This window comes from Hymenobacter psoromatis (assembly GCF_020012125.1).
GTDB classification, from domain to species: Bacteria; Bacteroidota; Bacteroidia; order Cytophagales; family Hymenobacteraceae; genus Hymenobacter; species Hymenobacter psoromatis.
Genome location: NZ_JAIFAG010000001.1, coordinates 3,783,182 through 3,840,193, shown reverse-complemented (window position 1 = coordinate 3,840,193; position 57,012 = coordinate 3,783,182). Strand labels below are relative to the sequence as shown.

The following is a 57,012-nucleotide window of genomic DNA, read 5'->3' as shown; positions in this document are numbered from 1 at the left end:
TACCGAAATCGGGCTTGCCAATTATATCTTCTGGTACTATACCCCAATGGCGCTGGGTAAGTCGCGGCTCTTCCAGCCCGTGCTTACCGTGTACGACTGCATGGATGAGCTGGCGCAATTCAAGTTTGCTCCGCCCGAGCTGCGCCAGCGCGAGCAGGAGCTATTTGCCAAAGCCGACCTCGTTTTTACGGGCGGCCAGCGCCTCTACGAAGCCAAGCGCGAACAGCATAAAGATGCCCATGCTTTCCCCAGCAGCATCGACAAAGCGCACTTTGGCCAGGCCCGCGACCCGCGCACCGTGGAGCCCGCCGACCAAGCCGGCATTGCGCACCCGCGCATCGGCTTCTTCGGGGTAGTGGACGAGCGCCTCGACATCGACCTGCTGGGCCAACTGGCGGCGAACCATCCTGCGTGGCAATTTGTCATTATCGGACCAGTGGTAAAGATTGACCCCGCTTCGTTGCCCCACCCCGCCAACATCCACTACCTGGGTGGTAAAGATTACCAGGAACTACCTGCATACCTGCGCGGCTGGGACGTGGCGACTCTTCTTTTCGCCCGCAATGAGAGCACCGAATTTATTTCTCCTACTAAAACTCCTGAGTATCTGGCCGCCGGCCGGCCCGTTGTGAGCACCAGCATCCGCGATGTGGTGCGGCCCTATGGCGAGCTGAATTTGGTGCAGATTGCCGACGAGCCCGCCGAGTTTGGGCAGGCCATCACCCGCGCCCTGGAGCAGGGGAAGGATGCCGACTGGCGCACCCGCACCGATGCCTACCTGGCGACCATTTCCTGGGACCTGACCTGGCAAAAAATGGTGAATCTGATGCAGAAGCGGCTGAATGCCAAGCAACTGATTCAATCTACTATTACATCTGCTTCCGTCCCACCCAACTATTCGCAGTCTCCTATTTCCACATCTCCTAAATTTTTCTCCCATGTTTGACTATCTCATCGTCGGGGCTGGCTTCGCCGGTAGCGTGCTGGCCGAGCGGCTAGCCACCCGCAGCAACAAAAAGGTGCTCATTATTGATAAGCGCACGCATATCGGGGGGAATGCCTATGACCATTATAATGAGGCTGGTATTCTGATTCACAAGTACGGCCCGCACATCTTCCATACCAACTCTAAAGACGTATTCGACTACCTGGGTAACTTCACCGAGTGGCGTCCTTATGAGCACCGCGTGCTCGCCTCCGTGGATGGCCAGCTGGTGCCGATGCCCATCAACCTGGATACGATTAACAAGCTCTACGGCCTGAATTTGACCAGCTTCCAGGTGGAAGAATTCTTCGCCTCGGTGGCTGAAGAAGTGCCGGTTATCAAGACCTCGGAAGACGTAGTAGTGAGCAAGGTGGGTAGAGAATTATATAATAAATTTTTCAAGAACTACACCAATAAGCAGTGGGGCCTCGACCCTTCGCAACTGGACAAGTCGGTGACGAGCCGTGTGCCGACCCGCACCAACCGCGACGACCGCTACTTCACCGATACCTACCAGGCTATGCCGCTACACGGCTACACTCGGATGTTTGAGAACATGCTCAACCACCCGAATATCAAGGTGATGCTCAACACGGACTACCATGAGATTATGGATTTCATTCCCTTTAAGGAGATGATTTTCACGGGTCCGGTGGACGAGTATTTTGACTTTAAGTTTGGCAAGCTGCCCTACCGCTCCTTAGAGTTCAAGCACGACACGCTGAGCGAGGAAAAGCATCTGGCCGCGCCGGTTGTGAACTTCCCCAACGAGCATCCCTACACCCGCATCACGGAGTTTAAGGCTCTCACTGGCCAGCAGCATCCCAAAACGGCCATCGTGTACGAGTACCCGCAGGCCGAGGGCGACCCCTACTACCCCATCCCGATGCCGGAGAACGCCGAGCTGTATGCCAAGTACAAGAAGCTGGCTGACGAAACACCCAACGTGCATTTTGTGGGCCGCCTGGCCACGTATAAGTACTACAACATGGACCAAGTAGTGGCCCAAGCCCTAACGCTGTATAAGCGCCTGACTGAGAAGGAGGAAGCTGCTAAGCCGGCCCGTCCGGCCATTTCGGGCAGCACTGCGCTGGTTGAGAAGCTGGTGAGCCGCTCGCCGGCGAAGTAAATTCCTTATTGAAACTGTTTGTCACTGCAAGCAAAGCGAAGCAGTGACAAACAGTTTCAATAAGGAACACTATCCTCTGCCACTATTTCCGCTTTACCAAACCCCGCACTCTTTTTGAGCGTGCGGGGTTTTATGATTTACGGCCAATCGTCCGGTTTGGCCAGTGGGCCTTAAATTTGTTCGATTCGCGCTGTCCCCTTTAGTCAATTTAGTTACCCGATGTTAGATTTTCTCGGCAAAACCGTCGCCAAGCTCTTTGGCTCCAAATCAGAAAAGGACCTCAAAGACGTGGTGCCCTACGTGGCCCTCATCAACGCGGAATATGCCAAACTGGCGGCCCTGACCGACGACCAGCTGCGCCATCGTACCCAGGAAGTGCGCCAGCAGCTCGACGGCAAGCTCGCTGGCATTGATGAAAAGCTGGCTGCCCTGCACGAGCAGATTGAGAGCCAGCCGCAACTCGACGTAGCGAAGAAGGAGCAGATTTTTGAGCAGATTGATACCCTCGAAAAGCAGCGTAATAAAGACCTGGAAGTCGCACTCACCGACGTGCTACCCCAGGCCTTCGCTATCGTGAAGGAGACGGCCCGTCGCTACAAGGAAAACGGCCAGCTGGTGGTGACCGCGACCGATATGGACCGCGACATTGCCCGCACCAAGCAGAACGTGACCATCCAGGGCGACCAAGCCATCTGGAGCAATAAGTGGCTGGCCGCCGGGGCCGAGATTACCTGGGATATGGTGCACTACGACGTGCAGTTGATTGGAGGGGTAGTGCTGCACCAGGGCAAGATTGCTGAGATGGCGACCGGCGAAGGTAAAACACTGGTTTCGACGCTGCCGGCTTTCCTCAACGCGCTGGGGGGTAGGGGCGTGCACCTGGTGACAGTGAACGACTACCTGGCCAAGCGCGACTCGGAGTGGAACGCGCCGCTATTTGAGTTTCACGGCCTGACGGTGGACTGTATCGACCGGCACCAGCCCAACACCGATGCCCGCCGCAACGCCTACTTGGCCGACGTGACCTACGGCACCAACAACGAGTTTGGCTTTGACTACTTGCGCGACAACATGGCCCGCGACCCCGCCGAGCTGGTGCAGCGCAAGCACCACTACGCGATGGTGGACGAAGTGGACTCGGTGCTGATTGACGATGCGCGCACGCCGCTCATCATCTCCGGCCCCGTGCCCAAGGGCGACGTGCACGAGTTCTTGCAGCTCAAGCCCCGCATTCAGCGCTTGGTGGACGAGCAGAAAAAGTTGGTGCAGGGATATTTAGTGCAAGCTCGCAAAGCCATTGCCGAAGGCAAAACCGGCCCCGAGGAAGGCAGCAAGAACGGCGACGGTGGCTTGGCCCTGTTCCGCGCCTACCGCGGCCTACCCAAAAGCAAGCCGCTCATCAAGTTCCTGAGCGAGTCGGGGATGCGCGTCATCTTGCAGCAAACTGAGAACCACTATCTGCAAGATAACTCGCGGCAGATGCCGGAGGCCGATAAGCCACTGTTTTTTACCATTGATGAGAAGAACAATCAGATTGAGCTGACCGAAAAAGGCATTGACCTGATAACGGCGCAGGGTGAGGACCCGCACCTGTTCATCATGCCCGACATCGGCGTGGAGATTGCCAATATTGAGAAGGCCGAGGCGCTGACAGCGGAAGAAAAGCTTCAGCAGAAGGAGCAACTGATGAGCGACTACCAGGATAAATCGGAGCGCGTGCACACTGTCAATCAGCTGCTTAAGGCGTACACGTTGTTTGAGAAAGACGACCAGTACATCTTGAGCCAAGAAGGTAAGGTGATGATTGTGGACGAGCAGACCGGCCGCGTGATGGAAGGCCGCCGCTACTCCGACGGGCTGCACCAGGCCATCGAGGCCAAGGAAGGCGTGCGTATCGAGGATGCCACCCAGACCTACGCTACGGTGACCTTGCAGAACTTCTTCCGCATGTACCACAAGCTGGCCGGCATGACCGGCACCGCCGAAACCGAGGCCGGCGAGCTGTGGGAAATTTACAAGCTCGATGTAGTGGTAATTCCGACCAACCGCGTGATTCAGCGCCAGGACGACCATGACAAGGTGTACCGCACGGTGCGCGAGAAATACAACGCCGTAGCCGACGAGATTCAGGCGCTGGTGCAGGCCGGCCGGCCGGTGCTGGTGGGTACTACCTCAGTCGAAATCAGTGAGTTGGTAAGCCGGATGCTGAAATTTAAGGGTATTAAGCACCAGGTGCTGAATGCCAAGCAGAACCAGCGCGAGGCCGAGATTGTGGCCGGGGCCGGCTACCCTGGCACCGTGACCATCGCCACCAACATGGCGGGTAGGGGCACTGACATCAAGCTACGCGAAACTTCGCGCGATTCGGGCGGCTTGGCCATTATTGGCACTGAGCGCCACGAATCGCGCCGCGTGGACCGCCAGTTGCGGGGTAGGGCCGGCCGCCAGGGCGACCCCGGCTCCTCGCAGTTTTTCGTGTCTCTGGAAGACAACCTGATGCGTTTATTCGGCTCGGAGCGCATTGCCAAGCTCATGGACCGCATGGGCATGGAGGAAGGCGAAGTCATTCAGCACTCGATGATTACGAGCAGCATTGAGCGGGCGCAAAAGAAGGTGGAAGAGAACAATTTCGGCACTCGCAAGCGCCTGCTGGAGTACGATGACGTGATGAACGCGCAGCGTGAGGTAGTATACCGCCGCCGCCGCAACGCCCTCTTCGGCGAGCGTCTGGAGCTGGATATTTTGAACTTGATTTATGACGTGAGCGAGGACGTGGCGGCCGGCCACAAAGTCACCAACGACTTCGAGGATTTCAAGCTGTCGGTTATCCGGGATTTTGGCTACGACACGCACATCACAGCCCAGGAATTCAGCGCCCTGCCCGCCGAACGCCTGACCCAGAAGCTCTACGACGAGGCCACTGGCTACTACGAAAGTAAGAACGAGCACATCGGCCAGAACGCCTTGCCGATGATTGATGACCTGCTGCGCCAGAATACGCCCTACGAAAATATTGCCATCCCCTTCACCGATGGCCACAAGCATACCCAGGTGGTGGCCAACCTGCGCAAAGCCCAGGCCAGCCAGGGCCTCGACATCGTGCGCCAGATGGAGAAGGGCGCGGTCCTCTCGACCATCGACGAAGCCTGGACCCAGCACCTGCGCCAGATGGACGACCTCAAGCAAGTGGTCCAAAACGCGGTATATGAGCAGAAAGACCCATTGTTGGTGTACAAGTTCGAGGCCTTCGAGCTATTTAAACGGATGCTGAGTAAGGTAAATCACGGCACCAGCTCCTTCCTCTTCAAGGCCGACGTGCCAGTAGCCGCCGAAGCCGGCTTTGCCGAGCCCGATTTCTTCTACGAAGATGATATATCTGAGCCGCTGCCCAAGCTCAAGGCGGAGAAAGCCATCTCGGACGTAAGCCTCGGCGCGGGCCAGGAAGACCTGGACCAAGCCGCCGAACTGGGCATCGCCGTGGCCCCGCCGCCCCGCCAGGAACCGGCGCGCTCGCAGAAAATCGCCAACCGCAACGATAAGGTGAGCGTGCAGTACATGGACGGCCGCGTGCTGCGCGACGTGAAGTACAAGACTGTGGAGCAGGACGTGCTGGCCCAGCGCTGCGTGCTGGTAGATTAAAGATTGAGAATTAATAGAACGTCATGCTGACGAAGGGAGCATGACGTTCAATTGTATATAGTCTATAACGTTCAGAATGAACCTCGCCGCTCTTCTCGACCACACCCTGTTGCGCCCCGACTGCACTGAAGCTCAGGTAGTGCAGCTCTGCCAGGAGGCGCGCATTCACGGTTTCGCCAGCGCCTGCGTACCTCCCTGCTATGTGCCGCTGGCCGCCCGCGAACTAAGCGGCGCGAGCGTGGCCGTGTGCACGGTTATTGGTTTTCCACTGGGCTACAATAGCCCGCGGGTGAAGTTCCGCGAAGCGGAAATTGCCTTGGCCGAAGGCGCGACCGAGTTGGATGTGGTGCTGAATATATCAGCCCTGAAATCGGGGCAGTATGATGCCGTGCGGGCCGAAATCGAGGACCTCACCGACTTGGCCGAAGTACGCGACGCGCTGCTGAAAGTTATCATCGAAACGGCTTTATTAACCGAAGAGGAAATGGAAGCCGCCGCCCGGCTCTGCGCCGAAGCGGGCGCGCACTTCGTGAAAACCAGTACTGGCTTTGCCAGCCGGGGCGCGTCGGTGGCCGATGTGGAACTGCTGCGCCGGGTCCTACCCCCCCACATTCGGATTAAGGCCAGTGGGGGCATCCGCACGCGGGCGCAGGCACTGGCTTTGCTCGCGGCCGGGGCCGACCGCCTGGGTACTTCTAACAGTCTGATTATCTTGCAGGAAGATGATGCTACCCCTTCGTAACGCGGTGCTGCTGCTGCTGAGCCTGCCGCTGCTGGCCGCCTGCGCCGCCACGGCCCCCGCCACCCGCGCCCAAACCCCGGCCGATACTACCCGTAAAGCCGGGGCCGCTACCGAAGACCTGAGCCGATACCGGCCGGTATTCGCGCTGCTGCCAGCGGCCGGCGCGGTCCCTACCCCCGCCCCCGCCGCTAAGCCTACCGCCCCGCCCGCCAAAGCCGCGCCTACCCCCACCAACCAGGTGAACGCTCAAGTGGAGCAGCGACTGCGGGACCAAGCCTTCACTAACCAGAACGTGAAGTATGCCAGCGGCTACCGCGTGCGGGCCTACCTGGGCCTGGAGCGCGAGCAGGTGATGAGCATCCGTCGCCAGATTATCGCGCGCTACCCCGACGAAACCGACTACATTACCTTCAAGCAGCCCGTGTACCGGCTCTACGTGGGCGACTATCTCACCCGCCTCGATGCCGCCCGCGGGCTGGAGAAGGTGCGGCAGTTCGTGCCGCGGGCTGAGCTGGAGCCCATGCAGGTGCTGCTGAACAAGACCCCGTGAGCACTAGCCTACCGTTAATTAAAGAACGTCATGCTCATCTGTCGTGCGCTTGTCGAAGCACCTCCACCGCTTCATCCGAACCGTTCAACGGTGCAGTAGAGACGCTTCGACAGGCGGACGCCAGATGAGCATAACAACGACTATCATAGTACCCTCATGTTGGATACCATAAAAACCCGCGCCGCGGCCCTGGCCCCCGAGCTATCCACCCTGCGTCGGCACCTGCACGCCCATCCGGAGCTTTCCTTTCAGGAAACCGAGACTTCGGCTTTTGTGACGCGGCAGCTGGTGGCGCTGGGCCTTGCACCCTACTCCGTGGCGGGCACGGGGGTAGTGGCCCTCATTGAGGGGCAGCCGGGCGGGCCGGTGGTGGCCCTGCGCGCCGACATGGATGCGCTGCCCATTCAGGAGCTGAGCGAAACGGACTATAAATCGACCCGGCCCGGCGTGATGCACGCCTGCGGCCACGACGTGCACACGACCTGCCTGCTGGGCGCGGCCCGGCTGTTGACGGAGCAGCGCGCGCATTTCAAAGGCACGGTCAAGCTCATCTTTCAGCCGGGCGAGGAAGTGCTGCCCGGTGGCGCGTCCTTAATGATAAAAGACGGCGTGCTCGAAAACCCTACCCCCACCGAAATTCTGGGGCAGCACGTGTTTCCGCGGCTGCCAGCGGGGCAGATTGGCGTGCGGCCGGGGCGCTACATGGCTAGCACCGATGAACTGTACTTGCGCATAAAAGGCAAGGGCGGGCACGGGGCTATGCCGGAGCTGAACCTCGACCCGGTGCTGGTGGCGGCCCACCTCATCGTGGCGGCGCAGCAGATTGTGAGCCGTCGCGCCAACCCTAAGCTGCCCTCGGTGCTGAGCTTCGGGAAGGTTATCGCCAACGGGGCCACCAACGTTATTCCTGACGAAGTATACATCGAGGGCACGTTTCGGACCCTAGATGAGGCGTGGCGCAACGAGGCCCACCAGCACCTGCGGCAGCTCTGCGAAGGGCTGGCCGCCAGCATGGGCGCGGTGTGCGAGCTGGAAATTCGGCGGGGCTACCCCTGCCTCGATAACAACCCCGCCGTGACGGCCCGCGTGCGCGCCGCCGCAGAGGAATATCTAGGGGCCGAAAACGTGATTGAGCTGGACCAATGGCTGGCCGCCGAGGACTTCGCCTACTTCTCGCAGGCCGCGCCGGCCTGCTTCTACCGCCTGGGCACGCGCGCCGCCGACGGGCGCTTCGCGGCCTCCGTGCACACGCCCATCTTCGATGTGGATGAGCAGGCGCTGAGCGTGGGCGCGGGGCTTATGGCCTGGCTCACGCTGCAAGAGTTGGCGCGCTAACCGATTCTTCGGGGCCTGCTACTAGCCCAGCTTCCAAAGCGCGATGGAGAGTAGCGCGATTTTTGTAAATCGCGTCCCCGCACCAGTAAGTTAGCCCTTAGTCCTAACGGCGCGAGGACGCGAACTACAAAGTTCGCGCTACTCCTCGCCGGGCAAAACCAGACCTTAATTCATGCAAAAAACTACGCTGCTGGCGCTGCTGCTGGCCGGGGCCGGCTCTGCCGCCGCCCAAAGCACGGAACGCCTCCGCCGCCCGGTGGCCCTGGCCCCCGAGCTGCAAATCGCCGCCCCGCTGGCCGATAACAACTACGTGTATTTCAGCCTCGGTGGCCGCCGGCAGACGGAGAGCTTCGCTGGCCGCAACCCCGCCCTGGGCCTCGACTATCTCAACCTGACGGCCGGCTACGAGCACGCCTGGAACCCGCGCTGGAGCTGGGGCGTTACCCTGCGCTACGCCAAGGAGCCAGCAACGGGCTTCGACCGTAGCGCGGTGGTGCCGGGGCTGCTGCTGCGGCACCGGGCGGCGCTGGGGCCAGTGCAGTTCGGCCAGCGGCTGGGGGTAGAGTACGCCCTGGGTGCGCCGGCTTATAATGCCGCGCCCTTCTACACCACCAGCGTATATAGCCGCACGCTACTGCGCCTGCGCCTCGACGTGGAGAAGCTCATCCGGCTGGGTAGCCAGCCGGGCGGCCTGGCCCTGCGGCCCCGCGTGAGCTTTGAGCCGGCGCTGTTTCTACGCCTCCAAAAGGCTGACCTGGATGCGGACAAGCGCACGGTAGACTTCACCAGTCTGCGCGGTGAAGTTGGGGTGCAGGCCGGGCCGCAGCTCAGCATCACGCCGTGGGCTGGTGTGCAGGCCAACTACAGCCGCACGCTCATCCAGACCGATAAAAACGGCGCGCCTACTTCCAACGGTAAGCTCAATACTACGACGCCAATGGTGGGGCTGGACCTGCGCTACACCTTTCCTACCCCCTTCGCTACGGCCAACTGGCAGCAGCTCCCTACCCAAAATTAATAATTTCGGACATTGCGTCAGGTGCGAATGGGCCGCTGAATCTGCTTTAACAGGCAGTGAAGACGATTTTTCTCATCTGAAAACCATAATAGCATAGTTGATAAATTAAGCGGGTGACTTTTTGGCTGAAAACTGATTCGGCATAGATTTTAAGGAAGAGAGGTAGCCCCGCCAGTGTTGGCGGGTGGCTACTACCTTTTAGATTACTTCCTTCCTATGTCCACGCTAGTATATAACGCCCGCCCTACCCTGCGCCCCGCGCGTGCCTTTAACTCCCTGTTGGGCGAGCTGCTGCGCGATGCCCAGCCGGCCGCGCCTACCCCCTCCACGGCCTTCGTGCCCGCCGCCGATATTTTTGAGACGGCCACCGGCTACGAGCTGTACCTGGCGCTGCCGGGCGTGGCGAAAGAGGCCGTGAGCATTGATTTTCAAGACAACCAACTCGTGGTGAGCGGTAGTCGCCCGGCCCCGGCCACCGAGGGCGAAAATGCCCCCCAGCTGCGCCGCGTCGAGACCCGCTTTGGTGATTTCCGCCGCGCGTTTCGCCTGCCCGAAACGGTGAACGGCAAAGCCATCACGGCCGAGCTGACCGACGGGCTGCTGCGCCTGACGCTGCCCTTCGATACCGAGAAGGTGACCAAGCAGCACATCGAGGTGCGCTAAGCTAAACCGAGGAGAGGCACCCGACCAGGGTGCCTCACTGGTTTTCCAGCAAAAATTTTCCCCGCGATATTCTTAGTCGTAGGGCAACTTTTGGGCACGAATTCAACTCTTACACTCGTTGAAGTTACGCAAACCGATACTGGCCCTTGCCCCGTAAGCTAGGCGGCGGCGCTGGTTGGTTTTCTTGTCGCTTTTTTGTTATTTTGCTTTCCTTATCACCTTTTTCTCAACCAGACCCCGATGCAAGCCAAGAACATGATGCTCGGCCTTCTGACCTCCGCCATTTTGGGCGGGGGCGTGGCCGTGGGGGGCTATAAGCTACTGGAAAATGAGCCGGCCAACGCGGCTCAGACCACGCTGGCTTCCGACCCCCAAGTCCGGTATACCTCGGCGATGCGCAGTAGCGCCTATGCCGCGCCCGAAGGATTGAACTTTGTGGCCGCCGCGGCCGCCGTGACGCCCGCCGTGGTGCACGTAATGACCGAATACAAAGCCGAGCCGCAGCAGATGTCGCACGCGCAGATGGACCCTTTCCTGCGCCAGTTCTTCGGCGACCAGTTGGAGGGCCAGCTGCATGGCCAGCGGCAGCCGCAGAGCGGGGGCGAAGGCTCTGGCTCGGGCGTTATCATCGCCGCCAACGGCTACATCGTGACCAATAACCACGTCATTGACAAGGCTTCGAAAATCACGGTGGTGCTGGACGATAAGCGGAAGTTTGATGCTGAGTTGGTGGGCGCGGACCCCAGCACCGACCTGGCAGTACTGAAAGTGAAGGCCGACAATCTGCCTTTCATCAAATATGGCAACTCGGATGAGGTGAAAGTGGGGCAGTGGGTGCTGGCCGTGGGCAACCCATTCAACCTGAACTCGACCGTGACGGCCGGCATTATCTCGGCCAAGGGCCGTAGCATCGGGATTCTGAACCGCGACCAGCCCACGGGCATCGAGTCGTACTTGCAGACGGACGCCGTGGTGAACCCCGGCAACTCGGGGGGCGCGCTGGTGAATACCAGCGGCGACCTTATTGGCATCAATTCGGCTATCTCCTCCCACACCGGCTCGTTTGAGGGCTATGCTTTCGCGGTGCCCAGCGCCATTGTGAGCAAGGTGGTGGATGACTTGCTGAAGTACAAGGTAGTGCAGCGCGCCCTGCTGGGTGTGCACATTCAGGAGGTGGATGCCAAGCTGGCTTCGGAGAAGAAACTCAATACCCTAAATGGCGTGTACGTGCAGGGGCTGACTGATAAGAGCGCTGCTGCCGTGGCGGGCCTGCGTATGGGCGACATTATCACCGACATCAACGGCGTGCCCGTGAACACGGCCTCCCAATTACAGGAGCAGGTGTCGCGCTTCCGCCCCGGCGATAAGATTAAGGTGGGCTACCTCCGCAACGACGAGAAGCTGAGTGCCAATGCTACCCTCTTCAACGCCTCTAACACCACGGCTGTGGTGCGCGAACTACCCGCCGAGGCGGTCGTGAGCTACGAGGGCGCGAAAATCGGCCCCGTGAATGCCCGCCTGCAAAACTCCCTCGGCATTGAGGGCGGAGCCCAGATTACGGGCATCAAGGGCAGCAATTTTAAGGAGACGGGCATGGCCGATGGCTTCATCATCACCCGCATCGATAAGAGCGTGGTGCGCAAGCCCGCCGACGTGCAAGCCTACCTCGACCAGGCTAAGGAGAACTCCGGCGCGCTGGTCGAAGGCGTGTACCCGGACGGCCGCAAGGCGTACTACCCCATCGGCCGCGAGTAAGCCGCCGGTCCGGTTTTAAAAAAGCCCCCGCCAGTATCTGGCAGGGGCTTTTTGTTTTCAGGCAGCGCAACCAAGCTATGCCCAAACGCCCGTAGAGACGCGACCCTTCGCGTCTCTCTGCCCGCCGCACCAATGCAAGGGCATCTGAACGCCCGTAGAGACGCGACCCTTCGCGTCTCTCTGCCAGTCGCGCCGCCAAGATGATGGCTAACTGCCCGTAGAGACGCGACCCTTCGCGTCTCTCTGCCAGCCGCGCCGCTAGTAGATTCGGGTTTCCCCATTGCCTCCTACCGGGGAGAGACGCGAAGGGTCGCGTCTCTACGGGCACTTGGGCGTTATATTGTCGCTGAGGAGCGTTTTTCAGCGGTAGAGGCCTTCGCCGTTGTCCCACTCGTGCTGCCAGCGGCTGGGGTTGGTGGCGATGTAGTGGCGAATGCGGATTAGCTCATCGGCCGAGCGCACGATGCGGTCGTGGTAGCGGGCTTGCCATTGGAAGGGCAGGGCCTGGTGGCGGGCATACGTGGTGATGCCACTCTTGAAGCCGCGCACCACGGAGGCCAAATTAGCGCGCTGGGGTCCAAACTGATTTTGGTAAGCCAGGGGCAGGCCGGCGGGCTCGTGTTTCTCAAACACCAGCAGGCCGTGTACGTGGTCGGGCATGAGGACGAACGCCTCGGGAGTGGCAAACGGCGCGAAGACGGGGATGCTATCCCACCCAGCCAGCACCCGCTGGCCCAGGGGGGTAGGGCGCACAAAAGCGGCATCCCAGTCGTTGCCCGGCACTTCCATTGTGCCAAAAGCCGGCTGCCGGTCCTGCGTACAGATAGTGATGAAGTAGATACCGCTTTGCCCGTAGTCGTAGCCCCGCAGGCGGGTACTCGCTATGCGGTGCGTTTCGCGGTATAAGCCAGGGTCGAAAGCAGGTGGCAACATCAGAAATAATTAAAAGAAAAAACAGAACATCCGTAGAGACGCGACCCTTCGCGTCTCTCTGCCACTCGCGCCAATAGGACGATGCCCGAACGCTTGTAGCGACGCGACCCTTCGCGTCTCTCCCCCACCCGCGCCGCCAAGATGATGGCTAACTGCCCGTAGCGACGCGACCCTTCGCGTCTCTCCCCCACCCGCGCCGCTAGCAGATTAGTCTTCCCGTTGCCTCCTACCGGGGAGAGACGCGAAGGGTCGCGTCTCTACAAGCGTTCTGCTACCCTCTCATCGGTGCGGGTGGCGGAGAGACGCGAAGGGGCGCGTCTCTACGAGGGTTCTTACTGCACGATGCGCGTCTTCACCCCCGCGTACTGCGGGTCGGTGGTGGCCCCTTGCAGGGCGGCCACTTTCACCCACACGCGGGTGCCCGACTTGAAGGGGCCCAGCTGGCGCTCGCGGCCGCCGCCCACGGCTACGCTCCACTGGTCCTCGTCCAGGTCTTCGGCAATGGTGTAGCGGATGAGGTTCTGAATGGTGCCGGTGGGGCGCTTCAGCTTTAGCAGCAGGCAGCCGGGCTGGGTGCCGTCGAGCAGGTCGAAGTCCATGAGGCCCATCTCCGTATCGAGCGAGCTGGTGGCGGCGGTGCTGGCGGCGGCCATCAGGGTGAGGCCCGAGGAGAGCAGGGCGGGTTCCTGGCCGGTGTAGTCGAGGTTGAGGCGCTTGGCGAGGCGGCCCAGCTCGGTGGTAACGGCCAGGCGGAGCAGGTCGCGGTTGGCGGTTTGGGCGGGCGTGGGGTAGTCGATGGCCGCCACATTGGCATCGAGGGCATCTACGGCGGTGGTGAGGGGCTGGCTGAGCACCCCGCCGCTGGCAATGAAAGCACTAGTGGCAGTTTGGCGCGCCGCGCTGTGGGCAAAGGGCGACAGGGAGTCAACCAGCAGATAGGAGTAGTCTTCGATGAGTTTGGGCTTGCGCATGGCGTGAAGATTTGGTGAGGAAATCTCTACGGCAACTATGAAGCCAGCTTTGGGCCGTGCGGCGGGTGCGGGGGGGTAGGCGGCTCGCGCTGGGGCCGGCCCGAAGCCACCGGTGGCCCCGGCCCCCAACTATCCGGCGAAGGCCGAAAGTTTTCCCGCCAAGGCCAGAAGCCCGGCGGCCTTGGCCGCCAGGCTTCCGGCCACCCCGGAAACGAATTCCGCGACGGCGGGAAAGCCGGCTGCTGGCCCAAAATCAGCTTCGGCCACCGCGGCAAGGGCGACGGGGGCGGGAGAAGAATAGTCGGCGGCAACCACCAAAAAACCGGCTTGCGTGGCCCCGGCCCCGGCCGGCCCTACCCCACGCGGCGGGCGCGGGCGGCTTTGGGGGCCGGCAGCAGCGGCTCGGCCAGCTGGCGATACAGGGTGAAGAGGAACTCCAGGCGGCTCAGCTCGGTGGGGAACGCGGCGGGGCGGTAGCAGCTATCCACGGCCCGGTCGAGCTGGGCGTGGGCCTGCGCCAGCGCGGGCGGCATGGTGAGTGGGTCGTAGAGCAGGGCCAGCGTGGCCCCCGCAAACTGCGCCCGCGCCGCCAGCACCCGCCCCGCCGCCGCCTCTACCGCCGCTTGCTGCTTCGCGGTGGGGGTAGGGGGAAAGGGGAAATTGTTGTAGACAATGCCCGCCGAGTAGTTGTAATCGCTTTTCAGCCGTCCACAAACCTGTCTCATCCAGGCCATGTGCATAGTTGACGTTAGGATTCCAAATAAAAAGGGTGTGGCTTCTGGAATTAGCCGTAGCTTATTGCTTGCAATGACATCCGTATCGAGAAACCCGATTGGGATATACCGTCGTCGCTCTGACGAAACTTCGGGAATGGCTAGGTAAGGCTTATCAGGAATAAACTCAACGTGAAAGCGCGTAGGCAAAAACGCTAGCTTCTGGGTCGGAGCGCTCTTACTCTTGCTTCGATAGACTCTCACCGCCTCAATCAGCTTCTTAGCCTCTGGCATTTTAGCTAACTCGACCGGCGAAATATCACCAAGCCACAAGCACCAGCGTTCAGTGCCGTTGATAAATTCTTCCCCGCCAAGCCAGCGCTTAAAATAGGGAGCGGCTTGTGGCTCTTTCTGCAAGAATTCTTCTTTGCGGGCCGGGGTGAATAGATAATTGCCATCGTCAATTGGCTTATTGCCAGAGACCATTGCCGGAACCGGACTAAGGGGCCGGTTTCGGCTAGCCACCAACACGTTTTCCCCATCCACTAAATACGGGTTGATATTGCTGACCTTCAATTCCTGTGGCTCGCTGCGCGGGGTGGCGTAGTCGAATAGCCGGGCGGGCACGGGTTGCGCTCCAAAGCCCACGATGACGCAGAAAACGGCGGCGGTGCCGCGCGCCTCGTTGTTCCACTTAAAGGTTCGGTGGGCGAATTGGATGCGCATCCCGTAGCGATGCAGCATTTCGCCCCACAAGATGCTGACTTGCTCACCCTGGGTAATAGAATTGGTACTCACGAACGCCGCCCGGATGGCGGTGCCCTGCATAAAGCGAGCGGCTTTCAAGTACCAGCCGGCCACGTAGTCGAGTACGCCCGCGCCGGGCAGCTTCGCGCCAGCCACGCCCAGCAAATCGCGGCGCTGGTCGGCACTCATGAGCTTGGACCCCACGAAGGGCGGGTTGCCGAGGATGTAGCTGAGGGTGGCTTTGGGGGCCACGCTTTCCCAATCCACTTGCAGGGCGTTGCCGATTTCGATGCGGGCGGTGCGGACCAGGGGTAGGCGCACGTAGCGGTTGCCGAAGGTGGCCGAGAGCTGGAGGTTGAGCTGGTGGTCCATGAGCCACATGGCGACTTCGGCAATGCGGGCGGCGAATTCTTCGAGTTCGATGCCGTGGGCCTGGTCTACCTGCACGCGGGTGTAGAGGGCGAGGTCCACGGTTTGGCCGGTGGCGAGCTGGGGCGCAAAAAGGCGGGCCAGCACCTGGTGTTCGAGCAGGCGCAATTCGCGGTAGGTCACCACCAGGAAGTTGCCGCACCCGCAGCTCGGGTCCAGGAACCGGATGGTTTCCAGGCGGCGGTGCAGGGCGTCCAAGGGGCCACGGCGCGAGCCGGCGGCGGCCAGCTCCTGCCGCAGGTCGTCGAGGAACAACGGCCCGATGACCTTGAGAATATTCTGTTCGGAGGTGTAGTGCGCGCCCAGGGTGCGGCGGCGCGCCGGGTCGGCAATGCTCTGGAACAAGGAGCCAAAGACGGCCGGCGATATCCGGCTCCAGTCGAAGTAGGTGCAGCGGATGAGCTGGGCGCGGGTGGCGGCATCGAAGGCGGGGAAGCGGAAGTCTTCCCGAAAGAGCGCGCCATTGACGTAGGGCAGGTTGGCGAGGTACGCAGGCAGGGCGCGGGGCCGCTGGTCGGGGGCCTGGTCGAGGGTAGCAAAGAAGTGGGCGAGCCGGGGGCCGAGGTCGGAGCCATCCTCCGCGGTGTGGTTTTCGAGAAACGCCCGGAACTCATCGGCTTCCAGGATGGCGGTATCCTCGGCAAAGAGGCAGAAGAGTAGCCGCACCAGCAGCACTTCGAGGGCGTGGCCCCGGTAGCCGCCTTCCAGGAGCGCATCATGCAGGCGGGCCATCAGCTCGGCGGCTTCGGCGTTGGCGGGGTCGTCGGGGGCGGTGGCGTGGCTCTGGTAGCCGCTCAGGAACCCGAAGAGGTGGAGGTGCTCCGGCAGCTCGGCCAGGGCAAAGCCGGTTTCCAGGCCGGTATCCAGGTCGTGGAGGCGGAAGCGGGCAAAATCAGACACCAGCACGTAGCGCGGCAGCTTGTAGTCGGGCAGGCCGGGGAAGTAGTCGCGGGCCTGGGCGGTGGCTTTGGACAGGTCGCGGCCCAGGGTTTTCTGCTCCACCAGCAGCTTACCGGGGATAAACATGTCGATAAAGCCCTGCGCGCCGTCGGCCTTCTTCACGGGCACCTCAAACTGGGCCACGCGCCGCCGGTTTTGGCCAAACACGTCCAGAAAATCGCGCCAGAAGGATTGGGATTCGGCCCGTTCGGAGGCGGTACCGGCGTATTCGAGGGCGAAAGCGGTGGCGCGGTGGCGCAGCTCGGCAAGGGACAGGGGCATGGGGCGAAGGTAGGGGCCGAGGCAGCAGAACGCCTGTAGAGACGCGACCCTTCGCGTCTCTCTGCCAGTAGCGCCGCCGAGAGGGCAGCAGAACGCCCGTAGAGACGCGACCCTTCGCGTCTCTCTGCCAGTAGCGCCAGTAGGAAAACCTATTTGACAACCGGCGCGGGCGGCAGAGAGACGCGAAGGGTCGCGTCTCTACGGTCGTTCAGATATCCTCTCGGCGGCGCTACTGGCAGAGAGACGCGAAGGGTCGCGTCTCTACAGTCGTTCTGCTGTCTTCGCATTGGCGCTACTGGCAGATAGACGCGAAGGGTCGCGTCGCTACGGGCGTTCGGGTGTTCACCTTGCTCGTCCTCCTACCTTTGCCCCTCTACCCCCTACCCCCCCACCCTCATGAAGCAGGCCCTCGAAGAAGCGACCAAAAAAGACGTGACCGTACCGCACCCCCACCACGACCCCCACGGCATCCGGGACGTGCTGCGCCAGCTCGGCGTGGCCGATACCAACCCGGCCTTCAGCACCGGGCAGGTATGGGGCGGCAAACAGAATGCGGCCAGGGACATTGTGTCGCCGGCCGATGGGCAGCGCATTGCGGCGGTGGCTGAGGCCACGGTGGCCGACTATAACACGGTGGTGGCAACGGCCGAAACGGCGTTTGCGCAGTGGCGGCTGGTGCCCGCGCCCCGGCGCGGCGACATCGTGCGGCAGATTGGCAATGCCCTGCGCCACCACAAGGAAGCCCTGGGCAAGCTGGTGAGCTACGAGATGGGGAAAATATTGCAGGAGGGCTTGGGCGAAGTGCAGGAGATGATTGATATCTGCGACTTCGCGGTGGGCCTGAGCCGGCAGCTCCACGGGCTGACAATGCACTCCGAGCGGCCCGCACACCGGATGTACGAGCAGTATCACCCGCTGGGCATCGTGGGGGTTATCTCGGCCTTTAACTTCCCGGTGGCCGTGTGGAGCTGGAACGCCATGCTGGCCGCCGTGTGCGGGGATGTCGTTATCTGGAAGCCCTCGGAGAAAACGCCGTTGGCGGGGGTAGCCATTCAGCACCTGCTCCGGGAAGTGCTGGCGAAGAACGCCGTGCCGGAAGGCGTCTTCAACCTCGTGCTGGGCGGGCCGGAAGTAGGCAAAGCCATGAGCGCCGACGAGCGGGTGCCGCTGGTATCGGCCACGGGCAGCACCCGCATGGGCCGCGCCGTGGGGGCGGCCGTGGGTCAGCGGCTGGGTAGGGCGCTGCTGGAGCTGGGCGGCAACAATGCCATCATCCTGGCCCCAGGGGCCGACTTGGACATGGCCATGCGCGCCATCGTGTTTGGGGCGGTGGGCACGGCCGGGCAGCGCTGCACCACCACGCGCCGGCTCATCATCCACGCCGATATCTATGAGGAGGTGACGAAACGCCTCTTAGCCGCCTACGCCAAGCTGCCGGTGGGCCACCCGCTGCAAGCCGGCACCCTGGTCGGCCCCCTCATCGACGCCGATGCGGTAACGGCTTTCACCAATGCCCTGGAAGCCGTGCAGCGCGAAGGCGGCACCGTGCTGACGGGCGGCCAGGTGGTGAGCAGCGCCGAGCTCCACGGCGGCCACTACGTGCTCCCGGCCCTGGTAGCCGCTGAGAACCACTACCCCACCGTGCAGGCCGAGACCTTCGCGCCCATCCTCTACCTCCTGAAATATTCGGGCGGGGTCGAAAACGCCATTGCCCTCCAGAATGGCGTGCGGCAGGGCCTCTCCTCGGCCATCTTCACCCTGAATATGCGCGAGGCCGAAGCCTTTCTGGCCAGCCCCGGTTCCGACTGCGGCATCGCCAACGTGAACATTGGTACCAGCGGGGCCGAAATCGGCGGGGCTTTTGGCGGCGAGAAAGAAACCGGCGGCGGACGCGAGTCCGGCTCCGATGCCTGGAAAGTCTACATGCGCCGGCAGACGAACACCATTAATTACGGCACGGAGTTGCCGCTGGCGCAAGGGATTAAGTTTGATAGTTAGCGGGGTAGGGGTGGCGGTTGGGCTTACGGCGCGGGCGGGTGCTTCGCCTGCTGGTTCTTTCTTGCTATCGGCGCGGGCGTGCGCCCTACCCCCCGGCCCCCTCTCCTCCACGAAGAGGCGGAGCCTGGCGATTGGGGGGGCGGGGTGCGGGCGGCTACTCGGCGTGGCGCACGTCGCCGTGGCCTTTGTAGAGGAGGCCGTTGGCGTTGCTGATGAGGTAGTAGAGGCGGTAGAGCTGGCCGGGGGCCTGGGTGCGCAGGGGCACGCGCCGGCTGTCGCCGGCTTGCAGGGTATCGCTGCTACGGTCGATAAAGGTGTAGCGGCGGCTCACGTACACCGACTGGACCAGGCAGGGGCAGGGAGCGGCCAGGCTAAGCTGGATGCGCCAGGTCGCCTCCCCGTTGGGGGCCGGGTTGGGGAAAGCTTCGGTGTGGCTAACCGTGGCTAGCTGCTGGGAGCCATTAAGCGGCACCAGGCCAGCGCCGTAGGGGAGGCCCAGTAGGTGGGTTTCCTCGCCGCTCCAGGTGGCATCCGAGACCCAGTCGTCGGGGTCCGGGGGGCCGTTGGGGCGGCCCTGGGCGTCGCGGCGCGTGATGCTCTCGCCCGGCCCAAAATAGACATCGGGCCCATCGTAATCGACGCCGCACTGAAAGGCGCAGAGCAGCAGGCAAGCAATGGGGAGGTAGCGTTTCATAAGCCGGGCGGGGCTGCGTCGGGTAAGCGGGGGTAGGAACCCCTACGAGCGAAACGGGCCGGGCAAAGGTTGCAGGCGCTCTATAAAAACACCGCCCAGCCATGAGGCTGGGCGGTGGCTAACAGGCCGGGGCCGGGGGGGTAGGGCGGGGGGTTAGCGGCCGGCCGTCTGCTGCACCACTTCGGGCAGCACTTTGCTCAGGGCTTCGGCCTGGGCGCGGGTGAAGCTTCCCTGCACCTGCACCAGCACAAACGAACCGAGGGCGCTGGGCAAGGCTCCGGTTGCCACCAATTCGCTCACGCGGTCGCCATTGGCCCTGATGACGTAGCGGTAGGGGGTAGCGCCGCCGCCCGATACGGCCAGGGGCGTGTAGCGCTCAGCCCGAAGCAGGCCCTCGGCCTCTGGGTTCAGGCCGTCGCGCACCAGGCCCTGGGCGCTGCTGCTGGTGGGGGCGAAAGTGAGGGCCCGCGCCGTGCGGATGCCGGTAACGGCGTTGGTGAGGTCGTTGCCGCCCAGCAGCTTACCCACCCGCACCAGGGCCAGGCGCTGCAAGAGGTCAGCCGACCAGTCAACGGTATGGAAGCCCGGCTGGTCGTGGTACTTATCGAAAAAACCGGCTACGGTGTGGGCGGGGCTGCCGGGGCCGCTGGCCCGGCAGCTGCCCAGCCCCGCTACCAGGCCAGCCAGTAATAAGCACTGCGCCAGGCGGCGGGGGTAGGCGAAGCGGCGGGTACGCAAGGGCATCAATTAGCTGTGGCTACCGGCGTTGGAACCCTCGCGGTCGGGGTCAATATCGCCGCGGCGCTGGCCCTGGCTGTCTACCGGGCCTTCGCCCTGCGTGATTTCGGAGTCCTCTTCGTCGGTCACGTACACGTTGGTGGTGGGCCCGAGGCCGCCGTTTTTCTTGGCGAGGTCGGCTTCAGCCTGGGCGAACTTAAGGTTGAGCAGGGAGTCGTCGGCGGGGGGGGTAGCGTCGGGCTTAGTGGGCTTATCGGCCATGCGGAAGGCTCCCTGCGGCCGGGAAATAAACGGCCGGGGAGCGTGCAGTAGCATACGCGGCCCGCGCGGCGGGGTTGGGCCGGGGCGGGCGGCCGTAGTTTTGCCTTCCCTACCCCTCGCCCCAGCCCCCGATGACGCCGCCCCCCACCGACTTCGACCCCCACCACAATCCCTGGCAAACCCTGAGCACCGAAGCCAAATACGAAAACCCTTGGATAAGTGTGCGCGAAGACCAGGTGCTGAACCCCCAAGGCGGTGCCGGCATCTACGGCGTGGTATCGATGCGCAATAAGGCCATCGGCATCGTGCCCCTCGACGAGCAGGGCAATACCTGGCTCGTGGGCCAGTACCGCTACACCCTGAACGAATATTCCTGGGAAATTCCGATGGGCGGCGGCGTCATCGGCGTAGACCCCGTAGCCTCCGCCCAGCGGGAGCTGCGCGAAGAAACTGGCCTGCTCGCCGCCCGCTGGACCCACCTGGCCCGCCTGCACACTTCCAACTCCGTGACCGATGAAGAGGGCTTCGTTTTTCTGGCCCAGGACCTCACCCAAACGGAGTGGGAGCCCGAAGAAACTGAAGACCTGCGCCTCTGGAAGCTTCCCCTCACCCAAGCCGTGGACCTGGTAATGCGTGACGTTATTACCGACGCCATCAGCGTAGCCGGCCTACTGAAAGCCGAAAAGTTTTTGGCTAAAGGAGCGTAGAGACGCGACCCTTCGCGTCTCTGCCCATCTGCGCCGGTCGTCGGCCCTCACCAACTCGCTACCCCCCAACGAAGAGAGACGCGCAGGGGCGCGTCTCTACGGTCGGTCGGAAACCGGGGGTAGGGGGATGGCTAATTGGCCCTACCCCCGCGGCATCGACGTGCCTGGCTTGCCAGTCTTGGGAGCGGGGTGGAACATGGGGTCCACGGCGTCCATATCCAGGAAGTGGGTGAAAGTGTCGCCGCGCAAACCCAGGCGGATAGTTTCGAGGCTCACCATCTCATTGGGGGCGATGTTGCCGAGGTTCACATTGGCCCCCAGCAGCTTGATAAACCACACCTGCTGTGCCTTCTGCGGTGCTTCCCAGATGATGCGCTCGGAGGGAATCTTGGTCAGAATCTCCTCTACCAGCCCCGAGCGCACTTCGCCCGTGCTACGAAACAGGCCCACGTTGCCGCCCTCACGGGCCTCGCCGATGACCTTGATGGCCCCGGCCTCCAGCTCGCTCTGCATCTGCGAAATCCACTTGTAGGGCGGAATAATCTTCTCCGCATCCTTCGAGCCCACCTCACTTAGCACCTTCACCGACTTGCTCAGCTCCCGAATGAACTCGCACTTGCGGTCGTGGGGCAAGTCGATGCTGCCATCCGACACCTCCGCGTACTCCAGCCCAAAGCTGTCGAGCAGCCGTCGGTAGTCATCAAACTGATTGCGGATGATAAACGCCTCGAAGAGCGTGCCGCCCAGGTACACCGGGATACCGCCCGCGCGGTAGGCATCCAGCTTGCGCTGCAAGTTGGGCACTACATAGGACGTGGCCCAGCCCAGCTTCACAATGTCGGTGTAGGGGGCCGCCACCTCCAGGTAGTCTTCCACCTCCCGTAGGCTGAGGCCCTTATCCATCATCATGGTAAAGCCCTGCTCACGGGGTTTCGGGGTGCGTTCGGGCAGCTGAGAAAGCGAGTAGTTCATGCGAGGAAATCGGGCGTCGGCCCTTCAATGACGAAAATTGGCGCAAAAAAAACCTGCCCGCCGAAGCGGCGGGCAGGTGCAAAATTAGGGCATAAACCGCGGGCGGCGCGCCGCCGCCCTACCCCCTACTTGCGAAACTGGTCAATAAGCCGCTGCAAAGCGGGCTGTTTTTCCAGCTCGGGGAAGTAGTCGAACAGCAGCGAGTGCTGCTCAAAGTTGAGGGTAAGGGCCGTTTCGAGCTGCTGATACGCCTCGCGCAACCGGCCGGCGGCCAGCAGGTAGGCGCACAGCATATAGTGAAAATGCGCTTCGTGCGGGTGCAGCTCCTCGGCGTGCCGCAGCAGGTCGATGGCCTCCTCGTAGTGGCCCTGCTCGTAGAGAATGGCGCTCCAGCTCACCCAGCCGGTGGCATCGTCGGGCGATACTTCGGTGGCTTTCTCGTAGGCTTCGAGGGCGCTTACGATGTTGCCCACCTGGTTTTCGGCCGCTCCCAGCGCCGCCCAGTACTCGCTGCTATCGCCGTACAATTCCACCGCTTTGCGGAAGAAGTGCAGGGCCTCGTAAGGCCGCTCCTGTTCTTGCAGCAGCACGCCTTGCCCAAACCACGCTTCGTCCATCTCGGGGTTGAGTTCGAGCGCCTTGCGGTAATACTGGCGGGATTTTTCCCACTCGCGCAGCTTCTCGTAGCACTCCCCAATGTTACAGAGTGCCTCATCGGTCGGCTCGCCGGTAGGGTAGCTCAGTTCGAACTCGCCGATGGCGCGGGTATAGTCCTGCTGGCACACGAAGGTGTCGGCCAGCCAGTGGTGAGCGTCATAAAAATCGCCCTCAATAACGATGGCGTAGTCAAACGCGGCCGCCGCCTGCTCCCACTTTTCGAGCCGGTAGTAATACTGCCCCAGGTTGTACCAGGCCGTGGCCGAATAGGGGTCATCGTCGGTGAATCGCTGAAAAAACTCCTCGTGCTCCAGCAGCCGCTCGGTGGTTTCGAGGCAGTTGAGCAGCTCCTGCACGGTGGTTTCATTGTCGGGCTGCAAGCGTAAGCTGTGCTTATAGTGCCGGGCCGCGCTCTTAAACTTGTGCCAGCTTTGGTAAGCCAAGCCCAGGTTAAAGTGAATGTCTTCGCGGTCGGGGTTGCGCTCCAACGCACTCTGAAAAAAGCGCACGGCCTCGTCAAAATCGCCGCGCTGGGTGGCAATAATGCCGCGGGTTACGGCCACATCGGCGTTGTCGGGGTCGCGGGTGGCTACGCTGGCAATCTGGCGCTCAGCCTCGGCGTAATCGCCACGCATAGCGGCTATTTGGGCGCGGTCGATGAGCAGTTCGGTTGAGAAAGGGTACTGGCCCAGGGCCGCCTCGCAGGCTTGCTGAGCTTTATCGAATGCGGCCGAGGTTACGTAGTGGTCAATAATTACTTCAAACTCTTCTAAGTCAAAAAAGGCGGTTTCGTCAGCCGCTAGCATCTGTTCGTAGCGTCGCACGGTATCCTGGGCTGCTCGCGGGTCGTCAAATGGTTCGTTCATGCGCATAAGTATCACGAATTATAAACGATAACTCGTCTTGTTTTCCTGCTAATAGGATGCCAAGTATAGCAACGGCCCAAAGCCGGCTTTTTTGTCTGCTACCCCCCACTGGCAAGGTAAAGCAAGGGGCACTGCTACAGGCTAAGATACAACCTACGGCCGGCTCATCCGGTTCGTTTCGAGGGTTTGGGCCAGCCAGGCCACAGTTTCATCCAGCGAATGAAAGCCCAGGCCGGTGGCAAGCTGCACCTTGCGGGTGTCGTAAAATACTGGCTGCCGGCCGGCCCGCGCCGTATCGCGGGTGATGAGGGGCCGCGCCCTGGTCAGCACCGAGCGAGTATGCTCCACGCGCCAGATAACCTCGGCGGCCCAGGTAGGCACGGCCACGCTGGGCGGGCGGCGGCCCAGCGCCTGGGCCAGCTTGGTTAGCAGTTCGCCCAGGGGGTAAGTGCCGCCGCTGAGCACGTAGCGCGCGGCGGGCAGTTGCGGCAGGTCGAGGGTGAGGCGCAACAGGTGGGCCGCCACGTCGCGTGCATCCACGAAGCTGAGCTGGCCGGGGGTGTAAAAAAGGTGCTCATCGTAAGCGTAGCGCAACAGCCGGGTACTGCTCCGGTCCCAGTCGCCTGGCCCCAGCACGATGGCCGGGTTGACGATAACGGCCGATAGTCCTTCGGCCACGCCGCGCCACACCTCCAGCTCGGCCAAGTACTTGCTGGTGGCATAGGCCGAATGGCGCGCGCCCAGGTCCCAGGTAGCGGCTTCATCCAGTAGCAGGGGGGTAGGGGCCGCGCCGGCAGAGGCTTCGGTTGGCGCGGGCTGCCCCAGCGCCGCCACCGACGACACGTAGCCCAGCCGCACGCCGGGGCAGCGCAGGCAGGCATCGACTACAGCGGCGGTGCCCTCTACGTTCACGTGCAGCAGCGCGTCCTCGTCCTGCGGCGCGTACGATACCAGGCCGGCGCAGTGCAGCACGTGCGTCACGTCGGGCGTGAGGGCCGCCGCCAGCAGACTGGTATCGGCCAGCTCGCCGGCCAGCCACTCCACGCCTTCGGGCCCGGCGGGGGGGGTAGGGCCGCGGTACAGCGCCCGCACGGCCAATCCCCGCGCCCGCAACCCCCGCAGCACAAACGAGCCAATCAGGCCCGTACCACCGGTGAGGAAAATCATAAGGTCTGGTGCCTGGGGCTTGGTACTGTGCTCGGGAGTCGTTGAGCGGCCCGAGCACCCAGTACCAAGCACCAAAAAGCTAAAGAGTAGGATTAAGCAAGGGCAGCGCCATCAGCTTGCGGAAATACGATGATTTCACGGTCTTGGACCCTAGCGCGGCCGTGTGGCGCAGGTGGTGGGTGTCGGTACCCACAAAATCGACCAGCCCGGCGTCAATCATCTTTTCGGCTACCTGCCGGGCGGCTGGCGAGTAGTAGCCTGCCAGCGAATTGAGGTTGAGCTGAAGCAGCACGCCGTATTCGTGGCGCAGCTTCTCTATCTCCGCAAAGCGGCCGTAGAGGTACACATAGCGCTCGGGGTGGGCTAGCACCGGGCGGTAACCCGCGGCTTGCAGCTCAAAAATGGTAGTTTGCAGGTTAAATGCCTCGTTCATGTAAGAAGTTTCGAAGAGCAGGTAGCGCTGCTCGCCGCCGAAGGTCAGCATCTCCGTGCCGTCGGCCAGCTTATGGCCCAGCCACTCGTCGAGGTAGTATTCGGCGGCGCACTCCAGCACCACGTCGCCCAGGCCGGCTTCGGTGGCCGCTGCGCGCAGCGTAGCCAGCGCCGCCCGAATGCCAGCCGGCGTATTCTTATAAAAATCGCCCATGATGTGGGGGGTCATCACTAGCTTGCGAAAGCCCAGCGCCCGCAACTCGCGCAATAGGTCGAGGCTGTGCGCTACGGTTTCGGCCCCGTCGTCAAGGCCCGGCAGCAAATGCGAGTGCATATCAACCCCCAACTCCGCGAAGGGCAGGGCAGCCGGAAGACCCGCGCTGGCATCGGCTGGCCGACTGCCAAACAGTTGCTTCCAGAAATCCACCATGAAAACAGTTAACTAAAAAGCCCTTTGATGCGCGCGCCCAGCGTGGGTTTGGGGGTAGGCTCCTCATAGTAGCCCATGCTCTGCTGCGTGCCATAGCCGTAGCCGTAGCCATACCCGTAGCCATACCCGTAGCCATACGCGCCCTGCGCCTTGGCATCGTTGAGGATAGTAGACATGCGCGAGAACTGGTTATTGCGCATCAGCCGGTTCATATTTTTGAGGAAGGTTTTGCGCGAATAATTGGCCCGCACGATGTAAATCGGCACGTCGGCTTTGCGCATGATGAGGATGCCGTCCGTAACCAAGCCTACGGGCGGCGTATCAATCAGAATAACGTCGTAGGTGCGCTTTAGCTCCTCCAGCATCTGGTCGAAGCGCGGGTTCAGAATCAGCTCCGATGGATTGGGGGGGGTAGGGCCGGCCGAAATAAAGTCCAGCGACTCAATGCTGGTGTGCTGCACGCACTCGGCTACCGAATGCCGGTCGATGAGAATCGTGCTGATGCCCCGCACGTTTGGAGCATCGAACGCAAGGTTCACCTTGGGCTTGCGCATATCCAGGTCGAGCACGACGACACGCTGCCCCGATAAGGCAATAATGCCAGCCAGATTTACCGTTACGAACGTTTTGCCCTCGCCCGAAATCGTTGAAGTGACCGAAATCAGCCGTTTTTTACTGGAAGGACTAATAAAATCGAGGTTGGTTCGAATCGAGCGAATAGCCTCCGACACCGACGATTTCGGGTTTTTATCCACCACCATCCGCGATACGTTCAGCTGCTCCTTTTCGTAGGTCGGAATGACGCCCAGCACGGACGCTTTGGTATTGCGTTCCAGCTCATTAACGCTCGTGATAGTGTTGTGCAGCAGGTAGCGCGTGCCAATCAGGCCCAACCCCAGGATGAGGCCACCCGCAATGCCAATAGCGTATACCAGCAGCCGTTTCGGCGAAATGGGCGCATCAGGTGCATAGCCCGGCGACAAAATCTGAAAGTCGGCGGTCGTACCGGCGTTCTTAATGTTGTAATCAACCTTTTTCTCGAGCAGCATCTGGTAGCTGTTGCTATATAGCCCCAGCGGCCGTCTCAGGCGCTCCTGCTCCGTTTCCTTGCCTGGCAGGGTCTGGAGCTGCCCATCTAGCTTGGCGCGCTGGCTGGCTAGCAGGGCTAGCTGCGTGCGCAGCTGTTTCTGGGCATCCAGCAATTGTCGTTGCAACGTCGATTGCGCAAAATTGACCTGGGCCAGCAGGCCCTGCACGGCTTCTGTCTGGTCTTGGTACGAGCGCCGTACGCGCCGCAGGTTTTGCTGCAGCATATTCAGGCTATTAAGCTGTTGCGTCAAGACCGGGTCACCCAGCAGGGTCAGGCCCGGAATCGTCTGGGCCACCGTCACTTCGTCACTGGGCGTTAGGCGGTCCTGCGCGGCCAGGCGGCCTACTTCGGCCAGCAGCACTAGCTTCTGCTGCAACGCTAGGTCGTCGGTCTCAATTTTTTCCAATCCACTCGTGATACTACTCAGCTCACCTTTCGCGTCATAGGTTTTATTTCGCTCCACAAAGCTTTGCAGGTTATCCTCCGCCTGGGCCAGGTTTTTCCCATTTTCCTTTAATTGCTGGTCCAGATAGGCTAGGGAGTTCCGGGTATTTTCCTGCTTATAAGCCAGCTTCACATCGTGGTAAACGGTATCGAGCGCGTTCACAATGCGTTGCGCCTTCAGGCGGTTATTGTCCTGAAAAGAAATTTGAATCGTGTTCGCACTTGGATTCAAAACTTCGACTTTCAGGTTACGATTCAGGTAGGTATTGATGGTATTATCATCCAGTAATACGAAGTGGTAATTCGCGTCGGGAGTTACCGGATTGTCAGTGGAGGTAGACGATAACCGCAAGTGAATGCCGGGCAGTTGCACTTCGCGCCCCACCTCGTAATCGCCGCCTAGCGTCTGCGCGCCCACTACTACACTAAGGTGATAATGCCGGGGGTCGAGGTATTCGACATTAAACTTATGGTTGTAGTAAACCGGGTCGCTGACGGTATAGTTAACCTTATAGGGGCAAGCCTCAAACAACTCATTCTCTAGTACCGTGCCTTGGGCATAATAATTTACGTCTAGGGGCACGGCCTGTTTGAGGCGCTTATAGGTCAGGTCCGATTTTATCAGCTCCAGCTCGCCAGCTAGTTGCGAGGCTCCGTTGCCTTCCGCACTGGCACCTGGCAGTGCCCCAATGCCCAGCGCGCTCGCGTCGCTGCGCTCATCTATCTTGAGCGTAGAGGTAGCCTCGTAAATCGGTTTCGTGTAGCGCAGATAGAGCCAGGAGGCCGTAATGCCCAGCAGCAGCAGCAGAATTACCCACAGTAGGCTGCGGCGCGCCACCAGCACGAGCGTACTCAAGTCGAAGCTGTCACCGGCTTCGCTATCATCGTCCGGCACCCTGCCCGCGCCGGGCGGCGGGGCTACATCCGCGTCGGTAGTGGCCCGGCGAATTAGCTCTTCTAACTCTGCGTTTTCGCTTAGTGCCATGTTGCGTTGGCGGATAAAATCATGATACTAGATAGGGGTCGTTACTCAACTTAATTCTTCTGTCGGGAGATAACGATAATAGTAAAAATAATGCTTATGGCACTCAACAGGGTAGAAGTCGCGCTGAAGACTGGGCCGGCATCAGCCAAAGCATCTAGAAGCGGCCGCCTGATGGGTTCAATATAAATAATGTCATTCGGTTCTATTTGTAAATTGCCGCGTCGCATTCCTTCCAGCGTACTTAGGTCAATAAATTGCACCTGCGGATTTTTTAAATCCCCCCGAATAATCCGAATATTACTAACTCGGCCACCATAACGCGCGATGCTGTTGCCGCCACTGGCCCCGCCGCCGTCAGCCCCACCGGCAAGGGCCAGCACTTCTAGTAGATTCATATTATCATTGGCCAGCGAAACAACCTGCCCGCCCGGTGCCCCTAGAATAATGACCCGGTTGTTGGCGACGGCCGTTTTAACAAAAGTTTCTTTATAATACTCATTATAACGCCCTTGCAGTACGCTATCGGCTTTTATCAGCGTCAGGCCCGCTACGCTTACCCGGTTTACGAGGGGTAGGCGAACTGTGCCATCGGCCTGCACCACAAACTGGGTATTGCCGCCGCTGGAACCCGCGCCTTGGCCCACGTTGCGCTGACCAAGGCTACCCCCCGCCGGCGTCGTAGTAATTGGGGCTACCCCCAAACTTGGTGCGCCAAATTGCAGCTCACCATTGGGGTCGATGAGCCGCTCGCCTTTATTGGTAAAAACCTGCACACTCAGGATATCATTGGCGTGAATGCGGTAGTTGCGGTCGGTGCGGTTGACCAGCCGCCGTAGCTTTGCCGTATCAATGACTCCATCAGCTCCCTTCGTCAGCTGAAACATCGTACGTTGCTGATAATACCGGCTGGTGGAGCACGACGAAAGCACGCAAAGCATTAATGCCGCCAGCAGTAGGAATTGCCGTGGAGAAAAAGGCGAAAGCAGAGCAAGGAAAGCCAAAAGAAGGAGAATTCATCGAAGGCGGGCCGGCCCAAAGGGCCAATTTAACGTCTCCGAAAGGTAAAAAATGCCTCAAAAGTAACCTATTTCCCGTAGGGTTTCAAAAATCGCACCTGAATGGGCTTAACCAATTGCCGCCCGAACGAGCCTCAAAATCGTACCTTTACCCTACCGAAGCTAGCCAGTCAGGCCAGTTCCCACGCTCTTTACCCTACCCCCACCCAGTTTAGTGTTTTTTATGGAAGCTACACTAGCCACCGAGAACCAGACCATGATTGCGCAGATGGTGCGCGATTTTGGCCAGCAGCACATCAAACCCCATATGATGCGCTGGGATGAAACCCAGGAATTTCCGCGCGAACTATTTCACCAGCTCGGCGAGCTGGGCCTAATGGGCGTGCTCGTGCCGGCGCAGTACGGCGGCGCAGGCTTTGGCTACCAGGAATATGTGACGGCTATCGTAGAGCTGTCCAAGATTGACGGTAGCATTGGCCTGAGCATGGCGGCCCACAACTCGCTTTGCACCGGGCACATCCTGCAGCACGCTTCTGAAGAGCAGAAGCACCAGTACCTGCCGCGCCTGGCCAGCGGCGAGTGGCTGGGAGCCTGGGGCCTCACCGAGCCCAACACCGGCTCCGACGCGGGCAACATGCGCACCACCGCCGTGCTCGATGCCAGCGGCGAGTACTACATTCTCAACGGGGCGAAGAACTTCATTACCCACGGCCGTAGCGGCGATGTGGCCGTCGTTATCGCCCGCACCGGTAACGTGGGCGACTCGCACGGCATGACGGCCTTCATCGTGGAGCGCGGCACGCCGGGCTTCGCGGGGGGTAGGAAAGAAGACAAGCTCGGCATGCGCGCCTCCGAGACGACCGAGCTGATTTTTACCGATTGCCGGGTGCCCGTTGGCAACGTGATTGGCAAGGTGGGTGATGGCTTCGTGCAAAGCCTGAAGGTGCTCGATGGCGGGCGCATCAGCATCGCGGCCCTGAGCCTGGGCATCGCGCAAGGAGCTTTTGAGGCGGCACTGCAGTACAGCCAGGAGCGGCACCAGTTCAACCAACCCATCAGCAACTTCCAGGGCATTTCCTTTAAGCTGGCCGACATGGCCACCGAGATTGAGGCCGCCAGCCTGCTTACCTACCGCGCCGCCGAAATGAAAGACCGCGGCGAAAACGTGAATCTGGAATCGGCGATGGCCAAGCTCTACGCCTCCGAAGTAGCCGTGCGCACCGCCAACGAGGGCGTGCAAATCTTCGGCGGCTACGGCTATACCAAAGACTACCCCGCCGAAAAATATTACCGCGACGCCAAGCTCTGCACCATTGGCGAGGGCACGAGCGAGATTCAGAAGCTCGTCATCGCGCGGGCTTTGTTGAAATAAGCGGTAATGCTCTTGACAATCTGTCAAGTCCGGGCGTATCTTTGCGGCCCGTTTGCCCCGAAAAGACTCTTCACTCCCCGATATGATTATCGTTCAAATCAAAGACAACGAAACCGTTGACCGTGCGCTGAAACGCTTCAAGAAAAAATTCGAGCGCACCGGCGTGCTGAAAGAGCTGCGTCGCCGCACGTTCTTCCAGAAGCCCAGCATCACCAAGCGCAAGCTCAAGCAGAAGGCAGTGTACAAACTCGCTACCTACGGTCCCGAAAGCGAGGCGTAGTCCTCAGTATTTCCGAAAAGGCTTTCAGAAAGCCCGCCTCGTTGCCACTCGGTAACGGGGCGGGCTTTTCGCGTGGGTAGGCCACTCATTATTTTTCGGCTACTTTGCGAAGCCGGCCGCTATCCGTACCTGCCCTCGCCCCCGCCCTATGGATGAATTCCTGGACTTTCTGCGCTACGAGAAGCGCTTTAGCCCGCATACCGTTACCTCCTACCAAACGGACCTCACGCAGTTTGCGGCATACCTGCTGGCCGAGTACGAGGAGCGCGACCTTGCCCAGGCCACCCATCCGCTCATCCGGGGCTGGGTAGTAAGCCTAATGAGCCAGGACCTGGACCCGCGCACCGTGAACCGCAAGGTGGCCTGCTTGCGCTCGTTCTACAAGTTTTTGCTGCGCACGCACCGCATTGCGGCCAACCCAATGCTGCGCGTGAAGGCTCCGAAAATGGCGAAGAAGCTCCCCGAATTCGTGCCCGAAGAGTCTTTGAACCGGCTGCTGAATTCGTTTGAGTTTGAAGACAGCTTCACTGGCGTGCGCGACCAGCTGGTGCTCGAAACGCTCTACGGCACCGGTGTTCGCCTCTCTGAATTATTAGGAATCATGGACGACGACCTGGACAGCAACGCCAAAACCGTGCGCGTAACGGGCAAGGGTAACAAGCAGCGCCTAGTGCCGCTAAACCCGTCGCTGCTGCTGGTGCTGGAAAAATACCAAGCCCGGCGCGCTGCTGAGTTTGGCCCTGCGGCAGCGGGTAGCCCACTGCTGCGTACTGATAAGGGCGCGCCGCTCTACGAAAAACTGGTGTACCGTACGGTGAAAAAATACCTAAGTCAGGTTTCGACATCCACGGCGCATCAGCACCCGCACGCACTGCGCCACGCCTTTGCTACCCACCTGCTGGGCAAGGGAGCTGACCTCAATGCTATTAAGGAGTTGCTGGGTCACGCTAGCCTGGCGGCTACGCAAGTGTACACTCACCTGTCCGTAGACCGCTTGAAATCCGTATTTGAACAAGCCCACCCGCGGGCATAATTGAATCAGAAGCTATAATGTATGAATGATGAACTGAGCAGTAGCCAGTTGGCTTAGCTCAAGCAGCAGCTTACGTAGTTGGCTAAAATTCGTAAGTAGTAGCTTCTGATTCGCTTTTTCCATCCTATTTCCTTTTTTGCCCATGAAAGTGCAGATGCAATCGGTGCATTTCGATGCCGACCAAACCCTCCTCGATTTTATTCAGCAGCGCCTCAACAAGCTGGAACACTTTTACGACCGCGTAACTGATGGCGAAGTCATTCTGCGGCTCAATAACAAGGACGGGGTAGCCAACAAAACCGTCGAAATTAAGCTCATGGTGCCCGGCAGTACCCTCTTTAGTCAGGAAGATGCCACCTCCTTCGAAGCCGCCACCGATGCCGCGGTAGAGGCTCTGAAGCGGCAAATAACTCGCTACAAGGATAAGCAGATGGCTCAGCATTAATTAGCTGCTTTGCAAAAAAAAGCCCCAATCGCTACGTAGCGGTTGGGGTTTTTTTGGTAACCTCAAAAATCTAGTAGCTCATTGATTTACAAGCCGAAAGCAGCCTTTATTTTATCCACGTAGTCTAGTTTCTCCCAGGTGAAAGTTTCAAAAGTTTTTGCTTCGTCATCCTTCATTTTTACCGTCACGGTGCCGGGTTGGCGGCCCATGTGACCGTAGGCGGCGGTAGGGCTGAAAATCGGGTTGCGCAGCCCTAGGCGCTCTACGATGGCGTAGGGCCGCAGGTCAAACAGCTCATTTACCTTATCGGCGATTTCGCCATCGGTCAGAGGCTGGCCAGCAGCATTTTTCGCCTTGGTGGTGCCGTAGGTGGTCACGTAAAGTCCCACAGGCTTGGCCACGCCGATGGCGTAGGCCACCTGTACCAGCGCCTGGTCTGCTACGCCGGCAGCCACCAAGTTCTTGGCAATGTGGCGGGTGGCGTAGGCCGCCGAGCGGTCAACTTTGCTCGAATCCTTGCCCGAGAATGCGCCGCCGCCGTGCGCGCCCTTGCCGCCGTAGGTATCCACGATAATTTTGCGACCGGTCAGGCCGGAGTCGCCGTGCGGGCCGCCGATGACGAACTTGCCCGTCGGGTTGATGTGGTGCTTGACATCGGCCGTAAAGAGCACCTGCATATCGGGGCTAAGGCTGGCTTTCACCCGCGGAATGAGGATGTCGATGATATCCTGCTTGATGCGGGCCAGCATAGTTTCCTCCGACGGGTCGAAGTCGTCGTGCTGGGTGCTGATAACAATAGTATCGATGGCTTCGGGCCGGTGGTCGTCGGAATAGCGGATGGTGACCTGACTTTTGGCATCGGGCCGCAGATAAGTCATCTCCCTACCCTCCTTGCGGATGGCGGCTAGCTCCTGCAACAGGCTGTGCGACAAGTCCAAAGCCAGTGGCATGAAGTTGGCCGTCTCATTGGTGGCGTAGCCGAACATCATGCCCTGGTCACCGGCACCCTGCTCCTCCGGAGCCTGGCGCACTACCCCCTGGTTGATATCGGGTGACTGCTCGTGCAGGGCCGACAGAATACCGCAGCTCTCGGCTTCAAACTTATACTCGGCTTTGGTGTAACCGATGCGCCGGATAACGTCGCGGGCCACGCTTTGCACATCGACGTAGGCGGAGGATTTTACCTCGCCCGCAATAACGACTAAGCCCGTGGTAACCAACGTTTCGCAGGCTACTTTGGCGGCCGGGTCCTGACGCAGAAAGTCGTCGAGAATGGCATCGGAAATCTGGTCGGCAACTTTATCGGGATGGCCTTCCGAAACCGATTCGGAAGTGAACAGATAGGGCATGGAAACGAGCTGAACAAACCTGAATTAACAAAGCACCGCCCGCCGGGCCAGTTTCGGCGCGGGCGGGCGGGCCGCAAAACTACTCATTATTTCGGAGAAAAAGGGCCCCGCCCGCTGGCTAAAGTATCGAACCCGGCCGGCTTATAGCTTCTCGCACACCAATACTACGGGCCGGTTGCGTAGGTCGGTAGTAGCAAACAGGTACAAATCGCCACCTTCCCGAATTCCTGTGCGTCGCCGAAAATCGGCCACCGACTCGGGAAAATTACGGGTCGTGACGTGCGCCCTGCCCTCCGGTCCGAGGTAGGCGCGGAGGGTAGGGCCGTCGGCCTTTTCGCTGGCCAGAATACGAAACGTGCGGCCGGGAAAGTCGGCCCGCAACTCATTGCTGGTATATAAATGACTGTGTTGATGCAACTTAATCAACTCAAAAGCCGAGCCGATGCTTTTGAACGCACCTGCCTTCAGAATGGCGGCATTAGGCTCGTAGAGATACTGTTGCGCCTCGGCGTAGCGCGGTACGGCGCGCGCCTCGCGGGCACGGTTAAGGCGAAATTCCTGCTGGCTGCCATCGCGGCGCAGGTTCACGGCTAGGCGCTCAGGGTCCACGGCGGGCTCCTCGCCCAACTCGTAGAGCACTTCCTTTACCTCATTTTCCACCGCCACTACCCAGATGCGCCGCACGTGTCGCAATTCCTGAATAGCCAGCTCAATATCGAGCATAGGCGAGGTTTTGAGCAAAATGCGCGGGGTGTGGCGCAGCAACAGGGGTAGCAAGCGCGGCACGTCGGGCTCGCAGTCGGCCAGCCGGAAAATCTTGCCGCCCCGCTGGTCACGCCGGGCGGGGTCCAGGTACAGCCAGTCGTAAGCTTCCGCACTCCGCTTCAAAAAGCTGGCCGCGTCGGCAGTGTGCACCTCGATATTACTTATTTCTAGCTGATTAAAATTATACTTTACTACCTCGGCCAAGTGCGCATCGCGCTCCACATAATCTACCTGGTCTATCACGGCGGCGAAGTGCGCTGCGTCGGCTCCGAAGCCGCCGGTCAGGTCGGCCAGGCGCGCTGCGCCGGCCACCAGGGCGGCCTTATAGGTGGCCGTGCGCTCAGAAGAAGCTTGCTCGACGGACAGCGCGGGCGGAAAAATCAACTCCTGGTTGTCGGCCCAGGTGGGCAGCTTGCCGCGGGCTTTTTGGCGGGCCTGAATCTGGCGCACCAAATCGGGGACGGGTAAGTGCGGGTGCCGGCGGGCTTGCAGAGCCAGATGCGCCGGGTCGTCGTGTAGGTGGGCAGCCACGTAGCGCCGTGCCGCCTCGGGTAAGGGAAACTCCATCGTAGCGTTACTAACGAAAAAAACGGCTTACTGGTGCGGGAGCGGTGAACTGGTGAGGTAGTAAGCTTAAAAAGAACGTCATGCTTCTTTCGTTAGCATGACGTTCTTTTTAAGCTTACTACCCTATAACCGCCAGCGCAACCCTAAAACCGGGTGGCCACCTTGGGCGACCACGCCTACCCCCGCCGGCCGCAGGCGGGGCCACACGGTGCCGTGCCGGCCGGGCGGGGCAGTGTTGTAGTCGTCCACGGCCTGCTTGAGATACTCGTTGGTGTGGCGATTGATGAAGAGCGTGGCCACCAGGCTGGTAACGAACAGGCCGCCTGCCGCAATTTGCGTAGAATTGGCATACTGAATATCGCCGTGCCCGAAAACCTGCGAGCCGTACAGTACCGCCGACCCAACCAGCAAGATTCTATCGGCTAGGTACAACGTCTTCTGGGTCTTATAGTTATCGAGCTGCTGCAAGGCTTGCGCATGGCCGGCTAGGTAGGGCCGCAGCTTGGCCCCGAAAAAGCCGGCGCTCTGATAATTCTCCTCGCCGGTTTTGCCGGGGGGTAGGAAGTAAAAATTGTGTTGCGCGCCGTACTGGCCGCGGGCTGCGTCCTCGGGCGAGAGCTGGATAGTGACCGGCGCACTTTGCTGCGCCAATGCTGGCCGAACTGCCAGCCCCAGGCTCGCGACCAAAAAGAGCGCTGCTAGCCAGCACATTGCCTTATTGCCGCTAAAAGAATGTGCCCTCATAGCCCGCAAAGATAGGTGGCGGATATAGCGTCCCAACGCCCTAACAAAGTCTTATCTTTGTGGTTGAAACGCAAGACCTTTCATTTGCCGACTATTATGGTAGCGACTAAGCCTACAACCTACGTTCCGTACAAAGTAAAAGACATGAGCCTCGCGGAGTGGGGCCGCAAAGAGATTCGCCTGGCCGAAGCCGAAATGCCTGGCCTCATGTCGCTGCGCGAAGAGTTTGGCCCGAGCCAGCCCTTCAAAGGGGCTCGCATCGCCGGCTGCTTGCACATGACTATTCAAACGGCTGTGCTTATCGAAACCCTGCAGGCGCTGGGTGCCGAGGTAACTTGGTCGTCCTGTAACATTTTCTCGACGCAGGACCACGCGGCGGCGGCTATCGCCGCTGCTGGCACTGCTGTATATGCCTGGAAGGGCATGACGGAGGACGAGTTCAATTGGTGCATCGAGCAGACGCTGTTTTTCGGCGAAGGGCACCAGCCGTTGAACATGATTCTGGACGACGGCGGCGACCTCACTAACATGGTGCTCAATCAGTTTCCCGAAATGGCGGCTGGCATCAAGGGCGTGAGCGAGGAAACCACGACCGGCGTACTGCGTCTCATCGAGCGCGTGAAAAACGGCTCGCTACCCTTCCCCGCCTTCAACGTCAACGACTCCGTTACCAAGTCGAAATTTGACAACAAGTATGGTTGCAAAGAGTCGGCCGTAGACGCCATCCGCCGGGCTACCGATGTGATGATGGCCGGTAAAGTGGCCGTAGTGGCTGGCTACGGCGACGTAGGAAAGGGCACTGCCGCTTCGCTGCAGGGGGCCGGCGCTCGTGTCATCGTGACGGAGATTGACCCCATCTGCGCGCTGCAGGCCGCAATGGACGGCTTTGCCGTGAAGAAGCTCAGCAACGCTGTGAAGGAGGCCGACATCGTGATTACCGCCACCGGTAACTGCGATATTCTCACCGAGAGCCACTTCCGCTCCCTCAAGGATAAGGCCATCGTCTGCAACATCGGCCACTTCGATGATGAGATTGACATGGCTTGGCTGAACAAGAATTATGGCCACACCAAGGACACGGTGAAGCCGCAGGTGGATATCTATAATATTGACGGCAAAGAGGTTATCATTCTGGCCGAAGGCCGCCTGGTAAACCTTGGTTGCGCCACCGGCCACCCGTCGTTCGTGATGTCGAACTCGTTCACCAACCAAACCCTGGCCCAGCTGGAGCTGTGGCAGCACGCCGACCAGTACGAAAACCAGGTGTACACCCTGCCCAAGCACCTCGATGAGAAGGTGGCCCGCCTACACCTCGCCAAAATCGGTGTGGAGCTGGACGAGCTGACGTCTAAGCAGGCCGAGTACATTAAAGTGCCGGTAGAAGGCCCATTCAAGTCGGACTTATACCGCTACTAAGATTTGTTGGTTCGCACAAAAAAACCTCGCTGAGCTTTCGAGCTCAGCGAAGTTTTTTTGTGCCTAGTAAGTAAAGTAGCTGCCGTTCCGGTTCCTCAGTCTAGAACTCACGTAACGTAGTTCAAAGAATATTCTTGTTAAGATTCGCGGAGGTAAAACGCAGAGACTCGCAGAATATCTCGTTAAGACTCTGCACGTCTCTGCGGTTGCTTCCGCGAGAAGTGCTCCTTGTTGGTAAGTGAGCGAGTATCATAAATGATAAAAAGTCGTGCCTACCCCCGTTTCTATGGCGCGCTACAAGAACTTCGTGCCCGTTAGCGTTTCGCTGATTGCCCACAGGCGCATGTTGTTGAGAGAGGTATTGAATTTGCTTTTCACCGGCACGGGTTTTTTCTTGCTGTAAAAGCCGCCGCTGGTATGCGCCACGCTGGGGCTGGTAGCCAGAAAAACGCTGGTTTCGGCTCCCTGCTCGGGAGAGAGCATAAAGGGGCGGGCCAGCGCCAGCACCGCCGATAGCCAGCCGCCCGATTGCTTGCCGTAGTTGGTGGCTACCCCGCCGGGATGTAGGCAGTTGGTCGTCACGTTCGTAATATTCTTTTGGCGCATGCGCCGCGCCAGCTCCTGCGTGAACATGATGTTCCAGAGCTTGGTAGTACCGTATTCCAGCATGCCGCTATACGCGTGCTCCGACTGAATATCGTTCAGCGTGGGCCGCGAAAAGCGGTAGGCCATTGAAGCCACGTTCACGATGCGGCTGGCCGGGCTCTTTTGCAATAAATCAAACAGCAAGCTAGTGAGCAAAAACGGTCCGAAGTGGTTGGTAGCCAACGTCATCTCGTTGCCATCGACCGATACTTCGCGCTGGCTCCCGAACATGAGGCCGGCGTTGTTTACCAGCACGTCGAGGCGCGGATATTTGTCGTGTAGCTGGGCCGCTACGTCGCGCACCTGCTGCAACACCGAGAGGTCGGCCAGCACCACGTCGATGCGCGGGTTATCGGTGGCGGCAATCATTTCCTGCTGCACCTGCTTGGCCTTGTTGCCGTTGCGTGCCAAGATGATAACCTGCGCGCCCTGCCGCGCCAACTCGCGGGCCGTGACCTCGCCAATACCGGAGGTAGCGCCGGTAACGAGAATGATTTGGTCTTGTAAATCAGGCATAAAAAGTTAGGAAGGAGAAAAACTAAGCCGAATACGTGAAAGGCTGAACGGACCGCCGAGATACCGCACAAAAATCTCCTACCCCCCTTGCCGGGCGCACGTCGCAAAACCTCGGATATTTGCCCTATGCCCGTGCCGCTTTCCGTCGTCATCATCACTTTTAATGAAGAAGCCAATATTGCGCGCTGCCTGGCGGCGCTAGAGGGGGTAGGGGAGGAGGTGCTGGTGGTAGATTCTTTCTCGACTGACCGCACGGTAGAAATCTGCCGGCAGCACGGGGCGCGAGTAGTGCAAAATAAGTTTGTTGGCTACGTGGAGCAAAAAAACTTCGCCACCGACCAGGCGCAGCACGACTATATTTTGCAGCTCGATGCCGACGAAGTTCTCACTGGAGAACTGCGCCAGAGTATCCGGATAGCGCAGGCCAACTGGCGGCACGCGGCCTATTCGCTGGCCCGTCTCACCAACTACTGCGGCACCTGGGTGCGCCACGGCGGCTGGTACCCCGACCGCAAGCTACGCCTCTATGACCGCCGTCTGGGCCGCTGGCAGGGCCTGCTGCTGCATGAGCACTACGAAGTGCAGCCCGGCCAAACGACCGGCGCGCTCGCTGGCGATGCCCTACACTATTCGTATGCGTCTATTGCGCAGCACGTGGCGCAGCTCAATAAATTTACCAGCATTACGGCGCAGGAATTGGCGTTAAAAGGTAAAACGCGGGTCACGTTGTTTCACCTGCTGCTCAAGCCGCTCTGGAAATTTGCGCACGGCTACGTGCTGCGACTAGGTTTTCTGGATGGCTTCGCGGGCTTGAGCATCGCGGCCATCTCGGCGTGGGGCGTATTTCTGAAATTTGCAAAGCTGAGAACCGGCACCCAGGACGCGCCCGCATGACTTCGCCGCCCACCTTCCTCGTCTCGCGCACCGACGCCATCGGCGATGTGGTGCTGACGCTGCCCGTAGCCGGGTGGCTCCGGCAGCGCTACCCCGGTTGCCGGATGGTACTCATCGGGCGTGCCTACACGGCAGCCGTGGCCGCCGCCTGCCCGTGGGTGGATGAATTTCTGAGCCTGGATGACCTGCTGTCCCTACCCCCCCCGGCGCAGGTGAAGCGCTTGCAAGCGTATAGAGCGACTGCTATTATCCACGTTTTTCCCAATAAACAATTGGCCCGCCTGGCCCGACAAGCGGGCATTTCCGTGCGCATCGGCACCCGCAACCGCTGGTGGCACTGGCTCACCTGCAACCGGCTGGTAGCGCTCAGCCGCCGCCACTCACTTCTGCACGAGGCGCAACTGAACCTGGCCCTGCTGGCCCCGCTGGGCCTCCCTACCCCCCTCCCGCTGGCCGAAGCCGCCGCCTTGGTGCGCCTAGTGCCCGCCGTGCCGCTGCCGCCCCGGTTCCAGGAATTGCTGGCCGCCCGCCAGCCTGGTCGGCTCAACGTGGTGTTGCACCCGCGCAGCCGGGGTAGCGCCCGCGAGTGGGGCTTACCCCATTTCGGGCAACTAGCTCGGCAGCTGCACGCGGCCGGGCACCGCGTGTTCGTCAGCGGTACGGCGGCCGAAGGCGCAGAGCTGGCCGAATGGCTGCACGCGCACGCCGCCCACCTGGCCGCCGACCTCACAGGCCAGTTGACGCTACCCGAGTTCATCGCCTTTTTGGCGGCGGCCGACGGGATAGTAGCTGGTAGCACTGGGCCGCTGCACTTGGCCGCCGCGTTAGGTCGCCACGCGCTGGGGCTCTACCCGCCCATCCGGCCCATGCACCCCGGCCGCTGGGGCCCGCTGGGGCCGCATGCCAGCTACTTGGTATTTGACCGGCCTAGCTGCCAGGACTGCCGCCTGCAGCCCGCCGCCTGCACCTGCATTAAGGCGCTGGCAGTGGCCGCCGTAGCTGCCGGGGTGGAAAGCTGGGTGCCGCTGCTACCAAACTAGCGATTGCCTGAATACGTAACTAGTATTCATTATTTCTTCATGTAACCTTTCGTAGCCCAGTTAAGGTAAAGGAAACGCTTCGGCTGCTAACTAAATCGTTGCGGTCTGGTCTTACTTTTGCCAACTACCAAATTTACTCGCTTATCTACCTATTATGAGTGATTCTCCCGAACGGGTAAAACTGAGCAAAGAGGAAAAAGACCGGCGCTTTCAGGCCGAGCTGATGCCGGTGCTGGACCCGCTCTACAACTTTGCCTACCGCCTCACCCTTGACGAGGACGATGCCAACGACTTGGTGCAGGAAACCTACCTCAAGGCTTACCGCTTTTTCGAGTACTTTGAGCCCGGTACCAACGCCAAAGCGTGGCTTTTTCGCATCCTGAAAAACTCGTTTATCAACGACTTTCGGAAAAAAAGCAAGCAGCCCGCTAAGGTTGATTACAGCGAAATTGAGGGGTATTACAATCCAGATGAGGTGGAGGGCGATGCCGATACCGGCGCGTCTTCTTCCGATATGCGGCAGCAGGCTACCCGCGACCTTATCGGCGACGAGGTGGCGAGCGCGCTGAACTCGCTACCCGTTGATTTTCGGACAGTTATCATCCTTTGCGACCTCGAAGGCTTCACTTATGAGGAGATGGCCAAGGTGCTCGATATTCCCATCGGCACGGTGCGCTCGCGCCTGCACCGGGCCCGCAATTTCCTCAAGGACAAGCTTGAAAAATACGCCTCCTCGATGGGTTACGGGAACGATGACGCAGAGGCCGCAGTTACTGAGGCCGACCCCGACGACGAATAACTTAATTTTCTTTTCACTAATTTAACCCCAGGTTAAGACCCTGTTCCCGTTTCGCTCATGGAAGCTACCGCTACTACCACCAATCTGTTGGCCCCCGCTGCCCTCGCCTCCCCCCTGGCCAGCGCCACCGACTGCGACCGCGTGAACATTGTACTTGACCAGCTTCTGGAAGGCCGTGCGCTGGCAGAAGAAGACGAGGATTACCTCGTCCACCACGGCGACGACTGCTCGCCTTGCTTCGATGACATTCGCAAGCAACAGGTATTTATCGGCTTTCTTAATCAGAAAGTAAGCCGCCATCCGGCTCCCGTAGCTTTGCCGCACGCCATCATGGCGCGCTTGCAAGCCGAAATGGCCTAGCTTTGCGGCCCTATGCAGGGCAAAATCATTGTGTTCTCGGCTCCTTCGGGGGCGGGCAAAACGACTATCGTGCACCGGCTCATGGCGTTAATGCCTGAGCTTAGCTTTTCCATCTCGGCTTGCACCCGCGACCGCCGCGGCCGCGCCGAGGTTAATGGAAAGGACTATCACTTCATCTCGGTTGTTGATTTTCAGGATAAAATCCGTCATGACGAGTTTGTGGAGTGGGAAGAAGTGTATGAGGGCGCGTTTTACGGCACCTTGAAGTCGGAAATCGAGCGTATCTGGGCCAAAGGTCAACATGCTATTCTCGACGTGGACGTGAAGGGTGGCCTCAGTATCAAAGAGTTCTATAAAGACCGGGCGCTGGCCGTATTTGTGCGGCCGCCCTCCATCGAGGCACTGGCGCAGCGCCTCACGGCGCGGGCTACCGACTCCACATCCAGCATTTCTTCGCGGATATATAAAGCTACGTTTGAGTTAGCTTTCGAAGATAAGTTCGATGTAACCGTAGTCAACGACGACCTCGAAGAAGCCGTGGCTCACGCCGCGCAGCTGGTAGGTGACTTTATCCGTGCCGACGCTGCGCCCGACGCCGTATGACGCCCGCCGGCCCCACCCCCGCCTGGCGCGTAGGCCTGCTCTTTGGGTCATTCAACCCCGTGCATACCGGCCATCTCATTCTGGCTGAATACTTTGCTACCCGTACCGACCTGGATGAAGTCTGGCTGGTCGTGTCGCCCCAAAGCCCTTTTAAGGTCGAAGCCGAGTTGCTGCCCGAAACCCAACGCTTGGCCCTACTGGAGCTAGCCGTGGCCGACAATTCCCGTCTGCGGGCCGAAGCCATCGAACTGAGTCTACCCCGGCCCAGCTACACCATCACCACCCTCGACGCGCTACGGAACCGCCATCCTAGCCACGAGTTCGTGCTGCTGATGGGGGCCGATAATCTGGCTGGCCTACCCCACTGGTGGGCCGCCGACCGCCTGCTGCGCGAGCTGGACCTCTACGTGTATCCGCGCCCCGGTACCGTGCTGCCCGCCCTGGCCGCCTACCCCCGTGCCCGCATGCTGCCTGCGCCGCTACTGGATATCTCGGCCACCTTCATTCGCCAAAGCATCCGGGCCGGGCAGAGCATCCGCTACCTCGTGCCAGCCGCTGTGGAACAGGAAATTCTGGGTCAGGGGCTTTATCAAATTTGATAAGCAAGAAGATTTCTCGCTGAGGTACACGGGAGTAAAACACCGAGGCTCGCAGAGTATGACTAATGTACTCTGCGGGCCTCGGCGTTTTACTCCCGTGTACCTCAGCGACAAATAATATCCATTAGTCGAGGCACAAATTTGGAGGACCTCAGATGGTCATAATCTCCGACTCCTTCTTGCTGAAAAGCTTGTCTACCTCGGCAATGTGGGCGTCGGTGTACCTCTGCACTTTACTTTCAGCGTCCTTCACGGCATCTTCGGGCGCGCCGTCTTTTTGCAGCTTGCGCAAAGCCTCATTCACGTCTTTGCGAATGCCACGCACGCGCACTTTGCCACTTTCAGCCTCGTTTTTAGCCTGTTTCACGAGGTCGCGGCGGCGCTCCTCCGTCATAGGCGGAATATTAAGGCGCACACCATCAGCATCGGCGATGGGATTCAAACCCAGGTCACTGTTTTTAATGGCTTTGGCCACCTCGCTCACCATATTTTTTTCCCAGGGCTTGATAAGCAGCGAGCGCGGGTCAGGAGCCGAGATGTTGGCAATCTGCGATACGAGGGTAGGCGTGCCGTAGTAATCCACGCGCAGGCTATCGAGCATGGCCGGCGAGGCTTTGCCAGCTCGGATGCGGCTCATTTCTACGTTGACGTGCGAGATGGCCTTACCCATTGATTCCTCTGCGTCGCTGAGATAAAACTGAATTTCTTCGTCCATTTTTTTAAAAGTTAGGTTCCTGGCTTTTTCAAACTCCTGGTTCCTGGTTTGTGATAGAGCGCGTGGATGGTAGCTTCCAGCCTCTTCGCAATAAAAATTGGTTGTGTTCTTACCCTGCTTTCTGTCTAGCAAAACTAGAAACCAAGAACCAGAAACTAAGAACTCAACGTACTACGCTTGCTTGGCCGGGTTGCCATGCGTGGGCCGCAAGCCGCTGAGCTTGGCATCGAGCGAGGGGGTAGGGGCCGTAGACCGGGGCGCGCCGCCCATTGTAACCTTGGTGCCCAGCTTTTCGCCGGCCAGCAGGCGCTCTAGGTTGCCGGGCGTGTTCATGTCGAAAACGATAATGGGCAGGTTATTTTCCTTGCACAGCGTGAAGGCAGTCATGTCCATCACGTTCAGGTTTTTCTCCATTACCTCCTCAAACGAGATTTCGGAGTAGCGGGTCGCCGTGGGGTCCTTTTCGGGGTCAGCGGTGTAGATGCCATCCACGCGGGTGCCCTTCAGCACCACATCGGCCTCAATCTCGATGGCCCGCAACGAGGCGGCCGAGTCGGTGGTGAAATAAGGCGAGCCGATGCCGGCCCCAAAAATCACAACCCGGCCTTTTTCCAGGTGCCGCACTGCCCGGCGACGGATGTAGGGCTCGCACACCCGCTGAATGGTGAGGCCCGAGAGCAGCCGGGTGCTTACCTCCAGCTTTTCGAGGGCACTCTGCAAGGCCATTGAGTTGATGACCGTGGCCAGCATGCCCATGTAGTCGCCCTGCACGCGGTCGAGGCCGAAGGCCACGGCTTCCACGCCCCGGTAAATGTTGCCGCCGCCAATCACGACGGCCACCTGCACGCCCGTAGCCGCCACGGCCTTTATTTCGGAGGCATACTGCATAAGACGCTCAGCGTCAATACCGTATTGCTGTTCGCCCATCAACGACTCGCCGCTGAGCTTAAGAAGAATTCGATGATAAGCCAAAGGAAGGGGGGTAGAGAAAGAGTGAGTAGGGGAGGGCAGGCTAGGCAAACTGCACCAGCACCTGCCCCTTAGTAACGTTGGCGCGCAGCGCCACTTTGATGCTGGCGATGGTGCCGTCGGCGGGAGCTTTCAAAATATTTTCCATCTTCATAGCTTCCAATACTAATAGCGGGTCGCCCTTCTGCACGGCCTGACCGGGCTGCACCCGGATATCAATAATAAGCCCAGGCATAGGTGCCTTTAGCTCATTAATTTTAGTTGTATTGGCGGCGCTGAACCCTAGCCGGTCGAGCAGTTGGTCGAACCGGTCTTTGGCCTGCAACTCCACGCGCTGCCCGTTGATTTTCAGCGCGAAGGTCTTGGTCACGAAATCAGCGGCCAGCACTTCGGCCGAGTAGGAGCGACCCGCGTGCAAGACGTGGAAGCGCCCGTTGCCGAGGGCGGCCACATCCCAGACAAAGGGCTGGCCATTGAGGGTAACGGAGTCAGTGGCCTGAAAGTCCACCTCCCAACTGTGTGCCGGGCCAGTGCTGATATGAAGCATAGAGGAAGCCGGCCGGGCAAGCCAACGCGGGCTTAAAGGTAAGATGAATCTTAATTTCGTCGGAACTTGCTCCGCTATTCCCGCCGTCCGTTTTCTTCTATGCGTTATTTATTTTTCAGCATTCTTATAAGCTGTACACTGCTTAGTCTACCGGTACTAAGCCAGTCAGCCGGCAATAAAGGCAAAGCTGCTTCCCACCGAAAGCCCGTTACCCCGGCCCCGGTAGCAGCAGCTCCGCCGGTTTCGTCGGGCATCACGGTGCCTTCGTGGCTGCCGCCCGCCACGCCTGCCCATCCTACCCCTACACTACTCAGCGACGTGGTGGATACCAAATTGGACGTGCGCTTCGACTACGCGCATCAGTATTTGCTGGGCACGGCTGTGCTCACGCTGCGCGCGCATTTTTATCCGCAAAGCAATTTGCTGCTCGATGCCAAAGGGTTTGATATAAAAAGCGTACAGCTGCTCGGTACGAAGGCTCCCAAAAACCTGACTTATAAGTACGATGGCCGGCAGCTGGCCATCACACTGGACCGCGCCTACCCCCGCGAGCAAACGTACCAGCTTCGCATCGCCTACGTGGCCAAGCCCAACGAGTTGCCCGCCGGGGGTAGCGAAGCCATTACCTCCAATAAGGGACTATATTTTATTAATCCCCTGGGTAAGGAGCCCAACAAGCCCCGCCAAATCTGGACGCAGGGCGAGACGCAAAGCAACTCGTGCTGGTTTCCGACTATCGACCACCCGAACCAGCGGATGACGCAAGAAATTACCCTCACCGTGGAGGACCAGTTCAAAACCCTCTCTAACGGCCTGCTGGTGGCCTCCCGCAAAAACGCCGACGGCACCCGCACCGACACCTGGCGCCAGAGCCTACCTGCTGCGCCCTACCTCACGATGCTAGCCGTGGGCGACTTCGCGGTGGTGACCGATACTTGGCGCGGCAAGCCCGTGCAGTACTTCGTGGAGCCTAAATACCAACATACGGCCAAGGCAGTGTTTGGCCGCACGCCCGAGATGATGGAGTTTTATTCCAAAAAGCTCGGCGTGGATTTTCCGTGGGAGAAGTACGACCAGATTGCCGTGCGTGACTACGTGAGCGGCGCGATGGAAAACACCACCGCCACCGTGCACGGTGCGGCCATTCAGGCTACCCCCCGCGAGCTGCTCGATGCCAGCTATGAAACCTCGGAGTCCATTATTGCCCACGAACTATTTCACCACTGGTTTGGCGACTACGTCACCTGCGAGTCGTGGAGCAACCTGACGCTCAACGAGGGCTTTGCCAACTACTCGCAGTATTTGTGGGCTGAATATAAATACGGGGCTGATGCCGCCGCCCTCGTGCAGCAGCAAGACCTCGCCCACTACCTCGAAGAGGCCGAATCGAAGCGCGAGCCGCTCATTCGCTACCACTATGCCAATCGGGAGGACATGTTCGACCGCCACACCTACGAGAAGGGGGGTAGGGTACTGCACATGCTGCGCAAGTACGTGGGCGATGATGCCTTCTTCAGCGCGCTCAACCTATATCTGACTAAAAATAAGCTCAGCGCCGTCGAGGTTAGCAAATTACGGGAGGCTTTTGAGGAAACCACCGGGCAGGACCTGCTATGGTTTTTTGACCAATGGTTTATGCAGCGCGGCCACCCCGAGCTGAAAGTTTCGCACGCCTACGCCAATGGCCAAGTGCTGCTGCACGTGCAGCAAACTCAGGATACGCTGTTTCAGCCCGTTTATCGGCTGCCCGTCACAGTCACAGTCTGGCAAAAAGAAAAGCCCACCGACCACCATATTGCCATCACCAAAGCCGACCAGACCTTCTCCTTCCTGGCGGCCGATAAGCCCACGATGGTGAAGTTTGACAGCGAAGCCCAACTGCTGGGCCAACTCGATGAAGAGCGCACGCCGGAAGAGTTGATTTTTCAGTTCTACCACGCCCAGAACTACCTGCAGAAGTACGAAGCCCTCGACTTACTCCAAAACAAGACTTCTGATTTTAACGTGAGCGGCCTGATGCGCAATGCGCTCATGGATAATTTCTACGCCGTGCGGCGCACCGCGCTCGACCACCTGCGTGGCTACCGCGGCCCCAGTGCCAACGCCGTGCGCGGCGAGATTCAGCGCCTAGCCACCACCGACCCTAATAGCGCTGTGCGGGCTCAGGCGCTGGTTACCTTAGCTACTTTCCCCAGCGAGAACTATAGCAGTACTTACCTGGCTGCCCTGCGCGACAGCTCCTACCTAGTAGAAGCTGTCGCGGTCGATGCGTTGACCAAGCTTCCCGGCATAGCCGCCCACCCCCAGCTGGCCGCCCTCGAAAATACGCCTAGCTCCACGCTACTAGTCGCGCTGGCTAATTACTACGCCCAGCGCGGAACGATGGACCACTACTCGTGGTACTTGCGCCGCCTACCCGACCTCACCGACCCCGATTTATATCAGTATCTGCAAGCATTCGGCACTTTCATGATACAAATGCCCGTGGCAGAGCGCGAAAAAGGCATTCATACCCTCGAAGTACTAGCCCGGACTCATCCGCAGTACTTCGTGCGTCTCGGTGCCTACCGCGGCTTACTGAACCTAGCCCCTAGTCAGCCCGACCTGAAAACGGTGTTAGCCGATATAAAAGCGAAGGAAACGGACGAGCGGTTAAAAGCGTTCTACAACCTGATGTGAATGAAGTATAAAACAGGGGGGTAGGGCGCTACCACCAGCTGTTTTTAACTCGTAAAAACAAAAGAGAGCCACTTTGATTAAAGAAAATTTCAGGTTCAGCTCTTGCATCTTTCTAAAAAAGCCGTACTTTTGCGTCTCAATTCCGGTAAACGGCCGGATTTGAGTAAAAATGGGGGTATCGCATAGTGGCAATTGCGGGTGACTGTAACTCACCTCCTTCGGGTTCATAGGTTCGAGTCCTGTTACCCCCACATTTTGGTAGATGAGTAAGTAGGTAAATGAGTAGCCCGGCTTCAAAGCAGCTTTACTTATTTATTCATTTGTCCATTTGCTCTCGCGGGAGTAGCTCAGTTGGTAGAGCGACAGCCTTCCAAGCTGTAGGTCGCGAGTTCGAACCTCGTCTCCCGCTCTCTTTTCTGGCTGTTGGCTTCTGGTTGTTAACTCAAAAGCGAAAAAATTAATAATCAACAGCTTAAAAATAGATTAAGCCGTTTTAGCTCAGTGGTAGAGCACTTCCTTGGTAAGGAAGAGGTCATGGGTTCAAATCCCATAAATGGCTCAGCAACGACGGAACTACCCACCTTCGGGCCGGGTTAGGGCCGGGTCAGCAGGAGAAGCGATACGCAGCACCAAAGCCTGAATTGGCCCGCGCTGGGTTTCGCTTTCTTGCCATATAGACTACTTGCTTTTTACTTAATTTCCTCTTTTTTCTCAACTCTTTACAATGGCTAAAGAAAATTTCGACCGGTCGAAGCCGCACGTAAACATCGGCACCATCGGTCACGTTGACCACGGCAAGACGACTCTGACCGCCGCCATCACTTCGGTGCTGGCCAACCAGGGTCTGGCTGAAAAGCGCGACTTCTCCTCGATTGACAACGCCCCCGAGGAAAAAGAGCGTGGTATCACCATCAACACGGCGCACGTAGAGTATTCAACGGTTAACCGTCACTACGCCCACGTGGACTGCCCCGGCCATGCCGACTATGTGAAGAACATGGTAACGGGTGCAGCTCAAATGGACGGTGCTATCCTCGTGGTAGCCGCCACCGACGGCCCCATGCCCCAGACCCGCGAGCACATCCTGCTGGCCCGTCAGGTAGGCGTACCTCAGTTGGTAGTATTCATGAACAAAGTAGACATGGTGGATGACCCCGAGCTGCTTGAGCTCGTGGAAATGGAAATCCGCGAACTCCTCTCGTTCTACAACTTTGACGGCGACAACATTCCGGTTATCCAGGGCTCGGCCCTGGGCGGCCTGAACGGCGATGCCAACTGGGTGCCCAAAATCAACGAGCTGATGGCGGCGGTTGACTCGTTCATTCCGATTCCCGCTCGTCTCACCGAACTGCCCTTCCTGATGCCGGTAGAAGACGTGTTTTCGATTACGGGTCGTGGCACGGTTGCCACCGGTCGTATTGAGCGCGGTATTATCAACTCGGGCGAGCAAGTTGACATCCTCGGGATGGGCGCTGCCGAAGGTCTGAAATCGACGGTAACGGGCGTGGAAATGTTCCGCAAAATCCTGGACCGTGGTGAAGCTGGTGATAACGTAGGTTTGCTGCTTCGTGGTATTGAAAAAGAGGCTATCCGTCGCGGCATGGTTATCTGCAAGCCCGGCTCGGTAAAGCCCCACCAGAAGTTCAAGGCTGAAGTGTACGTACTTTCGAAAGAGGAAGGCGGCCGCCACACCCCGTTCTTCAACAACTACCGCCCGCAGTTCTACCTGCGTACCACCGATGTTACTGGTATCATCACCCTGCCCGAGGGCGTGGAGATGGTAATGCCTGGCGACAACATCACCATTACCGTTGAGCTTATCAGTAAGGTGGCGATGGAGAAAGGCCTCCGTTTCGCTATCCGTGAGGGTGGCCGTACGGTAGGTGCCGGTCAGGTAACCGAAATCCTCGACTAGTCTAGCTTAACTGCTAAAAAGTAACATAATCCGCTTCTGATTTATCGGGGGCGGATTTGTTTTGCATACAAAGTTTCGTACCTTTGCACTCCCATTGGCAAATAGCGCCTTCGGGAACAACCCTTACGAGTGTAGTTCAAGGGTAGAATAGAGGTCTCCAAAACCTTTGATGGGAGTTCGAATCTCTCCACTCGTGCCACTTAGGCTGCTACTGGCGGTCTCTTTTCAGCCCTTACCGGCTTATTTATATCATGGCTAAGCTGAATACCTACTTCCGCGACACCGTTGAGGAGATGCGTTATAACGTAACGTGGCCTTCAACTGCTGAGCTGCAAAAAAGTGCCGGTTTGGTACTGATTGGCTCACTGGTGTTTGCCGCCGTGGTAGGCCTAATGGATGTGAGCTTCAACTCGGTCCTACAAGCCTTTTATCAATCTTTCGCCCGTTAGGCTCCTAGGAAATGGCGGAATTAAACTGGTATGTGGTTCGCTCGGTGAGCGGCCAGGAAAAGAAGGCGAAAACATACATGGAGACCGAAATCGGTCGCCACAACTTGCAGGAGTTACTTCCGCAGGTGCTGATTCCGGTGGAAAAGGTCTTCGAGATGCGCAACGGTAAGAAGCGCGTCCGGGAGCGCAACCTGTATCCGGGCTACATCATCATCCATTCCGACTTGACCCACGGGGAGGTGCAGAATATCATCACGTCCACGCCGGGCGTCATCGGTTTCCTAGGCGATAAGGAAACCAAAACCACTAATGCCAAGCCGGTGCCGCTGTCCCTCACAGAGGTGAACCGCCTACTGGGGGTAGTAGACGAAGCAGAAGAAAAATCGGCCGAGTTGGAAACTCCCTTCGCGGTAGGCGAGCTAGTAAAGGTGATTGACGGACCATTCAACGGCTTTAGTGGCAACGTGAACGAGGTGTTCGAGGAGCGCAAAAAGCTCAATGTAATTGTCAAGATTTTCGGCCGTGCGCAGCCGGTCGAGTTAAGCTATACCCAGGTAGAGAAAGAATAGTGTTTTTCGCATTTTATTTTTCTTTTTTCGAAAAATAAAATGCGAAAAACGAATTAATAAAACGTCGTTCAGTATCCACTCCGGCTGAACGGGGCTTCCACAGGAGTATTATTTGAACTGAGGCTGACCGAGTTACGTCGATTAAGCCGCAGCTTTACAAACCAAATGGCCAAAGAAATAAGAGGTTATCTGAAGCTTCAGGTAAAGGGAGGCTCCGCGAATCCCGCGCCGCCGATTGGACCTGCGCTTGGTAGTAAGGGCTTGAATATCATGGAATTTTGCAAGCAGTTCAACGCTCGCACCCAGGATAAAGCCGGCCAAATCTGCCCCGTCCTAATTACGATGTACACCGATAAGTCTTTTGACTTCGTCATCAAGACTCCCCCGGTACCGGTTCTCCTCATGGATGCCGCCAAGTTGCAGAGCGGCTCCAAAGAGCCGAACCGTAACAAAGTGGGCTCAGTAACTTGGGACCAGGTGCGGACCATCGCTGAAACCAAAATGCCCGACCTGAACGCTTTCAAAGTGGAGTCGGCCATGAAGCAAGTAGCCGGTACGGCTCGCAGCATGGGTATCACCGTGAAGGGCACTTCGCCGTTTGCTGAATAACTAACCGGAGGATATACACAATGGCAGCAATCAGCAAAAAGCGCAAGGAAGCCCTTGCCAAACACGACCTGACGCAGGTACGCAACCTGCTCGAAGCCGCGCAAGTGGTGAAAGACATTTCCTATACCAAGTTCGACGCCTCAGTTGACATTGACGTGCGCCTGGGTGTAGACCCCCGCAAAGCTGACCAGATGGTACGCGGCGTGGCTACTCTACCCCACGGCACCGGCAAAGTAGTACGCGTACTGGCCCTCGTTACTCCTGACAAGGAGGCCGAAGCCACTGCCGCCGGCGCTGACTTTGTAGGTCTGGACGACTACATCGCCAAAATTGAGAAAGGCTGGACCGATGTGGATGTGATTATCACCATGCCTTCGGTAATGGCTAAAGTTGGCCGTTTAGGCCGGGTATTGGGTCCACGTGGCCTGATGCCGAACCCGAAGTCGGGCACAGTAACAACCGACGTAGCTAAAGCGGTGCAGGAAGTAAAGGCTGGCAAAATCGACTTCAAAGTTGATAAAACCGGTATTATTCACTGCTCGGTGGGTAAGGTTTCATTCGACCCTACCAAGTTAGCCGAAAACGCGCTGGAAGTGATTCAGACCTTGGGGCGCTTAAAGCCGTCATCGTCGAAAGGTACCTATATCCGCAGCATCACGCTCAGCAGCACTATGTCGCCGGGCGTGCCGGTGGACAGCACGGTTTCTTCTGCTAACTAATTAATCCAACCAGCCATGAATCGGGAAGAAAAGCAAGCCCTCGTGGATGAGTTGAGCGAGAAGTTTCAGTCGCACAACGCATTCTATATCGCCGATGCCTCCGGGATGTCGGTAGCGAAAATCAACGAATTCCGTCGCCTCTGCTATAACCGCGGCCTGGAGTTCAAGGTCTACAAGAACTCGTTCATCCGCAAAGCCCTAGATACCCTTGGTGGCGATACGGTGGAGATGGATGAGGCGCTGAGAGGCCAATCGGGTGTTCTGTTCTCGAAAGAGAGTGGTTCGGCTCCGGCCAAACTGCTGAAAGACTTCTACAAGTCGCAGGCCTACGGCCGGAATGTCAAGCCGAAGCCCGTTCTGAAGGGCGCTTACGTGGATGCCAGCATCTACACTGGCGCGGACCAGCTGGACACGCTCAGCACGATTAAAGGCAAGCAGGAGCTTATCGGTGAAATCATCGGCCTGCTGCAATCGCCCGCTAAGAATGTTATCTCTGCGCTTTCGAGCGGGGGTAGCAAACTGGCTGGCATCCTCAAAACGCTTTCCGAAAAAGAAGAGAATGCAGGCTAACCGCTGCTCAACTTTTTCAACTTTCAATAAATTTTCACAACCCCTTTTTACCAATCTACAGAAATGGCAGATTTGAAAGCCTTCGCTGAGCAGCTCGTTAGCCTCACCGTTAAAGAAGTAAATGAACTTGCTGGTATCCTGAAGGATGAGTACGGCATTGAGCCGGCCGCAGCCGCTCCGGTAATGATGCAAGGTGGCGGCGGTGCCGCAGCCGCTGAAGCTCCCGAGGAGAAGACATCGTTCGATGTAATCCTGAAAGCAGCCGGTGGCGCTAAGCTGGCGGTCGTGAAACTAGTAAAAGACCTGACTGGCCTGGGCCTGAAAGAGGCTAAGGAACTGGTTGACGGTGCCCCTAAGCCCGTAAAAGAGGGTGTTACTAAGGACGAGGCTGAGGCCCTGAAAAAGCAGCTCGAAGAGGCTGGCGCTGAAGTAGAAGTTAAGTAGTGCTCTTCTTTGGGAGCTTTCCCAATCCGGATTAGACCTGGCAACGCGCCAGGTCTTTTCCTGTTTGGGGCGACCAATTAGAATTTGCAACCTAAAACCACTGGTTTTGGTTGTCTCATGCTGGCCTTGTTGAAAGACGGGCGGCGTAACCTTAAACAGAAGACCTTATCACGTTAGGCAACGATTGAGTGAGTCACTCCAACCGAAACCAAATGCGATAAGGTCTTTTGCTACGCTGTTCAGCAGCAAGTAGTTAAGCACGATAAAATAGCTTACGTGTACATTTAAACTTCTTCTCCAATTGGCTACACCGAAAGCACTAGAGGCGGCCGAGGTCAAACATTTGACCGGCGCCAGTGAGCGAATCAACTTCGCCAAGATTAAGAAAGTTATTGAGTATCCGGACTTCCTGGACGTGCAGGTGCAGTCGTTCCAGGAATTCTTTCAGCTCGAAACCGCCGCCGCGAACCGGACGAACGAAGGCTTGTTCAAGGTTTTTGCTGAGAACTTCCCTATTTCGGACTCGCGTGAGAACTTCGTGCTGAATTTTATTGACTATCACGTTGACCCGCCGAAATACACGGTGGATGAGTGCATTGACCGCGGCCTGACCTACGCCGTGCCGCTGAAGGCGAAGCTGCAACTCATCTGCAACGACAAGGACAACGAAGACTTTCAAACGATTGAGCAGGAAGTTTTCCTGGGCAATATTCCGTACATGACTGAAAAAGGCTCGTTTGTAATTAACGGCGCGGAGCGCGTTATCGTATCGCAGCTGCACCGTTCGCCGGGAGTGTTTTTCGCCCAAAGCAAGCACACGAACGGTACTAAGCTGTATTCGGCCCGTATTATTCCGTTCAAAGGCTCGTGGATTGAATTTGCCACGGACGTGAACAACGTGATGTACGCTTACATTGACCGTAAGAAGAAATTCCCGGTTACTACCCTGCTACGCGCCATCGGTTATGGCACGGACAAAGACATTCTGGATTTGTTCGGGCTGAGCGAGGAAGTAAAAGCTGACAAAAAGAACCTCAAGAAAGCTGTTGGTCGCAAGCTAGCCGCCCGTGTGCTACGCACTTGGACGGAAGACTTCGTGGACGAGGACACCGGCGAAGTGGTCTCCATTGACCGTAACGAGGTATTGCTAGAGCGCGACTCAACCATCAACGAAGAGGATATTGATACTATAGTGGAAGCCGGCGCGAAGTCGGTTATTCTGCACCGGGAAAATGTGAACATCGCTGACTTCGCGATTATTTACAATACCCTCCAGAAGGACAACTCCAACTCGGAGAAAGAGGCCGTGGAGCAAATATACCGGCAGCTTCGCAACACGGAAGCCCCTGACGAAGAGACCGCACGCGACATTATCCAAAAGCTATTCTTCTCCGACAAGCGCTATGACCTCGGGGAGGTAGGGCGCTATCGGATTAATAAGAAGCTGCAAATTGGCATGGAGCAGCAGTCGCGGGTGCTGACTAATGAGGACATTGTACTCATTGTGAAGTACCTGATTGGCTTGATTAATTCTAAAGCTATTGTAGACGATATTGACCACTTGAGCAACCGCCGGGTGCGTACCGTGGGCGAGCAGCTTTACGCGCAGTTTGGCGTGGGCTTGGCTCGCATGGCACGTACTATCAAGGAGCGCATGAACGTGCGCGACAATGAGGACTTCAAGCCGGTGGATTTGATTAACGCCCGCACCTTGTCGAGCGTAATTAACTCGTTCTTCGGCACCAACCAGCTGTCGCAGTTCATGGACCAGACCAACCCGCTGGCCGAAGTGACGCACAAGCGTCGCGTATCGGCGCTTGGGCCGGGAGGTTTGAGTCGCGAGCGAGCAGGCTTTGAGGTGCGTGACGTGCACTATACGCACTACGGCCGCCTTTGCACCATCGAGACGCCGGAAGGCCCGAACATCGGCCTGATTTCGTCGCTCTGCGTGCACGCCCGCGTGAACTCGATGGGCTTCATCGAAACGCCCTACCGTACGGTAGTAAGCGGGAAGGTGGACATGAGCCCGAACGTCAAGTTTCTGACGGCCGAGGAAGAAGATACGCACCACATTGCGCAGGCCAACTCGCTGCTGAGCAACGAGGGTAAGATGACGCAGGACTTGGTTAAAGGTCGTTTTGAGGGTGACTTCCCGGTGGTAGCACCGGATGAGTACACCTATATGGACGTAGCCCCGAACCAAATTGTATCGGTGGCCGCTTCGCTGATTCCGTTCTTGGAGCACGACGATGCCAACCGTGCCCTCATGGGCTCGAACATGCAGCGCCAGGCAGTGCCACTATTGCGTCCCGAAGCTCCTATTGTGGGTACGGGCTTGGAAGGCCGTACGGCCATTGATTCACGTTCGCTCATCATCGCTGAAGGCGAGGGGGTAGTGGATTCAGTAGATGCTAACCGCATTATTATTAAGTACGACCTGTCGGAAGACGATATGGCCGTTAGCTTTGACGCGGAGCGTAAAACGTACAGTCTCATCAAGTTCCGTCGTACCAACCAAGATACCTGCCTCAATCTCACCCCGTTGGTCAAGAACGGCGAGCGCGTGAAGAAGGGCCAGGTTCTCTGTGAGGGCTACGGTACCAACCGGGGTGAACTGGCGCTGGGCCGCAATATGCAGGTAGCTTTCATGCCGTGGCAGGGCTATAATTTCGAGGATGCCATCGTCATCTCGGAGCGCGTGGTGCGCGACGACATCTTCACCTCGATTCACATTGAAGAGTTTGAACTGGAAGTGCGAGAGACCAAGCGCGGCGAGGAAGAGTTAACGTCGGAGATTCCAAACGTAAGCGAAGAAGCCGTACGTAACCTCGACGATAACGGCATCATCCGCCTCGGCGCGGAGGTGCGGGAAGGCGATATTCTCATCGGTAAGATTACGCCCAAGGGCGAAACTGACCCGACCCCGGAGGAGAAATTGCTTCGTGCCATCTTCGGCGACAAGGCCGGCGATGTAAAGGACGCTTCGCTTAAAGCGCCGCCCTCGCTGCAAGGCGTGGTAATTGGTACCAAGCTGTTCTCGCGCCCGAAAAAGGACAAGAACTTGCGGGCCAAGTCGAAGAAAGAAGTTGAAGACCTCAAGGAAGGCTACGCCCGCGAATTGCGCGGTGTGAAAGCCATCATGATTGATAAGCTGGTAGCGCTGCTGGAAGGCAAAACGAGTCAGGGTATCAAGCATCGGTTTGGGGATGACGTGCTTTCGAAAGGTGTAAAGTTTAACCGGAAGAACATCAGCGAAGCGCTGTTCCCCGACAAGAACGCTTACCGCGACGAGAGCAACTACGCCGTGCCGGAAGAAGTTAACCTCTTTAAGGACTTGCAACTCGACCATTGGACGGCTGATAATCGCGTGAACGAGATGCTGCAACAGCTCATCAAGAATTACGCGAAGCGCCGCAATACCATCACAGCCCGCTTCAAACGCGAACGCTTCACCTTGGAAGTGGGCGACGAGTTACCCGCCGGCATCGTGCAACTGGCTAAAGTCTACATTGCCAAGAAGCGCAAGTTGAAGGTGGGAGACAAGATGGCCGGTCGCCACGGTAACAAAGGGGTAGTAGCCCGCATCGTGCGCGATGAGGACATGCCCTTTCTACCCGACGGCACGCCGATGGACATCGTGCTGAACCCACTGGGTGTACCAAGCCGGATGAACATTGGTCAGATTTACGAAACGGTGCTCGGCTGGGCCGGTCTGAAAATGGGTCGCACCTACGCTACCCCTATTTTCGACGGCGCTACCGAGGACGAAGTAGCTAAGGAACTGACTGCGGCTGGCTTGCCCGACTGGGGTAGGGCCTACCTGTACGATGGCTTAAGCGGCGACCGTTTCGACCAGGCGATAACCGTGGGCGTGATTTACATGCTCAAGCTCGGTCACTTAGTGGACGATAAGATGCATGCCCGCTCCATCGGGCCGTACTCGCTCATCACGCAGCAGCCGCTGGGGGGTAAGGCGCAGTTCGGTGGCCAGCGCTTCGGCGAGATGGAGGTGTGGGCGCTGGAAGCCTTCGGTGCTTCCAACGTACTGCAGGAAATACTGACCGTGAAATCTGACGACGTGGTAGGTCGGGCCAAAGCGTATGAAGCCATCGT

Annotated in this window: 51 protein-coding genes and 4 tRNA genes (2 of these 55 only partly in view); 35 read left to right on the top strand and 20 right to left on the bottom strand. The window is 58.9% G+C overall.

All coding sequences use genetic code 11. The annotated features are described in order from the left end of the window. The 9 genes from LC531_RS16535 to LC531_RS16495 all read left to right on the top strand — a co-directional run. Positions 1-946, top strand: partial view of a glycosyltransferase family 1 protein gene (locus LC531_RS16535; RefSeq protein WP_223652202.1) — the 3' portion only. Its footprint begins 359 nt before the window's first position; only the last 946 of its 1,305 coding nucleotides appear in the window; the start codon falls outside the window, past its left edge; the stop codon is at positions 944-946. Continuing rightward, positions 939-2,114, top strand: coding sequence for a UDP-galactopyranose mutase (gene glf, locus LC531_RS16530; protein ID WP_223652200.1), 1,176 nt, complete (start codon positions 939-941; stop codon positions 2,112-2,114). The genes LC531_RS16535 and glf overlap by 8 nt, the downstream gene beginning before the upstream one ends. A gap of 219 nt (positions 2,115-2,333) precedes the next feature. Then, positions 2,334-5,753 carry a preprotein translocase subunit SecA gene (secA, locus tag LC531_RS16525; RefSeq protein WP_223652198.1) on the top strand — a complete coding sequence of 1,140 codons (3,420 nt, stop codon included), beginning with the start codon at positions 2,334-2,336 and terminating at the stop codon, positions 5,751-5,753. 76 nt (positions 5,754-5,829) lie between these two features. Further along, complete coding sequence (gene deoC / locus LC531_RS16520; protein WP_223652196.1) at positions 5,830-6,495, top strand: deoxyribose-phosphate aldolase; 666 nt, start codon at positions 5,830-5,832, stop codon at positions 6,493-6,495. Continuing rightward, a complete protein-coding gene (locus LC531_RS16515; protein ID WP_223652194.1) occupies positions 6,476-7,045 on the top strand; it encodes a hypothetical protein in 570 nt (189 codons plus the stop codon). The genes deoC and LC531_RS16515 overlap by 20 nt, the downstream gene beginning before the upstream one ends. Before the next feature lie 156 nt (positions 7,046-7,201). Continuing rightward, on the top strand, positions 7,202-8,380 hold the full coding sequence (locus tag LC531_RS16510; protein ID WP_223652192.1) for a M20 metallopeptidase family protein: 1,179 nt from the start codon (positions 7,202-7,204) through the stop codon (positions 8,378-8,380). A gap of 172 nt (positions 8,381-8,552) precedes the next feature. Next, positions 8,553-9,398: a hypothetical protein gene (locus tag LC531_RS16505; protein WP_223652190.1), complete on the top strand. Its 846-nt coding sequence runs from the start codon at positions 8,553-8,555 to the stop codon at positions 9,396-9,398. A gap of 216 nt (positions 9,399-9,614) precedes the next feature. Then, positions 9,615-10,061 (top strand): Hsp20/alpha crystallin family protein, encoded by a 447-nt coding sequence (locus LC531_RS16500; RefSeq protein WP_223652189.1) that lies wholly within the window; start codon positions 9,615-9,617, stop codon positions 10,059-10,061. Between the two features lie 240 nt (positions 10,062-10,301). After that, the gene (locus LC531_RS16495; protein WP_223652186.1) at positions 10,302-11,816 is read left to right on the top strand and encodes a S1C family serine protease; all 1,515 of its coding nucleotides are present in this window, start codon (positions 10,302-10,304) and stop codon (positions 11,814-11,816) included. A 360-nt stretch (positions 11,817-12,176) separates the two neighbouring features. Here LC531_RS16495 and LC531_RS16490 read toward each other — a convergent pair whose 3' ends face one another. From LC531_RS16490 to LC531_RS16475, 4 genes are all read right to left on the bottom strand, one after another. Beyond that, complete coding sequence (locus LC531_RS16490) at positions 12,177-12,749, bottom strand: transposase (RefSeq protein WP_223652185.1); 573 nt, start codon at positions 12,747-12,749, stop codon at positions 12,177-12,179. 332 nt (positions 12,750-13,081) lie between these two features. Continuing rightward, positions 13,082-13,720: a hypothetical protein gene (locus tag LC531_RS16485; protein ID WP_223652183.1), complete on the bottom strand. Its 639-nt coding sequence runs from the start codon at positions 13,718-13,720 to the stop codon at positions 13,082-13,084. Between the two features lie 129 nt (positions 13,721-13,849). Continuing rightward, entirely contained in the window at positions 13,850-14,038 is a 189-nt protein-coding gene (locus LC531_RS16480) for a hypothetical protein (protein WP_223652181.1), read from the bottom strand. 35 nt (positions 14,039-14,073) lie between these two features. After that, a complete protein-coding gene (locus tag LC531_RS16475; protein WP_223652179.1) occupies positions 14,074-16,830 on the bottom strand; it encodes a class I SAM-dependent DNA methyltransferase in 2,757 nt (918 codons plus the stop codon). A 396-nt stretch (positions 16,831-17,226) separates the two neighbouring features. Here LC531_RS16475 and amaB point away from each other — a divergent pair, with 396 nt between their 5' ends. Continuing rightward, on the top strand, positions 17,227-18,828 hold the full coding sequence (gene amaB, locus LC531_RS16470) for an L-piperidine-6-carboxylate dehydrogenase (protein WP_223652177.1): 1,602 nt from the start codon (positions 17,227-17,229) through the stop codon (positions 18,826-18,828). A 154-nt stretch (positions 18,829-18,982) separates the two neighbouring features. Here amaB and LC531_RS16465 read toward each other — a convergent pair whose 3' ends face one another. From LC531_RS16465 to LC531_RS16455, 3 genes are all read right to left on the bottom strand, one after another. Beyond that, complete coding sequence (locus tag LC531_RS16465; protein WP_223652175.1) at positions 18,983-19,522, bottom strand: hypothetical protein; 540 nt, start codon at positions 19,520-19,522, stop codon at positions 18,983-18,985. Between the two features lie 153 nt (positions 19,523-19,675). Further along, positions 19,676-20,266, bottom strand: coding sequence for a DUF4252 domain-containing protein (locus LC531_RS16460; RefSeq protein WP_223652173.1), 591 nt, complete (start codon positions 20,264-20,266; stop codon positions 19,676-19,678). Positions 20,267-20,269: 3 nt separating this feature from the next. Beyond that, positions 20,270-20,575, bottom strand: coding sequence for a hypothetical protein (locus LC531_RS16455; RefSeq protein ID WP_223652171.1), 306 nt, complete (start codon positions 20,573-20,575; stop codon positions 20,270-20,272). A 77-nt stretch (positions 20,576-20,652) separates the two neighbouring features. Between LC531_RS16455 and LC531_RS16450 the strand changes: the two genes are divergently transcribed. After that, positions 20,653-21,228 carry an NUDIX domain-containing protein gene (locus tag LC531_RS16450; protein WP_223652169.1) on the top strand — a complete coding sequence of 192 codons (576 nt, stop codon included), beginning with the start codon at positions 20,653-20,655 and terminating at the stop codon, positions 21,226-21,228. A gap of 141 nt (positions 21,229-21,369) precedes the next feature. On the opposite strand, the gene LC531_RS16445 is transcribed toward LC531_RS16450, so the two are convergent. The 6 genes from LC531_RS16445 to LC531_RS16420 form a co-directional block, all read right to left on the bottom strand. Continuing rightward, positions 21,370-22,200, bottom strand: a complete 831-nt coding sequence (locus LC531_RS16445; protein WP_223652166.1) for a phosphosulfolactate synthase — start codon at positions 22,198-22,200, stop codon at positions 21,370-21,372. A 125-nt stretch (positions 22,201-22,325) separates the two neighbouring features. Then, on the bottom strand, positions 22,326-23,723 hold the full coding sequence (locus tag LC531_RS16440; RefSeq protein WP_223652164.1) for a tetratricopeptide repeat protein: 1,398 nt from the start codon (positions 23,721-23,723) through the stop codon (positions 22,326-22,328). Positions 23,724-23,876: 153 nt separating this feature from the next. Then, complete coding sequence (locus LC531_RS16435) at positions 23,877-24,890, bottom strand: NAD-dependent epimerase/dehydratase family protein (protein ID WP_223652162.1); 1,014 nt, start codon at positions 24,888-24,890, stop codon at positions 23,877-23,879. 79 nt (positions 24,891-24,969) lie between these two features. Continuing rightward, positions 24,970-25,752 (bottom strand): tyrosine-protein phosphatase, encoded by a 783-nt coding sequence (locus tag LC531_RS16430; protein WP_262903295.1) that lies wholly within the window; start codon positions 25,750-25,752, stop codon positions 24,970-24,972. An 8-nt stretch (positions 25,753-25,760) separates the two neighbouring features. Beyond that, the gene (locus LC531_RS16425; protein ID WP_223652156.1) at positions 25,761-28,271 is read right to left on the bottom strand and encodes a polysaccharide biosynthesis tyrosine autokinase; all 2,511 of its coding nucleotides are present in this window, start codon (positions 28,269-28,271) and stop codon (positions 25,761-25,763) included. A gap of 50 nt (positions 28,272-28,321) precedes the next feature. Then, complete coding sequence (locus LC531_RS16420; RefSeq protein ID WP_223652154.1) at positions 28,322-29,155, bottom strand: polysaccharide biosynthesis/export family protein; 834 nt, start codon at positions 29,153-29,155, stop codon at positions 28,322-28,324. A gap of 355 nt (positions 29,156-29,510) precedes the next feature. On the opposite strand from LC531_RS16420, the gene LC531_RS16415 reads away from it, so the two are divergent. The 4 genes from LC531_RS16415 (at position 29,511) to hpf (ending at position 32,417) form a co-directional block, all read left to right on the top strand. Then, positions 29,511-30,659, top strand: a complete 1,149-nt coding sequence (locus tag LC531_RS16415; RefSeq protein WP_223652152.1) for an acyl-CoA dehydrogenase family protein — start codon at positions 29,511-29,513, stop codon at positions 30,657-30,659. An 82-nt stretch (positions 30,660-30,741) separates the two neighbouring features. Continuing rightward, positions 30,742-30,939, top strand: coding sequence for a 30S ribosomal protein S21 (rpsU, locus tag LC531_RS16410; protein WP_068340333.1), 198 nt, complete (start codon positions 30,742-30,744; stop codon positions 30,937-30,939). Positions 30,940-31,087: 148 nt separating this feature from the next. Continuing rightward, entirely contained in the window at positions 31,088-31,972 is an 885-nt protein-coding gene (locus LC531_RS16405; RefSeq protein WP_223652151.1) for a tyrosine-type recombinase/integrase, read from the top strand. 142 nt (positions 31,973-32,114) lie between these two features. Beyond that, entirely contained in the window at positions 32,115-32,417 is a 303-nt protein-coding gene (gene hpf / locus LC531_RS16400) for a ribosome hibernation-promoting factor, HPF/YfiA family (protein WP_223652149.1), read from the top strand. Positions 32,418-32,503: 86 nt separating this feature from the next. Here hpf and metK read toward each other — a convergent pair whose 3' ends face one another. From metK to LC531_RS16385, 3 genes are all read right to left on the bottom strand, one after another. Next, on the bottom strand, positions 32,504-33,766 hold the full coding sequence (gene metK, locus LC531_RS16395) for a methionine adenosyltransferase (protein WP_223652147.1): 1,263 nt from the start codon (positions 33,764-33,766) through the stop codon (positions 32,504-32,506). A gap of 141 nt (positions 33,767-33,907) precedes the next feature. Beyond that, positions 33,908-35,098, bottom strand: coding sequence for a class I SAM-dependent methyltransferase (locus tag LC531_RS16390; RefSeq protein ID WP_223652145.1), 1,191 nt, complete (start codon positions 35,096-35,098; stop codon positions 33,908-33,910). A gap of 123 nt (positions 35,099-35,221) precedes the next feature. After that, on the bottom strand, positions 35,222-35,785 hold the full coding sequence (locus LC531_RS16385) for a hypothetical protein (protein WP_223652143.1): 564 nt from the start codon (positions 35,783-35,785) through the stop codon (positions 35,222-35,224). A 153-nt stretch (positions 35,786-35,938) separates the two neighbouring features. Here LC531_RS16385 and ahcY point away from each other — a divergent pair, with 153 nt between their 5' ends. Continuing rightward, the gene (gene ahcY, locus LC531_RS16380; RefSeq protein ID WP_223653979.1) at positions 35,939-37,258 is read left to right on the top strand and encodes an adenosylhomocysteinase; all 1,320 of its coding nucleotides are present in this window, start codon (positions 35,939-35,941) and stop codon (positions 37,256-37,258) included. Between the two features lie 294 nt (positions 37,259-37,552). Here ahcY and LC531_RS16375 read toward each other — a convergent pair whose 3' ends face one another. Beyond that, a complete protein-coding gene (locus LC531_RS16375) occupies positions 37,553-38,419 on the bottom strand; it encodes an SDR family NAD(P)-dependent oxidoreductase (protein ID WP_223652141.1) in 867 nt (288 codons plus the stop codon). A 126-nt stretch (positions 38,420-38,545) separates the two neighbouring features. On the opposite strand from LC531_RS16375, the gene LC531_RS16370 reads away from it, so the two are divergent. From LC531_RS16370 to nadD, 6 genes are all read left to right on the top strand, one after another. Next, complete coding sequence (locus tag LC531_RS16370; protein WP_223652139.1) at positions 38,546-39,313, top strand: glycosyltransferase family 2 protein; 768 nt, start codon at positions 38,546-38,548, stop codon at positions 39,311-39,313. Next, on the top strand, positions 39,310-40,353 hold the full coding sequence (locus LC531_RS16365; RefSeq protein WP_223652137.1) for a glycosyltransferase family 9 protein: 1,044 nt from the start codon (positions 39,310-39,312) through the stop codon (positions 40,351-40,353). The genes LC531_RS16370 and LC531_RS16365 overlap by 4 nt, the downstream gene beginning before the upstream one ends. 154 nt (positions 40,354-40,507) lie before the next feature. Continuing rightward, on the top strand, positions 40,508-41,152 hold the full coding sequence (locus tag LC531_RS16360; protein WP_223652135.1) for a sigma-70 family RNA polymerase sigma factor: 645 nt from the start codon (positions 40,508-40,510) through the stop codon (positions 41,150-41,152). Between the two features lie 57 nt (positions 41,153-41,209). After that, entirely contained in the window at positions 41,210-41,512 is a 303-nt protein-coding gene (locus LC531_RS16355; protein WP_223652133.1) for a hypothetical protein, read from the top strand. Positions 41,513-41,524: 12 nt separating this feature from the next. Further along, the gene (gene gmk, locus LC531_RS16350) at positions 41,525-42,115 is read left to right on the top strand and encodes a guanylate kinase (RefSeq protein WP_223652131.1); all 591 of its coding nucleotides are present in this window, start codon (positions 41,525-41,527) and stop codon (positions 42,113-42,115) included. Beyond that, entirely contained in the window at positions 42,112-42,714 is a 603-nt protein-coding gene (gene nadD, locus LC531_RS16345) for a nicotinate (nicotinamide) nucleotide adenylyltransferase (protein ID WP_223652130.1), read from the top strand. The genes gmk and nadD overlap by 4 nt, the downstream gene beginning before the upstream one ends. A 151-nt stretch (positions 42,715-42,865) precedes the next feature. On the opposite strand, the gene frr is transcribed toward nadD, so the two are convergent. From frr to LC531_RS16330, 3 genes are all read right to left on the bottom strand, one after another. Next, positions 42,866-43,429 (bottom strand): ribosome recycling factor, encoded by a 564-nt coding sequence (gene frr, locus LC531_RS16340; RefSeq protein ID WP_223652129.1) that lies wholly within the window; start codon positions 43,427-43,429, stop codon positions 42,866-42,868. 171 nt (positions 43,430-43,600) lie between these two features. After that, positions 43,601-44,401 (bottom strand): UMP kinase, encoded by an 801-nt coding sequence (gene pyrH, locus LC531_RS16335; protein WP_223652128.1) that lies wholly within the window; start codon positions 44,399-44,401, stop codon positions 43,601-43,603. Between the two features lie 40 nt (positions 44,402-44,441). Then, positions 44,442-44,945: an acyl-CoA carboxylase biotin carboxyl carrier protein subunit gene (locus LC531_RS16330; RefSeq protein ID WP_223652127.1), complete on the bottom strand. Its 504-nt coding sequence runs from the start codon at positions 44,943-44,945 to the stop codon at positions 44,442-44,444. A gap of 99 nt (positions 44,946-45,044) precedes the next feature. Between LC531_RS16330 and LC531_RS16325 the strand changes: the two genes are divergently transcribed. The 13 genes from LC531_RS16325 to rpoB form a co-directional block, all read left to right on the top strand. Beyond that, complete coding sequence (locus tag LC531_RS16325) at positions 45,045-47,624, top strand: M1 family metallopeptidase (protein ID WP_223652126.1); 2,580 nt, start codon at positions 45,045-45,047, stop codon at positions 47,622-47,624. A gap of 171 nt (positions 47,625-47,795) precedes the next feature. Next, positions 47,796-47,875 (top strand) — tRNA-Tyr (locus LC531_RS16320). Between the two features lie 85 nt (positions 47,876-47,960). Continuing rightward, positions 47,961-48,033 (top strand) — tRNA-Gly (locus LC531_RS16315). Between the two features lie 78 nt (positions 48,034-48,111). Beyond that, a tRNA-Thr gene (locus LC531_RS16310) sits at positions 48,112-48,183 on the top strand. Positions 48,184-48,348: 165 nt separating this feature from the next. Next, entirely contained in the window at positions 48,349-49,539 is a 1,191-nt protein-coding gene (tuf, locus tag LC531_RS16305; RefSeq protein WP_223652125.1) for an elongation factor Tu, read from the top strand. 125 nt (positions 49,540-49,664) lie between these two features. Beyond that, positions 49,665-49,738, top strand: a tRNA-Trp gene (locus LC531_RS16300). Positions 49,739-49,790: 52 nt separating this feature from the next. Next, a complete protein-coding gene (gene secE / locus LC531_RS16295; RefSeq protein ID WP_223652124.1) occupies positions 49,791-49,988 on the top strand; it encodes a preprotein translocase subunit SecE in 198 nt (65 codons plus the stop codon). Positions 49,989-49,999: 11 nt separating this feature from the next. Beyond that, entirely contained in the window at positions 50,000-50,557 is a 558-nt protein-coding gene (gene nusG / locus LC531_RS16290; protein WP_223652123.1) for a transcription termination/antitermination protein NusG, read from the top strand. Positions 50,558-50,722: 165 nt separating this feature from the next. Then, positions 50,723-51,166, top strand: coding sequence for a 50S ribosomal protein L11 (gene rplK, locus LC531_RS16285; protein WP_223652121.1), 444 nt, complete (start codon positions 50,723-50,725; stop codon positions 51,164-51,166). A gap of 20 nt (positions 51,167-51,186) precedes the next feature. Further along, positions 51,187-51,885, top strand: a complete 699-nt coding sequence (gene rplA / locus LC531_RS16280; RefSeq protein WP_223652119.1) for a 50S ribosomal protein L1 — start codon at positions 51,187-51,189, stop codon at positions 51,883-51,885. A gap of 15 nt (positions 51,886-51,900) precedes the next feature. Further along, positions 51,901-52,455 carry a 50S ribosomal protein L10 gene (gene rplJ, locus LC531_RS16275; protein WP_223652117.1) on the top strand — a complete coding sequence of 185 codons (555 nt, stop codon included), beginning with the start codon at positions 51,901-51,903 and terminating at the stop codon, positions 52,453-52,455. A 63-nt stretch (positions 52,456-52,518) separates the two neighbouring features. After that, positions 52,519-52,899, top strand: a complete 381-nt coding sequence (gene rplL / locus LC531_RS16270; protein WP_223652115.1) for a 50S ribosomal protein L7/L12 — start codon at positions 52,519-52,521, stop codon at positions 52,897-52,899. Between the two features lie 343 nt (positions 52,900-53,242). Next, a protein-coding gene (gene rpoB / locus LC531_RS16265; RefSeq protein ID WP_223653977.1) for a DNA-directed RNA polymerase subunit beta crosses the window boundary here: on the top strand, positions 53,243-57,012 show its 5' portion. The gene runs 97 nt beyond the window's last position; only the first 3,770 of its 3,867 coding nucleotides appear in the window; the start codon lies at positions 53,243-53,245; its stop codon lies off the right edge, out of view.

Bases quoted from the DNA above. Each gene is read 5' to 3' on its own strand.
- glf (WP_223652200.1), top strand. From the start codon at position 939: ATGTTTGACTATCTCATCGTCGGGGCTGGCTTCGCCGGTAGCGTGCTG.
- secA (WP_223652198.1), top strand. From the start codon at position 2,334: ATGTTAGATTTTCTCGGCAAAACCGTCGCCAAGCTCTTTGGCTCCAAA.
- deoC (WP_223652196.1), top strand. From the start codon at position 5,830: ATGAACCTCGCCGCTCTTCTCGACCACACCCTGTTGCGCCCCGACTGC.
- LC531_RS16515 (WP_223652194.1), top strand. From the start codon at position 6,476: ATGATGCTACCCCTTCGTAACGCGGTGCTGCTGCTGCTGAGCCTGCCG.
- LC531_RS16510 (WP_223652192.1), top strand. From the start codon at position 7,202: ATGTTGGATACCATAAAAACCCGCGCCGCGGCCCTGGCCCCCGAGCTA.
- LC531_RS16505 (WP_223652190.1), top strand. From the start codon at position 8,553: ATGCAAAAAACTACGCTGCTGGCGCTGCTGCTGGCCGGGGCCGGCTCT.
- LC531_RS16500 (WP_223652189.1), top strand. From the start codon at position 9,615: ATGTCCACGCTAGTATATAACGCCCGCCCTACCCTGCGCCCCGCGCGT.
- LC531_RS16495 (WP_223652186.1), top strand. From the start codon at position 10,302: ATGCAAGCCAAGAACATGATGCTCGGCCTTCTGACCTCCGCCATTTTG.
- LC531_RS16490 (WP_223652185.1), bottom strand. From the start codon at position 12,749: ATGTTGCCACCTGCTTTCGACCCTGGCTTATACCGCGAAACGCACCGC.
- LC531_RS16485 (WP_223652183.1), bottom strand. From the start codon at position 13,720: ATGCGCAAGCCCAAACTCATCGAAGACTACTCCTATCTGCTGGTTGAC.
- LC531_RS16475 (WP_223652179.1), bottom strand. From the start codon at position 16,830: ATGCCCCTGTCCCTTGCCGAGCTGCGCCACCGCGCCACCGCTTTCGCC.
- amaB (WP_223652177.1), top strand. From the start codon at position 17,227: ATGAAGCAGGCCCTCGAAGAAGCGACCAAAAAAGACGTGACCGTACCG.
- LC531_RS16465 (WP_223652175.1), bottom strand. From the start codon at position 19,522: ATGAAACGCTACCTCCCCATTGCTTGCCTGCTGCTCTGCGCCTTTCAG.
- LC531_RS16460 (WP_223652173.1), bottom strand. From the start codon at position 20,266: ATGCCCTTGCGTACCCGCCGCTTCGCCTACCCCCGCCGCCTGGCGCAG.
- LC531_RS16455 (WP_223652171.1), bottom strand. From the start codon at position 20,575: ATGCTACTGCACGCTCCCCGGCCGTTTATTTCCCGGCCGCAGGGAGCC.
- LC531_RS16450 (WP_223652169.1), top strand. From the start codon at position 20,653: ATGACGCCGCCCCCCACCGACTTCGACCCCCACCACAATCCCTGGCAA.
- LC531_RS16445 (WP_223652166.1), bottom strand. From the start codon at position 22,200: ATGAACTACTCGCTTTCTCAGCTGCCCGAACGCACCCCGAAACCCCGT.
- LC531_RS16440 (WP_223652164.1), bottom strand. From the start codon at position 23,723: ATGAACGAACCATTTGACGACCCGCGAGCAGCCCAGGATACCGTGCGA.
- LC531_RS16435 (WP_223652162.1), bottom strand. From the start codon at position 24,890: ATGATTTTCCTCACCGGTGGTACGGGCCTGATTGGCTCGTTTGTGCTG.
- LC531_RS16430 (WP_262903295.1), bottom strand. From the start codon at position 25,752: ATGGTGGATTTCTGGAAGCAACTGTTTGGCAGTCGGCCAGCCGATGCC.
- LC531_RS16425 (WP_223652156.1), bottom strand. From the start codon at position 28,271: ATGGCACTAAGCGAAAACGCAGAGTTAGAAGAGCTAATTCGCCGGGCC.
- LC531_RS16420 (WP_223652154.1), bottom strand. From the start codon at position 29,155: ATGTTTCAGCTGACGAAGGGAGCTGATGGAGTCATTGATACGGCAAAG.
- LC531_RS16415 (WP_223652152.1), top strand. From the start codon at position 29,511: ATGGAAGCTACACTAGCCACCGAGAACCAGACCATGATTGCGCAGATG.
- rpsU (WP_068340333.1), top strand. From the start codon at position 30,742: ATGATTATCGTTCAAATCAAAGACAACGAAACCGTTGACCGTGCGCTG.
- LC531_RS16405 (WP_223652151.1), top strand. From the start codon at position 31,088: ATGGATGAATTCCTGGACTTTCTGCGCTACGAGAAGCGCTTTAGCCCG.
- hpf (WP_223652149.1), top strand. From the start codon at position 32,115: ATGAAAGTGCAGATGCAATCGGTGCATTTCGATGCCGACCAAACCCTC.
- metK (WP_223652147.1), bottom strand. From the start codon at position 33,766: ATGCCCTATCTGTTCACTTCCGAATCGGTTTCGGAAGGCCATCCCGAT.
- LC531_RS16390 (WP_223652145.1), bottom strand. From the start codon at position 35,098: ATGGAGTTTCCCTTACCCGAGGCGGCACGGCGCTACGTGGCTGCCCAC.
- ahcY (WP_223653979.1), top strand. From the start codon at position 35,939: ATGGTAGCGACTAAGCCTACAACCTACGTTCCGTACAAAGTAAAAGAC.
- LC531_RS16375 (WP_223652141.1), bottom strand. From the start codon at position 38,419: ATGCCTGATTTACAAGACCAAATCATTCTCGTTACCGGCGCTACCTCC.
- LC531_RS16370 (WP_223652139.1), top strand. From the start codon at position 38,546: ATGCCCGTGCCGCTTTCCGTCGTCATCATCACTTTTAATGAAGAAGCC.
- LC531_RS16365 (WP_223652137.1), top strand. From the start codon at position 39,310: ATGACTTCGCCGCCCACCTTCCTCGTCTCGCGCACCGACGCCATCGGC.
- LC531_RS16360 (WP_223652135.1), top strand. From the start codon at position 40,508: ATGAGTGATTCTCCCGAACGGGTAAAACTGAGCAAAGAGGAAAAAGAC.
- LC531_RS16355 (WP_223652133.1), top strand. From the start codon at position 41,210: ATGGAAGCTACCGCTACTACCACCAATCTGTTGGCCCCCGCTGCCCTC.
- gmk (WP_223652131.1), top strand. From the start codon at position 41,525: ATGCAGGGCAAAATCATTGTGTTCTCGGCTCCTTCGGGGGCGGGCAAA.
- nadD (WP_223652130.1), top strand. From the start codon at position 42,112: ATGACGCCCGCCGGCCCCACCCCCGCCTGGCGCGTAGGCCTGCTCTTT.
- frr (WP_223652129.1), bottom strand. From the start codon at position 43,429: ATGGACGAAGAAATTCAGTTTTATCTCAGCGACGCAGAGGAATCAATG.
- LC531_RS16330 (WP_223652127.1), bottom strand. From the start codon at position 44,945: ATGCTTCATATCAGCACTGGCCCGGCACACAGTTGGGAGGTGGACTTT.
- LC531_RS16325 (WP_223652126.1), top strand. From the start codon at position 45,045: ATGCGTTATTTATTTTTCAGCATTCTTATAAGCTGTACACTGCTTAGT.
- tuf (WP_223652125.1), top strand. From the start codon at position 48,349: ATGGCTAAAGAAAATTTCGACCGGTCGAAGCCGCACGTAAACATCGGC.
- secE (WP_223652124.1), top strand. From the start codon at position 49,791: ATGGCTAAGCTGAATACCTACTTCCGCGACACCGTTGAGGAGATGCGT.
- nusG (WP_223652123.1), top strand. From the start codon at position 50,000: ATGGCGGAATTAAACTGGTATGTGGTTCGCTCGGTGAGCGGCCAGGAA.
- rplK (WP_223652121.1), top strand. From the start codon at position 50,723: ATGGCCAAAGAAATAAGAGGTTATCTGAAGCTTCAGGTAAAGGGAGGC.
- rplA (WP_223652119.1), top strand. From the start codon at position 51,187: ATGGCAGCAATCAGCAAAAAGCGCAAGGAAGCCCTTGCCAAACACGAC.
- rplJ (WP_223652117.1), top strand. From the start codon at position 51,901: ATGAATCGGGAAGAAAAGCAAGCCCTCGTGGATGAGTTGAGCGAGAAG.
- rplL (WP_223652115.1), top strand. From the start codon at position 52,519: ATGGCAGATTTGAAAGCCTTCGCTGAGCAGCTCGTTAGCCTCACCGTT.